Origin of the sequence: Parasphingorhabdus sp. (assembly GCF_036568145.1) — a bacterium.
GTDB lineage: Bacteria > Pseudomonadota > Alphaproteobacteria > Sphingomonadales > Sphingomonadaceae > Parasphingorhabdus.
The window spans coordinates 1-57,671 of the sequence record NZ_DATCTC010000025.1; the positions used below are offsets into that span (position 1 = coordinate 1).

General features: G+C 54.1%; 50 protein-coding genes and 2 tRNA genes. 24 read left to right on the forward strand and 28 right to left on the reverse strand.

Annotation, left to right across the window (positions count from 1 at the left end; all coding sequences use genetic code 11):
* A partial coding sequence (locus VIN76_RS08890) for a DUF2585 family protein (protein ID WP_332041489.1) occupies nucleotides 1-234 on the reverse strand: 234 nt, incomplete at its 3' end.
* A gap of 286 nt (nucleotides 235-520) precedes the next feature.
* On the opposite strand from VIN76_RS08890, the gene VIN76_RS08895 reads away from it, so the two are divergent.
* Together VIN76_RS08895 and VIN76_RS08900 are read left to right on the forward strand one after the other, a co-directional pair.
* Nucleotides 521-1,861, forward strand: coding sequence for an MFS transporter (locus tag VIN76_RS08895; RefSeq protein ID WP_332041490.1), 1,341 nt, complete (start codon nucleotides 521-523; stop codon nucleotides 1,859-1,861).
* Nucleotides 1,862-1,938: 77 nt separating this feature from the next.
* The gene (locus tag VIN76_RS08900; protein ID WP_332041491.1) at nucleotides 1,939-2,775 is read left to right on the forward strand and encodes a hypothetical protein; all 837 of its coding nucleotides are present in this window, start codon (nucleotides 1,939-1,941) and stop codon (nucleotides 2,773-2,775) included.
* 35 nt (nucleotides 2,776-2,810) lie between these two features.
* Here VIN76_RS08900 and VIN76_RS08905 read toward each other — a convergent pair whose 3' ends face one another.
* Nucleotides 2,811-3,698: an IS1595 family transposase gene (locus VIN76_RS08905; RefSeq protein WP_332041492.1), complete on the reverse strand. Its 888-nt coding sequence runs from the start codon at nucleotides 3,696-3,698 to the stop codon at nucleotides 2,811-2,813.
* Between the two features lie 140 nt (nucleotides 3,699-3,838).
* Between VIN76_RS08905 and gmk the strand changes: the two genes are divergently transcribed.
* A complete protein-coding gene (gene gmk / locus VIN76_RS08910) occupies nucleotides 3,839-4,504 on the forward strand; it encodes a guanylate kinase (protein ID WP_332041493.1) in 666 nt (221 codons plus the stop codon).
* A 24-nt stretch (nucleotides 4,505-4,528) separates the two neighbouring features.
* Here gmk and VIN76_RS08915 read toward each other — a convergent pair whose 3' ends face one another.
* From VIN76_RS08915 to VIN76_RS08925, 3 genes are read right to left on the reverse strand one after another with little or no spacing between them, the layout of a single operon-like run.
* Nucleotides 4,529-5,284 carry a response regulator transcription factor gene (locus VIN76_RS08915; protein ID WP_332041494.1) on the reverse strand — a complete coding sequence of 252 codons (756 nt, stop codon included), beginning with the start codon at nucleotides 5,282-5,284 and terminating at the stop codon, nucleotides 4,529-4,531.
* A gap of 25 nt (nucleotides 5,285-5,309) precedes the next feature.
* Complete coding sequence (locus VIN76_RS08920) at nucleotides 5,310-6,470, reverse strand: sensor histidine kinase (protein ID WP_332041495.1); 1,161 nt, start codon at nucleotides 6,468-6,470, stop codon at nucleotides 5,310-5,312.
* A 4-nt stretch (nucleotides 6,471-6,474) separates the two neighbouring features.
* The gene (locus tag VIN76_RS08925; RefSeq protein ID WP_332041496.1) at nucleotides 6,475-7,737 is read right to left on the reverse strand and encodes a DUF2891 domain-containing protein; all 1,263 of its coding nucleotides are present in this window, start codon (nucleotides 7,735-7,737) and stop codon (nucleotides 6,475-6,477) included.
* A 187-nt stretch (nucleotides 7,738-7,924) separates the two neighbouring features.
* Between VIN76_RS08925 and VIN76_RS08930 the strand changes: the two genes are divergently transcribed.
* From VIN76_RS08930 to VIN76_RS08950, 5 genes are all read left to right on the forward strand, one after another.
* Nucleotides 7,925-9,211, forward strand: a complete 1,287-nt coding sequence (locus VIN76_RS08930) for an MATE family efflux transporter (RefSeq protein WP_332041497.1) — start codon at nucleotides 7,925-7,927, stop codon at nucleotides 9,209-9,211.
* A gap of 212 nt (nucleotides 9,212-9,423) precedes the next feature.
* Nucleotides 9,424-10,545 (forward strand): cell wall hydrolase, encoded by a 1,122-nt coding sequence (locus VIN76_RS08935; RefSeq protein ID WP_332041498.1) that lies wholly within the window; start codon nucleotides 9,424-9,426, stop codon nucleotides 10,543-10,545.
* Between the two features lie 129 nt (nucleotides 10,546-10,674).
* Nucleotides 10,675-12,048 (forward strand): class II 3-deoxy-7-phosphoheptulonate synthase, encoded by a 1,374-nt coding sequence (locus VIN76_RS08940; protein WP_332041499.1) that lies wholly within the window; start codon nucleotides 10,675-10,677, stop codon nucleotides 12,046-12,048.
* Between the two features lie 66 nt (nucleotides 12,049-12,114).
* The gene (locus VIN76_RS08945) at nucleotides 12,115-12,285 is read left to right on the forward strand and encodes a hypothetical protein (protein ID WP_332041500.1); all 171 of its coding nucleotides are present in this window, start codon (nucleotides 12,115-12,117) and stop codon (nucleotides 12,283-12,285) included.
* Nucleotides 12,286-12,394: 109 nt separating this feature from the next.
* Nucleotides 12,395-12,940, forward strand: coding sequence for a hypothetical protein (locus VIN76_RS08950; protein ID WP_332041501.1), 546 nt, complete (start codon nucleotides 12,395-12,397; stop codon nucleotides 12,938-12,940).
* Between the two features lie 5 nt (nucleotides 12,941-12,945).
* Here the strand turns inward: VIN76_RS08950 and VIN76_RS08955 are convergent, their stop codons facing one another.
* The 8 genes from VIN76_RS08955 to VIN76_RS08990 form a co-directional block, all read right to left on the reverse strand.
* Nucleotides 12,946-15,261 (reverse strand): CHASE2 domain-containing protein, encoded by a 2,316-nt coding sequence (locus tag VIN76_RS08955; protein WP_332041502.1) that lies wholly within the window; start codon nucleotides 15,259-15,261, stop codon nucleotides 12,946-12,948.
* 72 nt (nucleotides 15,262-15,333) lie between these two features.
* Nucleotides 15,334-16,590, reverse strand: a complete 1,257-nt coding sequence (locus VIN76_RS08960; protein ID WP_332041503.1) for a FecR family protein — start codon at nucleotides 16,588-16,590, stop codon at nucleotides 15,334-15,336.
* A 122-nt stretch (nucleotides 16,591-16,712) separates the two neighbouring features.
* Complete coding sequence (locus VIN76_RS08965) at nucleotides 16,713-17,408, reverse strand: response regulator transcription factor (RefSeq protein WP_332041504.1); 696 nt, start codon at nucleotides 17,406-17,408, stop codon at nucleotides 16,713-16,715.
* A gap of 432 nt (nucleotides 17,409-17,840) precedes the next feature.
* Entirely contained in the window at nucleotides 17,841-18,455 is a 615-nt protein-coding gene (locus VIN76_RS08970) for an outer membrane protein (RefSeq protein WP_332041505.1), read from the reverse strand.
* 369 nt (nucleotides 18,456-18,824) lie between these two features.
* On the reverse strand, nucleotides 18,825-19,502 hold the full coding sequence (locus VIN76_RS08975) for a hypothetical protein (RefSeq protein WP_332041506.1): 678 nt from the start codon (nucleotides 19,500-19,502) through the stop codon (nucleotides 18,825-18,827).
* Between the two features lie 36 nt (nucleotides 19,503-19,538).
* Nucleotides 19,539-20,117, reverse strand: coding sequence for a CC0125/CC1285 family lipoprotein (locus VIN76_RS08980; protein ID WP_332041507.1), 579 nt, complete (start codon nucleotides 20,115-20,117; stop codon nucleotides 19,539-19,541).
* 162 nt (nucleotides 20,118-20,279) lie between these two features.
* Nucleotides 20,280-22,274, reverse strand: coding sequence for a BCCT family transporter (locus tag VIN76_RS08985; RefSeq protein ID WP_332041508.1), 1,995 nt, complete (start codon nucleotides 22,272-22,274; stop codon nucleotides 20,280-20,282).
* 75 nt (nucleotides 22,275-22,349) lie between these two features.
* Nucleotides 22,350-23,576 (reverse strand): MFS transporter, encoded by a 1,227-nt coding sequence (locus VIN76_RS08990; protein ID WP_332041509.1) that lies wholly within the window; start codon nucleotides 23,574-23,576, stop codon nucleotides 22,350-22,352.
* A gap of 200 nt (nucleotides 23,577-23,776) precedes the next feature.
* Between VIN76_RS08990 and thpR the strand changes: the two genes are divergently transcribed.
* Nucleotides 23,777-24,313, forward strand: a complete 537-nt coding sequence (thpR, locus tag VIN76_RS08995; protein ID WP_332041510.1) for an RNA 2',3'-cyclic phosphodiesterase — start codon at nucleotides 23,777-23,779, stop codon at nucleotides 24,311-24,313.
* A 33-nt stretch (nucleotides 24,314-24,346) separates the two neighbouring features.
* Here thpR and VIN76_RS09000 read toward each other — a convergent pair whose 3' ends face one another.
* The 4 genes from VIN76_RS09000 to VIN76_RS09015 form a co-directional block, all read right to left on the reverse strand.
* The gene (locus VIN76_RS09000) at nucleotides 24,347-24,940 is read right to left on the reverse strand and encodes an HPF/RaiA family ribosome-associated protein (RefSeq protein WP_332041511.1); all 594 of its coding nucleotides are present in this window, start codon (nucleotides 24,938-24,940) and stop codon (nucleotides 24,347-24,349) included.
* A gap of 167 nt (nucleotides 24,941-25,107) precedes the next feature.
* Nucleotides 25,108-25,695, reverse strand: coding sequence for an Hsp20/alpha crystallin family protein (locus VIN76_RS09005; RefSeq protein ID WP_332041512.1), 588 nt, complete (start codon nucleotides 25,693-25,695; stop codon nucleotides 25,108-25,110).
* A gap of 406 nt (nucleotides 25,696-26,101) precedes the next feature.
* A tRNA-Gln gene (locus VIN76_RS09010) sits at nucleotides 26,102-26,176 on the reverse strand.
* Nucleotides 26,177-26,304: 128 nt separating this feature from the next.
* On the reverse strand, nucleotides 26,305-27,402 hold the full coding sequence (locus tag VIN76_RS09015; RefSeq protein ID WP_332041513.1) for a branched-chain amino acid aminotransferase: 1,098 nt from the start codon (nucleotides 27,400-27,402) through the stop codon (nucleotides 26,305-26,307).
* A 101-nt stretch (nucleotides 27,403-27,503) separates the two neighbouring features.
* On the opposite strand from VIN76_RS09015, the gene VIN76_RS09020 reads away from it, so the two are divergent.
* Nucleotides 27,504-28,016, forward strand: a complete 513-nt coding sequence (locus VIN76_RS09020; protein WP_332041514.1) for a MarR family winged helix-turn-helix transcriptional regulator — start codon at nucleotides 27,504-27,506, stop codon at nucleotides 28,014-28,016.
* Nucleotides 28,017-28,250: 234 nt separating this feature from the next.
* Here the strand turns inward: VIN76_RS09020 and proC are convergent, their stop codons facing one another.
* The 4 genes from proC to VIN76_RS09040 form a co-directional block, all read right to left on the reverse strand.
* Nucleotides 28,251-29,063, reverse strand: coding sequence for a pyrroline-5-carboxylate reductase (gene proC, locus VIN76_RS09025; protein WP_332041515.1), 813 nt, complete (start codon nucleotides 29,061-29,063; stop codon nucleotides 28,251-28,253).
* A 163-nt stretch (nucleotides 29,064-29,226) separates the two neighbouring features.
* A complete protein-coding gene (locus VIN76_RS09030; protein ID WP_332041516.1) occupies nucleotides 29,227-29,733 on the reverse strand; it encodes a YbjN domain-containing protein in 507 nt (168 codons plus the stop codon).
* Nucleotides 29,734-29,994: 261 nt separating this feature from the next.
* Complete coding sequence (locus VIN76_RS09035; protein ID WP_332041517.1) at nucleotides 29,995-30,357, reverse strand: accessory factor UbiK family protein; 363 nt, start codon at nucleotides 30,355-30,357, stop codon at nucleotides 29,995-29,997.
* 56 nt (nucleotides 30,358-30,413) lie between these two features.
* Nucleotides 30,414-30,962, reverse strand: coding sequence for a TspO/MBR family protein (locus tag VIN76_RS09040; RefSeq protein ID WP_332041518.1), 549 nt, complete (start codon nucleotides 30,960-30,962; stop codon nucleotides 30,414-30,416).
* Nucleotides 30,963-31,272: 310 nt separating this feature from the next.
* On the opposite strand from VIN76_RS09040, the gene VIN76_RS09045 reads away from it, so the two are divergent.
* On the forward strand, nucleotides 31,273-33,111 hold the full coding sequence (locus VIN76_RS09045; RefSeq protein WP_332041519.1) for an ABC transporter transmembrane domain-containing protein: 1,839 nt from the start codon (nucleotides 31,273-31,275) through the stop codon (nucleotides 33,109-33,111).
* A gap of 416 nt (nucleotides 33,112-33,527) precedes the next feature.
* Here the strand turns inward: VIN76_RS09045 and VIN76_RS09050 are convergent, their stop codons facing one another.
* The 4 genes from VIN76_RS09050 to VIN76_RS09065 all read right to left on the reverse strand — a co-directional run bounded on the left by VIN76_RS09050 (nucleotide 33,528) and on the right by VIN76_RS09065 (nucleotide 36,196).
* Nucleotides 33,528-33,980 (reverse strand): ExbD/TolR family protein, encoded by a 453-nt coding sequence (locus VIN76_RS09050; protein ID WP_332041520.1) that lies wholly within the window; start codon nucleotides 33,978-33,980, stop codon nucleotides 33,528-33,530.
* A 45-nt stretch (nucleotides 33,981-34,025) separates the two neighbouring features.
* On the reverse strand, nucleotides 34,026-34,547 hold the full coding sequence (locus VIN76_RS09055; RefSeq protein ID WP_332041521.1) for a biopolymer transporter ExbD: 522 nt from the start codon (nucleotides 34,545-34,547) through the stop codon (nucleotides 34,026-34,028).
* Between the two features lie 130 nt (nucleotides 34,548-34,677).
* Nucleotides 34,678-35,451 carry a MotA/TolQ/ExbB proton channel family protein gene (locus VIN76_RS09060; RefSeq protein WP_332041522.1) on the reverse strand — a complete coding sequence of 258 codons (774 nt, stop codon included), beginning with the start codon at nucleotides 35,449-35,451 and terminating at the stop codon, nucleotides 34,678-34,680.
* Between the two features lie 82 nt (nucleotides 35,452-35,533).
* A complete protein-coding gene (locus VIN76_RS09065) occupies nucleotides 35,534-36,196 on the reverse strand; it encodes an energy transducer TonB (RefSeq protein WP_332041523.1) in 663 nt (220 codons plus the stop codon).
* 263 nt (nucleotides 36,197-36,459) lie between these two features.
* Between VIN76_RS09065 and VIN76_RS09070 the strand changes: the two genes are divergently transcribed.
* From VIN76_RS09070 to VIN76_RS09090, 5 genes are all read left to right on the forward strand, one after another.
* Complete coding sequence (locus VIN76_RS09070) at nucleotides 36,460-37,323, forward strand: hypothetical protein (protein ID WP_332041524.1); 864 nt, start codon at nucleotides 36,460-36,462, stop codon at nucleotides 37,321-37,323.
* Between the two features lie 247 nt (nucleotides 37,324-37,570).
* Entirely contained in the window at nucleotides 37,571-38,869 is a 1,299-nt protein-coding gene (locus tag VIN76_RS09075) for a homoserine dehydrogenase (protein ID WP_332041525.1), read from the forward strand.
* 142 nt (nucleotides 38,870-39,011) lie between these two features.
* The gene (gene glpX / locus VIN76_RS09080) at nucleotides 39,012-39,983 is read left to right on the forward strand and encodes a class II fructose-bisphosphatase (RefSeq protein ID WP_332041526.1); all 972 of its coding nucleotides are present in this window, start codon (nucleotides 39,012-39,014) and stop codon (nucleotides 39,981-39,983) included.
* Nucleotides 39,984-40,010: 27 nt separating this feature from the next.
* The gene (locus VIN76_RS09085) at nucleotides 40,011-41,252 is read left to right on the forward strand and encodes an alpha/beta hydrolase (protein ID WP_332041527.1); all 1,242 of its coding nucleotides are present in this window, start codon (nucleotides 40,011-40,013) and stop codon (nucleotides 41,250-41,252) included.
* A gap of 19 nt (nucleotides 41,253-41,271) precedes the next feature.
* The gene (locus tag VIN76_RS09090; protein WP_332041528.1) at nucleotides 41,272-41,859 is read left to right on the forward strand and encodes a uracil-DNA glycosylase family protein; all 588 of its coding nucleotides are present in this window, start codon (nucleotides 41,272-41,274) and stop codon (nucleotides 41,857-41,859) included.
* Nucleotides 41,860-41,997: 138 nt separating this feature from the next.
* Here the strand turns inward: VIN76_RS09090 and VIN76_RS09095 are convergent, their stop codons facing one another.
* The gene (locus VIN76_RS09095; protein ID WP_332041529.1) at nucleotides 41,998-42,489 is read right to left on the reverse strand and encodes an NAD(P)H-dependent oxidoreductase; all 492 of its coding nucleotides are present in this window, start codon (nucleotides 42,487-42,489) and stop codon (nucleotides 41,998-42,000) included.
* A gap of 64 nt (nucleotides 42,490-42,553) precedes the next feature.
* On the opposite strand from VIN76_RS09095, the gene recJ reads away from it, so the two are divergent.
* From recJ to VIN76_RS09135, 8 genes are all read left to right on the forward strand, one after another.
* Nucleotides 42,554-44,320 carry a single-stranded-DNA-specific exonuclease RecJ gene (gene recJ / locus VIN76_RS09100; RefSeq protein ID WP_332041530.1) on the forward strand — a complete coding sequence of 589 codons (1,767 nt, stop codon included), beginning with the start codon at nucleotides 42,554-42,556 and terminating at the stop codon, nucleotides 44,318-44,320.
* A 121-nt stretch (nucleotides 44,321-44,441) separates the two neighbouring features.
* A tRNA-Glu gene (locus VIN76_RS09105) sits at nucleotides 44,442-44,516 on the forward strand.
* A 437-nt stretch (nucleotides 44,517-44,953) separates the two neighbouring features.
* Nucleotides 44,954-46,546 (forward strand): serine hydrolase, encoded by a 1,593-nt coding sequence (locus VIN76_RS09110; RefSeq protein WP_332041531.1) that lies wholly within the window; start codon nucleotides 44,954-44,956, stop codon nucleotides 46,544-46,546.
* A gap of 39 nt (nucleotides 46,547-46,585) precedes the next feature.
* A complete protein-coding gene (locus tag VIN76_RS09115; protein WP_332041532.1) occupies nucleotides 46,586-47,593 on the forward strand; it encodes a dipeptide epimerase in 1,008 nt (335 codons plus the stop codon).
* 133 nt (nucleotides 47,594-47,726) lie between these two features.
* Complete coding sequence (locus VIN76_RS09120) at nucleotides 47,727-48,881, forward strand: dipeptidase (protein WP_332041533.1); 1,155 nt, start codon at nucleotides 47,727-47,729, stop codon at nucleotides 48,879-48,881.
* A gap of 35 nt (nucleotides 48,882-48,916) precedes the next feature.
* Nucleotides 48,917-49,966, forward strand: coding sequence for a DUF1611 domain-containing protein (locus tag VIN76_RS09125; RefSeq protein WP_332041534.1), 1,050 nt, complete (start codon nucleotides 48,917-48,919; stop codon nucleotides 49,964-49,966).
* Nucleotides 49,966-51,108, forward strand: a complete 1,143-nt coding sequence (locus VIN76_RS09130; protein ID WP_332041535.1) for a hypothetical protein — start codon at nucleotides 49,966-49,968, stop codon at nucleotides 51,106-51,108. Before VIN76_RS09125 ends, VIN76_RS09130 begins: the two co-directional genes overlap by 1 nt.
* A 31-nt stretch (nucleotides 51,109-51,139) precedes the next feature.
* The gene (locus VIN76_RS09135; RefSeq protein ID WP_332041536.1) at nucleotides 51,140-52,321 is read left to right on the forward strand and encodes a dipeptidase; all 1,182 of its coding nucleotides are present in this window, start codon (nucleotides 51,140-51,142) and stop codon (nucleotides 52,319-52,321) included.
* Nucleotides 52,322-52,414: 93 nt separating this feature from the next.
* Here the strand turns inward: VIN76_RS09135 and VIN76_RS09140 are convergent, their stop codons facing one another.
* Together VIN76_RS09140 and VIN76_RS09145 are read right to left on the reverse strand one after the other, a co-directional pair.
* Nucleotides 52,415-54,487 (reverse strand): serine hydrolase domain-containing protein, encoded by a 2,073-nt coding sequence (locus VIN76_RS09140; RefSeq protein WP_332041537.1) that lies wholly within the window; start codon nucleotides 54,485-54,487, stop codon nucleotides 52,415-52,417.
* A gap of 246 nt (nucleotides 54,488-54,733) precedes the next feature.
* Nucleotides 54,734-57,466, reverse strand: a complete 2,733-nt coding sequence (locus VIN76_RS09145) for a TonB-dependent receptor plug domain-containing protein (protein ID WP_332041538.1) — start codon at nucleotides 57,464-57,466, stop codon at nucleotides 54,734-54,736.
* Nucleotides 57,467-57,671 lie beyond the last annotated feature (205 nt).

Genomic DNA, 57,671 nt, shown 5'->3' on the forward strand with positions numbered 1-57,671 from the left:
ACGCCCTTTTCTGAACAAGATATGGCCCAGACCGTAAAACAGAAAACCGTGAATGATATGGCTGAACGTATACCAGTCCGAAAGATGCTGACTATTCCCCGCCGATTGCACCTCCCCGTGCCACAGCTCCACCGTCCCGCAATCACATATCGGCGGTCGCCCCATCAGGAATAATATAGCGAGGGTCAATAAAACCAGACCGACAGCGGCCAACGCATGGTTGCGCGATATCATTATTTTAGCCCCCAACCGAGAATCAAACGTAGGATCAATCATAAATAATCCTCGCCCCTTCGACCTTTCAATTGTCATGTGGCAAGTGATATTCTGTATCAAGTTAATTACGTTGTTTGACAGGTTCAGGGCGAAGTGAATGTCTGGCCCTCCCCGCCGACCGGTAATCATTGTGACAGTGTCCAAATGATTTAAATCACAGCACTCTCCCTTTTCACATCCGCATGGAGGAGGCGCTCTGCAATTTTTGCTCGCGTCATCCTATAGAAGACGGGGAGAGGTAGCTTTGGAAACCAGACAGGCCGTACAGGCCGAAGGCAGTGCTTTTGCACCTTTTTCTCGCCGGAAATTTTACGGCTGGAACAATGCCGCGCTTTTATTCTTCATACAGTTTGCCTCGTCCGGCTTTGTAACATACGCTTATGCAGCGGTTTTTCCGGCGATGGTTGTGGCGATGGACTGGCACCGCGGCGATGCCTCTATCGCGCATAGCCTGAACTTCCTGATGATCGGCATAGCCTATCCGGTAACCGGCTGGATGATAGGGAAATGGGGTGTGCGCTCTACCCTTACAACCGGGCTGACGCTCATGCTGACCGGGCTTTTGCTCACCGTCTTTTTCGTGACGCAGGTCTGGCACTGGATATTGATTTGGGGGTTTTTGATCGGGGCAGCCGGGGCGTTGGCCGGTCCATTATGCTGGCATACCGTGGTGATTCACTGGTTCGACGCCAAGCGGGCGACTGTGTTGGGAATAATGCTGACCGGCAGTGCGCTGGGCGGGTTTATCGCGCAGCCGGTGCTTATCGGAATTATGGACAGTTTTGGCTCCTGGCAATCCGGCTGGCTGGTTAGCGCCGCCACAGTTGGTGGGGCGTTGCTCTTGTCCAGGTTCATTATCAACCGTCCGCAGGATATTGACCAATTTCCGGACAATATCGATCCACATGATACGCACGGCAATACACGGGAATCTGCACCCATAGCGCGCACCTATCGCAGCGCATATAACTGGACAATTAGAGAAGTTTTCCGGACTCGCACGGTCTATTTCGCCATGATAATCAGCATCACCTATTTAGGGCTCGGTACGTTCCTGCTGACTCACGGCGCGCTTTACTTTTCCGATATTGGCATATCGAAATTACAGACCGCCTCAATCATCAGTATGTTCATTCTGGGCAACGGAGTGGGCCGCATACCCGCCGGCTGGCTAGGCGACAGGCTGGAGCTGCGTTGGTTGATGGCAGGCATAATGGGGGTCATGTTGATCGGATTCTTCATGCTATGGACATTACCGCATCCACTCATGTTGGGCATTTCGGCCTTCACCTTAGGGTTATGCTATGGCGGAACTTTCGCCCTGTTCCCTGCCCTCGTAAGTAATTTTTTCGGGCAGGAAAGCTTTGCCAAAATCAACTCGGTTATTGCGCCGTTGCTTTTGCCTTTTGTTGCCATGGCCCCCGCTGGCGCAGGCTATATTTTCGATATTTATGGCAGCTATGACCGGGCGTTCATTATTGGCCTGATCCTTTCGGCTATGTCCGTGGTTGCCGCGATTTGTTTGACGCCGCCCAAGCATAAGGCCCTTTCCCCTAAAACAGAGCCCCTAAAGCAGACGCCCTGAAACCTTTAGGTATATATCCCCTTGCGACATGTATCAAGAGGGGCTACCCTCATGAGATACTGTGGTAGGGAGTCGGGATGGAAAATCCAGATAAATCAATTGTCAGTCAAATATGGCGAAACACAAGTTCGCGTTTTGCGGTTTTGCTTACGGCCACTTTTACCATTGGCGCGTTTGTTTCGGGAGCGGTTGGTCAATTCTCCAATTGGAGAGATACATTGACTTGGCTGGTTTGGATTTACGAACGCCTGAACACGCCGTGGATGGGGCTCTTTGTGCTCATTCTCATTGGTGTGCTATTTTGGCGTGGAGTTGTTCAAATCACCGAAGCCGCCAAGGATGGGGACTTGGCGGACGCAAAAAGAATTGAAGATGAGCGGGCTATTAGGAGTGAAGCGATCAATGAATATCGGAGTGAGATTGGCTCGCTAAGGCAAGCGCAGGAAAAGGCGTCTGATATATTGGAAAAAACATCGCAAATTCTTATCCAGGAACAAACTTTGCGGACAATGACTGCGGGAGCGCAGAACCTACACCATCACGTCGAGAAATTGAGGCAAAGCTTAGAAGCCATTCAAAAAGATGGTATGCTAAATACAATAATTCCGGGCCAAGCTATCAGTCGGGCAAAAGATGCAGGGGCGTGGATGGTATACTGCTCCGATTTAAACCACCCAGCGCCATCCTACCTCGAAAACATAACAGTTGATGAAGCAGTAATAACCCCACCAGTCGGAGACGGCGAACCGCGTTACGAAGCCTCAAAGAACACCGCTTTTATCGGCCAGATAAAGCAGGCGCTGAACCTTTGGGAGCGAGCGTTGGGCGAAATAGAGGCGCGGTGCGATGGCGAGGCAAAGAAGCTGGAAAAAATGAAAGAGGACTTTCTAAATGACATACAGCAAGGCGGATAAACGCTTCGACGCCCTTCTAAAGGCAATGACAGGCTCTAACGCTGAAAAGCCGAAATCATCTCGTCCAGCATCAAATGCGGCGCGTGACGGCGATTGTGACGATACTCGAACTCGCCAAGATATTTCCAAAGGTGCTTCCCGCTGACATGAATATGCGTTCCGTTAATCCCGCGCTTCAAAGCCGACCAGAAACCTTCGATGGCATTGACGCCAGCGCCGGTAACGGGGTTGCTGTATTCTTTGGCTTTGTGCCGAACGGTCATGTGCTGATAGCCGTTGTGATGCAGGTCTTTGTAGCCACCAAATTCATCGGTGCTGATCTTAGCGCCGGGCAGGACGTGATTGTTGATCATAAGGTGCATAGCGGCCTTGTCGCGCCGCGTCACAACACGAGTGACCAGCTTGTCATCACGTTCCAGAAAACCGACAACGCAAGTCTTGTTGGCCTTGTAACCAGAACCTTTGCCGGAAATCGACCCGCCGATCAGGGTTTCGTCAATCTCGACAATTCCGCCACCGCCGCCAAGCATATCGTCGCCGTCCGTTTGCGCCATATACTTGCGGATTTCATGGCACATGCGCCACGCCGTTTTGTAAGTCACGCCGATCTGGCGCTCAACTTCCTTGGCAGCAACGCCGTTGCGCGTGGTGCAGAACATGAACATGACATAGAACCAGTCGCGAAGGCTAGTGCGGGTCCGATGGAAGGGCGTATCAGCGGTCGGATAGACTTGGTGGCCGCAATATTCGCAAGCGTAGCTACGGCGCGTTGTAATGCGGTAAAAATGGGCGTTCTTTCCACACTTTCCGCAATCATGACGATCACCAAATCGGGTGCGCATAAGATGTTCCAAGCAGCTATCTTCCGTAGGGAAGCGGTCTTGAAACTGGCGGAGTGTCGGGGCTTTAGGTTTGTTTTTCATACCCCATTATGTAGCACATTTACCTACATGTCGCAAGGGGATAATTACCAAACCTTTATGGATACAGCTAATATCCAGCTAACGAGAAAAGGCCCGATAACGGTCTTGACGGCACGCGCTCTTGTCGGCCAAGAGCCGCTATGGCCGACATAATTTCTTCCCATCCGCATGATGAACTGAGCCGCCGCGGGCTGCTGTTTGTGCTGTCTTCTCCATCTGGCGCTGGAAAATCCACGCTTGCTAAAATGCTGCTCAAGGCGGATGACCAGATCGCCATGTCAGTTTCCGTCACCACGCGGCAGCAACGCCCCGGAGAGATAGATGGCAAGGATTATCACTTCGTCACCGGTGCGGAGTTTGAGGAAATGGTCGCGGATCAGGCCTTGCTGGAATATGCCACCGTGTTCGGCAACCGCTATGGAACACCTGCCGCACCCGTGCAGAAAAGCCTGGAAGCGGGTCAGGACGTGCTGTTTGACATTGACTGGCAGGGAACACAGCAACTTTACCAGCGCGCAGGCGAAGATGTCGTGCGTATATTCATCCTCCCCCCCTCACTCGCCGACCTGCGCGACCGGCTGGAGAGCCGTGCCACCGACAGCAACGAGATTATCGACAGCCGCATGCAGCGCGCGGCCAGCGAAATCAGCCACTGGGACGGCTATGACTATGTTCTAATCAACGATGATCTCGACACATGTTTTGCCAAGGTGCAGAATATCCTTGCCACCGAACGCATGCGCCGTTCGCGGCAAACCGGCCTGATCGGTTTTGTAAGAGACCTGGTGGCGCAGGACTTAGGGTAAGCTCTCAGTAGTAAAGCTATCGACTCAACGGTTACTCTCGCGCAAGACGGAATCCAGATAACTTGGTCCAATGGTGAGTTGCGTGCCGTCATCCATCACAATGAAATTGCGTCGCCCCTTGCGGCGGATATCGCGCAGCAAATCCCGGCGCACTGCGGCGGAACGGTGTATGCGGATAAACATCCCCCCTGGAAGGCGCTCCAACAGAGATTGCATCGCGTCATGGACCAGATAGCTTCGCTCTGGCAGGCACAGGCGCATATAGTCCCCTTCTGCCGTAATCCAGCCGATATCCAAAATGCGAATCTGCACCGAACTTTGCCCGTCCTGCGCCCATAGCCACTGGTTATCGGTTATTTTACGGGCACCTTCACCCCGATCTCTTCTTTGCAAAACCCGTTCGAATGCCTCTCTCAGCAAATCCTCTTTCACAGGTTTGAGCAAATAGTTTGCCGCATCAACCCGGAACGCCTCAACGGCATATTGGCTATAGGCTGTGGTAAATATGATCTCCGGAGGCGCTGCTTCAGAAGCGCCTGAATTAAGGTGCAGATTCTTGCATTGCCGTGCGACCACCATGCCCGACATATCGGGCATATTGATATCGAGCAGGACTACATCGGGGTAGTTTTTGACTATGGAATCCAGCGCTTCCTGACCATCACTAGCGATGTTAATCCGTTCAACAATCTCCATCCGATCGCAGAGCGCCTCAATGCGGCGGCGGGCCAAAGGCTCATCATCAACGATCAGAATATTGAGTTTCCTGCCTCTTGTCATAGCTGGTCCAGAGATAACCGGTAGATCACAAAGAATAATCCTTGAAAATCTGCCCTTCATCAGGAATGAGGATGGTTGCAATCACGACATCCTCCAGTCCGTTGCCGGTAAGCAAGGCCGCAGACGGACCATAGAGCGTTTCCAGCCGTTCGCGAATATTGGCCAATCCTGTCCCTGTCCCCTTTGCCATGGAAATAATCGGCGAAACACGCCCGCTATTGGTTACCGTCAATTTAAGCCGGTTATGATCTTTTATCGCGCTGATTGTAATGCAAACCGGTACAGATGTTCGGGCCACCCCATGCTTGACCGCATTTTCAATCAGCGGCTGAAGGATTAAGGACGGAATTTTCCAATCGCGAACATCGTCGTCGATATGCACTTCAAATTTCAAGCGACTTGGAAAGCGGACCTGTTCAATTTCAAGATAGCGGATTTGCTGGGCCATTTCCTGTTCAACGGTGATTATATCGTCGCCGTTAAAGTACAAGACCGATCGCATATAATCGGCAATCAAGTCGATAAGGCGTTCCGCCGAGCCATTTTGTTTGTCGATGATCAGGCAACTGACAGAGTTTAGCGCGTTAAACAGAAAATGCGGACTGATCTGATAGCGTAGCGCACGCATTTCGCTTCCGCGTGTCAGGCGCTCCAGATTCCGGCTATGGACAAGTGCAATCTGGCTGTTTCGATTATTGGCCATAGCCAGATAAAGTCCGCCCCAGCCGAGTAATATGAGATAATTGGCAAAGGCCGCATCGAAAAAGAACGAAAGCGCTTCGTCGTGCGCGATATTATGTGATGCGCTGATATAGTCCAGTATCGAAGCAGGATAGGCCAATATGGAATTGGTCACATATACCGTGGTAAGGGCCAGGAAAATGGTCGGGACTGTCAGTATGAGAACAGCAAGTGTGAGGTGTTTACCACCCCAGACCAATAGCCTGTACAAAAACCATGTGACTGTAATGGAAATAACCGCCGTAATAATATAATATTCCAGCGAATGATTATGGCTTTGCGGACTCCACAGAGTAGCCCGAAGCATATTGGCGACTATATAGGCTGCCCAGACGCCAAGGATCGTCTTTAGCGCAATATCTATATTAGCCGGGAATATCCGATGCCAGAAGGGCGATATTTTCGGCGACAGATTATCAGGAGCCGGAATGAGTTGCGAAGCCATATATTTATTCCGTTACAGGCTCTGATTGCCCGGAATCGCCTGCCTCAGAGGGCCCAACTTTTCCGGCTTGAGTAGTTTCCGTTTGCCGGTTAAGACCGCGCTCGGTCCGCCAGTAAGTGGCAAAGCTGGCCAGCCAGTGGCTGCCGGCATAATGGGGTGTTCGGACCGATTTTTCCCCTGCTTCGCCCAGCAATTTTGCCGCCGACAGCAACGCTGCTATGCGTTTGTCTCCGTCAGGCAAAGCGGTCGCAATCCCCTCCAACGCCCATGCACGGGACAAGTTAACCCCGTCCAGATGGACCAGCTTGCCATCGGTAGGGTCATTGACAATACCCACGGGCAACCAATCACCGCTGCCATCTTTCGGAATTTCTGGCAGAAACGTGGTCAGCCATTCGGCAAACTCTGTTTCAGGCAAGACCCGCCGCACCAAATCCGCTTCCATCAGGCATGGCGAGAGAAAATCTTCACCCGAAGGTTCATACCCAATGGGGCAATTACGGTCATCGCGGTGGAAGCCCAAAGTCTTTTCAGTAATCAGTTGTTCCATCTGTCCGTCACCGCTAATTCGCGCCCAATCGAGAAACAAACCAAAGGCAAAGGCGGACTGGTTGTGTGTTCCCAGCCGGATCGGATAGGCAAGTTTCGGCACCCATTGCTTGATCCGGTCGAGAATGACCGATTCCAGCGGCATCAGGTTGGCGAGCCATATTCTGGCCTGCTCCGCCTTATCCCCCTCACCCGCTGCAATTTCCCTTAGCTCTGCGGTCAATTGCAAATACCATGCAAGACCGTAGGGCCGCTCAAAAGAAGCGCGGCCTTCGCCATTAAAATAGGCCACTTCACCGGCGATTTTTTCTTCCGTGAAATTGGTCGATAAAGCCGCTGCGATCTCCGCATCCATTTCGGGGACAGAATCGTTGCCCCACAATCGTGTCAGCAGCCAGTGACCATGCACCGCGCTATGCCAGTCAAAACAGCCGTAAAATGCCGGGGTCAATTGGGCCGGTGGCCGCACGTCATCGGCGCTATTCATGACATGGCTGATCTTGCCGGGATATTGCTTGTTGATGCAGTTCAGCGCGGCTCTTGCGTAGGCATGCTCAGCTTTTAACGGCGCTTGGCCCTGCTCGGCCGGGTCAGGAGCGACATTCTTGCGCTCAAAATAGCCTTGTTCTGAGATATCGCGCTGCTCATCACCGCCGCCAACCGAACAGGCCGAAACCATAACTGCCACCACCAGCAGGACATTGAAACGCATAAACATAATTTGCTCCCCGTATCTTTATTTAGCATAGAAGGGATTTTCACTGATGGCAAAACGCTATAGTTAATCCTCTTTCCAATTCCGGCCTTCCTGTCGAGGCTCAGGGTCACTTGCTTTTCAGGATCATATTATCACCAGCCAGAGCGCTATATTCCTAACCGGCAGTCCGATGCGGCATATTACGGTGATGACACTTACGGCAAGCATCGGCTTGCTGGCAATGTTCATCGTCGATTTTGTCGATCTGCTCTACATTGCGCAGCTGGGCGACAATGCTTTGACTGCAGCCATGGGCTTTGCCTCCACCATCCTGTTTTTCGGAACTGCTTTCAATATCGGCCTGATGGTTGCAGCAAGTGCCTTGGCAGCGCGTAAAATAGGCCAGGGCGATGCCGCTTATGCCAACCGCTATCTTACCAGCATATTGGCGCTCAGCATGATGTTGATTGTTCCTATGGCGATCATATTATTCATCTTTGCGCCGCAGATACTCGACCTTGCCGGAGCCAGCGGAACAGTAAAAACTGCGGCCACCGGCTATATTCGTATTGTCGCCTTTTTCATGCCGTTCAGCGTTACAGCGATGGTCTGTTCCGGATTTTTGCGCGCGCACGGCGCTGCGCGTCACGCCATGACCGTTACGCTCAGTATGGGCATCACCAATGCCATACTTGATCCGATTTTCATCTTCGGCTTTGGGCTGGGCATTAACGGAGCGGCCATTGCCACGGCCTGTGCAGCGGTCGTATCGTCGATACTGGCCGTTGTTCCGGTTATCAAGCATTATGGCGGAATAGAGAGATTCTCCGCAAAATCGCTTCGGCAGGATCTGAAACCTATAATGGCGATCCTGCTGCCTGCGATACTGACCAATGTTGCCACCCCGCTCGGCGGTTTCATTACCTATCGCTATATCGCGCAATATCCCGAAGAGGTCATTGCAGGATTTGCAGTTATGGGCCGGGTCATCCCGGTTGCATTTTGCCTGATTTTCTCGCTTTCCGGGGCGGTTGGTCCGATCATTGGACAGAATTTCGGAGCGCTGAAATTTGATCGTATCCGGCTTACCATCAAACAGGCCATCGCTTTTGCTCTTGCCTATACCTTGCTGGTCTGGCCTCTATTGGCACTGTTCAGCGATACGATCAACGACCTGTTTAATCTTGAGGGCGAGGGACGGGATGTCTTCTGGCTTTTCACTGTCTTCCTCACTCCATTATTCTTTTTCAACGGCGTTTTGTTCATCTCCAATGCCGCTTGCAACAATCTGGAGCGCCCCGCTTGGTCAACCGTCATGAACTGGCTGCGTAACACGCTGGGTATATTGCCCTTTTTGTGGATTGGTGACGCGCTATACGGACTACAGGGCATTGTCCTTGGACCGGCTATTGGCGGCATAGTGTTTGGTATAATTGGCTTTATCATTACCCGGCATCTGATCAATATGCAGGAAGCGAATCACCTTCAGCACTAATTTTTCCGCATTTACCGGGCCAGATTTTTTACGGTTATCCTGATCCCGTTGCCCGCATATCTGCAGAATTGCTGCGTTTACCATTTAAGCTATGCGCGCATAGCGTCCCATCTTGAAACAACCCGATTTTGATTAAAGATAATTGCCTGAAACCACTGTATTTCTACCGCTTATCGCCCAGTGGGCATTTCAGGGATTCTCGGAAAATTACAGTGCGCGTTCCCCCTCCTTATGTGCCCCAACTCAGCACCAGCGGTTCGCCTGTCGCAGGACCAGCAGGATATAGACTTGCGCCCTCTGTCGAGTCAGCACCGCCCCCTGCTCCAAAGGCTGGTTCCACGGCACCTTTGCCATCTTGGCTAAGACTCAATCTGCGCGAACGGATATTGTTCGGCCTAGTGATCCTGAGCCTTGGCATCGCCGCAGCAATCATGCCGCAAACGGAGCTTGATGCGCGTCAAAACCATGATATTTCTATAATAGCACCGCTTGCCAAATCAGATGTTAAGGAATTCAGCAACCTACCGACAAGCAGCCTGAGAGACTCTGCCAGCCTGATCGAGCCTGCCGTGTTCAAAGCATCTCTGACCGACAATGCCCGTGCCCTGCATTGCCTGACCTCGGCGATATATTATGAGGCAGGGCTGGAACCGGATGCCGGGCAAAGGGCGGTGGCACAGGTCGTGCTAAACCGGGTGCGCCATCCAAGCTACCCCAGCACCATATGCGGCGTAGTTTTTCAAGGCAGCGAACGTGTGACCGGATGCCAGTTTTCCTATACTTGCGACGGCTCGCTTAACCGCACCCCATCGAAAAGCCACTGGGCGCGAGCGCAAAAGGTTGCTGCACTCGCACTGGCTGGCAAGGTCGAACCTACAGTTGTGACCGCAACCCATTATCATACCACCAAAGTCCATCCCTATTGGGCTAGCAGCTTGCATTCCATGGGAACCATTGGCGCGCACCGCTTTTACAGCTGGAAAGGAAATGCCGGAAAACCCGGCGCATTCCAGCAAATCTATCGTGGCGGTGAACCTCTGCCCATACCGAATCTGAGCAAATCCAGTCTCGCACTAGCTCCGCCGCTCGATCCTATTGACTTGGAAAAAGCCTATGAGGCTGGACTACGCAAGGCCGTGGAGGAAAATCGGCAATCGGAAAGGGCGCAGGCCATTAAAGCAAACGCCATTGAAGCAGATAGCGCCCGGCGGCATGGTTTGCCGGTTCCCCCAAGCAGCGAAAAAGCCTTGGCTGACCAGAGCTTACCAGATGATAGCCAGATAAAGCCGGAATATCGCAACTCCGGAACATGGATAGTCAAACCCGCAGCCTAAAAGGTGCAGCCCGTGAACATGATGGTTTCGGGTGCAACCAAGCCGTGCTTTTGCTTGCCTTTATCCTTGAAACGGGCCTAAGAGCACCCGATTTAGAACGAAAGATATTAAAGAAATTGGAGTGCGCTCATGGCGACGAACTGGACGCCGAACGGTTGGAGAAATTTTGAAGGGCTGCAAATGCCTGATTATCCCGATGCAACGAAGCTCGCGGATACGGAAAAGCTGCTGGGGACATACCCGCCACTGGTTTTCGCCGGTGAAGCGCGCAGCCTGAAAGAAGACCTTGCCGAAGTCGCACAAGGCCGCGCATTTTTGCTGCAAGGCGGCGATTGTGCAGAAAGTTTCGCCGAATTTCATCCCAATAATATTCGGGACACATTCCGGGTTCTCCTGCAAATGGCCGTCGTACTCACCTTTGCATCGAAAATGCCGGTGGTAAAGCTGGGCCGCATGGCCGGACAGTTTGCCAAGCCACGCTCTGCGCCAACAGAGGCGCAAGATGGCATTGAATTGCCCAGCTATCGCGGAGATATTATCAACGGCATCGAATTTGACGAAGCTCGACGCCAGCCCGATCCTGAGCGTATGATTCGCGCCTATAATCAAGCGGCTGCCACGCTCAACCTGCTGCGTGCTTTTTCGACCGGCGGTTATGCCAACCTGAAAGAAGTGCATGGCTGGACCCATGATTTTATGACACGTAGCCCGTGGGCCAAAAAATTCGAAGAAATGGCTGACCGGATCAGCGAAGCACTTGCCTTCATGGAAGCGTGCGGCATCAATCCCGATACCGCGCAGCAATTGAAGGCTACGTCTTTCTACACCAGCCATGAAGCGTTATTGCTCCCATACGAGGAAGCATTGACGCGGCAGGACAGCCTGACCGGCCAATGGTATGATACCAGCGCCCATTTCCTGTGGATTGGCGACCGGACGCGGTTTGAAGGTTCGGCCCATGTCGAATTCTTACGCGGTATTGGCAACCCGATCGGCATGAAATGCGGGCCTTCGCTGAAAGCTGACGACTTGCTGAAAATGCTCGACATATTGAATCCGGAACGTGAAGCAGGGCGGATCACTTTGATCTCCCGCTTTGGTCATGACAAAGTGGAAAGCGGTCTTGCCCCGTTGGTCCGTGCGGTTAAACAGGAAGGCCACCCCGTCATCTGGTCATGCGACCCGATGCACGGCAATGTCATCAAGGCGGACAGCGGTTTTAAAACCCGCCCGTTTGAGCGGATATTGGCTGAAGTACGCGGCTTCTTTGCTGTCCACCGCGCAGAAGGTACTTTTGCCGGCGGTATCCATTGCGAAATGACCGGTCAAAATGTCACCGAATGTACTGGCGGTGCAATCGCAATCACGGATGAATCTTTGGGGGATCGTTACCATACCCATTGCGATCCAAGGCTGAACGCTGCGCAATCGCTGGAACTCGCATTCCTTTTGGCGGAAATGCTCAATCAAGAGCTTTCAGAACGCACCCGCGAAGCTGCCTGATTAATGCCGGGCGGGATTAAACCGGAACGGATGAGGCCAGAAGACTATTCGGCAGGGGCCTCCCCGATGAGTCGGGGCGTTACTTATGTGCGTAAGGAAATTGTCAGCAAAGGCGTCGGCTTTGGTAGCGCTCTTGCTATAGCGATCAGCTTTACGACGCATAAGTCGATAATCTGGGCTATTATCCATGGCTTTTTTTCATGGCTCTATGTCATCTATTATGCGCTGACCCGCTGAATAGGGCGTGACTCGTTTTGATATTCTAGGGTTTCGGCTTATTATCGTGACATTTTCTATCTACGTGCTTGTGGACTTTATGGAGGCACTAACGAGCCGGAGGGATTCTATGCGCCGTCTTGCCATCTTGATGATACCGGTGATGACCGCTGTCTCGGGCTGCGGCGGTCCGGTGGAGACGCGTATTCATACCCAGGCCGGACCGGTGTTGCCCGCGCTTCAGCAATATAGTTTCCCCGAAATACCGGAACAAAACAGCCAGGTCTATCAAGCCGCGCGCCAGATGGTCGGCAGCGTGTTGGAGGACAGAGGCTTTGCGCAAAATAAAGATGCGCCTTTATTGGTCCATATAGCCTTGGCAAACCGCCCCGCATCAATGGCTATAACGACAGGTGAAGAGAGCAGCCTCAACGTGATTGCCGATAAAAAAGAACGCAAGCCGCTGCAATCCTGTGAAGATGTGGAGCATCGCCTGACCATCAATATGTTTACCGTGCCGGCTGGAGAAGCGCTCTATTCGGGGACAGCAGCGGAATATCATTGCAAAGGCACGGTAGAGCAGTCTCTGCCTTATCTGGTCGATGCGGCCTTATCGGATCTGGGAAATCCGGACACAATCACCGATAGGACGATCACCCGAAAAGGGATTGAATAGACCTGCTATTCCCCGGAATTTTCCGATCCATGCTCCAGGTCCGGAGCCAGCGCCAATAATACCGTGAACCGGGCGCCGCCTGCCCTGTTCTTATTGGCTCGAATATTTTCAGCCCGTATTGTGCCGCCATGACGATCTATCACCGCCGCGACAAAGCTCAGGCCCAGTCCCGTGCCTTTTACGGTGCCTTTTGATCCCGCATCCAGGCTGGAAAAGCGCTCGAACAAATGGTCCAGCATATCATCGGCAATCCCGCCGCCTTGATCCGTAATCTCTACAGCGACAAACGGTTTCTGATCGATGCTGATATTGCGTAACATGATGTCTATCACGCCCTCATCGGGACTATATTTGATCGCGTTGTCGATCAGGTTGGTGAAGGACCGATAGAGGCTGGATGGCTCGCCAAGTACAAAAGCATCCTCCGACTGGTCATCCACCCTGATTTTAACGCCGCGCAGTCTGGCAAGCGGCCATAAACTTTCGCTTGCCTCAATCACAAGGTCGGAAAGCAATATTTCCTCGCCTTCAAAATCCTTTGATTTTATGCGTGCCATGCCCACAAAGTTATCGGCCAGCGCCAGGGTCCGGCGCGCATGGCTTTCAATGCGTTCACTCGCTTCTGTCTTTTCCTGCCCCGACAATACAGCCAGGATCGCAGCTTGCGGCGATCGCATGTCATGGGACAAAAGTTGCAACACTTCTTCGCGTTCCTGGGCTGCATTGGCGACCTCGGTTATGTCGGCAAGATAGTGGATATGCCCGCGAAGCTCCCCTTCATCGGACATGATACGGGCGCGGCGCATGGCGAAGACTTCACCGCTGCGGGACGTGAAATCCACATAATCATGTTCGCGCATATGCTGGTCCAGAGCCAGATAGTCTTTAACGTCGCCCAGATCCTGCGGCGCAACAAACCGGTCCAGCATGTCATCAAGGGCGAGATCCTGCGTCCCGTCGTCGATACCCGATTGCGCCAGTTTGTTGACAAATTTCACTTTTCCATCAAGATCTGTAATGAACATCGGATCGGGCAAATTGGTGAGCGCATCCGCGATAAACCGCCGCAAATCGCGCACATATTTAATCGCGTGACCCAGTTTTTCGACCTGCTCAGTAACCAGATCTACCGGCCCAAGCTCGGGCTGCAAAACCGGAATATTGACGGTATCGGAACGATAGTTTCTCAGTTCCTCGTCCATGAAATCGCTGGTCGCCTGCAACCGTCGCCAACCCCAGACCGGATAGACCAGCCCCAAACCGACCAAAGCTGCACCGGGCGGGAACCATATCCGCAATGACAGCAACAGCGCGCTTGCCGCGATTATCAGAACCACCAGCCCAAGCGAGATGAAAATTGTCGTTCGTGGTCGCCAGCGCCAGAAACCGATCAGCAAAATCCAGGCCGGGATCAGCGACAATATGATTTGGGTAACGGGTGAAACTGGCGTTATGAAATTATCCGCCATCATGTCGTTCAGCATATTGGCCATGATTTCTACACCGGACATGGGCCCGCTGTCGGCAAATGGCACGGGATACTGATCTCCCAACCCATGTGCGGCCGCGCCAACCAATATGATCCTGTCTTCCAGAAAAGCGGCAGGAATCTGGCCTTCAACAACGGCAGAATAAGGTACTTGGGCAAACGCACCGCGGTTCGCATAAGGCATAAGCAGCGGCTGGTCACAATTATCCAATCGCGTATAAGCCGGGGAAGCCCGGCCTTTCACGGCGCGATAGATCTGCTCCATCAGATGCGGCCAGGGCGTTGTTGCGTTTCTCCCATCCTCATTGCTTTCACCAAAACAGAGCAGAGTCTGTCGCACCACTCCGTCACGGTCAAACAACAGGTTCACATGACCGACACCGCTGGCCGCTCGCCTGAAAGGGTCAAGTGGCTGCTTGATGTCATATTCTGCCCCGTCGCTGCCCGGAAAGACAAAGTGGAGCGGCAGGAACAGGTTTTCGTTTTTGGACGCTGCCTCGGCCAAAGCGGTATCCGATTGTGCATCGCCAGATTCGCTCAGTAATATGTCAAACGCGATAGCCTTTGGTCCGGCTTGAGCCAGGATATTCAACAAATAGGCATGACGTTCACGCGGCCAGGGCCATTTTCCAAAGGCCGCAAGACTATCCTCATCCACCGCGACAATCAGGATTTCCTCCGAAGCTTCGGGCCGACCATATTCGGACAACCCGTCATAAAGAAGGTTATCAAAACCGGAGAGAGTGTTCCAATAGACCAGCGCCGCCACAGTCAACGAGGCCGCCAGCGCCACGCCAGCCCATTCAATCCCCAGGCGGCGGCGTAATTTCATCGACAATCAATTCCCCTAGAACAAAAGACAGCCCAATCCGCCGCCCCTCACGATTCAGCGTTTAGGTGGTCCTTAACCAGCGACCGTCAGCTTTTCAAAATCGGTCCACTTTTGAAAAACCTCTCCATCATCGGAATTTTCCGGATATTGCGTCACGCCAACGCGCCAGTAATATTCACCGTCAGGAAGGTCGGATAAAGTGATGACATTATCTGTCAGTCCCGCTTCATCAACCATCGGAACAGCATTTATATCATCAAGCAAAAGCTGGAATCGATAAACACGCTTTCCTTTGCCAGCGCCATGCCATTTGAACCGATAGCCAAAATCACCGCTTTCGGCACTGCCGCTCAAAGTGCTTAACAAGCGTTTAAACGCATAAGTCGCCGGCATGCCTTCAAAGCCATTCTGGTCAATGGCGGTAATCTTGGCGAAAAAGCGGCCATCTTCAATAGCGGGAAACTCTATGGTTGCACTGTCGCTTAGCTGTTCACCCACAACGTCCACGAAACCGGCATCCAGCGATATAAGCAAACGGTGCGCGGTAGCTTCGCCGCGCGGTGTGATGGTAAATTCCAGTGTCTCTTCCGATTGAACCTTGGCCGGGTCCACCAGCTCCGGCGGCGACAGCAGGTCTGCCTTTGCCAGATCGCCAGTGACCGTAGCCGCAGCGCCGGTACCAGCCGGAACCGAAACGGCCTCGCTGCCTGTAAAGCTATCATCCGCCGTAACATCAATCACGCCCTCAACCGTTTCGGAATAAACGGTCCCCGTTGCTTCATTCACCCGCGTCCGGTAATCCGTGCCGCGAACGGCCGAAACGGCGGAAGGCGTCCGGACCCGATAGCGATCATATTTTTTATCGAGCGGCACGACCTTTGATCTTATCCGTCCTCGATCAACCGCCAATTCATAATCCACACTATCGGTCAAAAGAATATGCCGCAGCCGGGTAATCCGCATTTTGCTGTTGGACGGCATGGAAACCCGCGATCCATCTTCAAGCTGAAGCGTCAGGAAGCTGCTTGCCGCTGTTGCAAGGTCGCTGCCCTCGGCAATCGCCGTACCCTTTACCGGTGTGATCGACCGGCCTGACCTGCTGATGGAAATGTCCCCGCGAAATGCGCTCAGGCTGGCTTCGCTCGGCCGGTATTTTAACAGGCGAAACGGGATCGACACTGTGCGTCCGACCGGAATGAAACGCGGATTATTTATGCGATTGATCCGCTGGACCGTGACATAATCGGAACGCTTACGGAGATATTTTTCAGCAAGATCGATAAGGGTGTCGCCGCGCTTGAATATGTAATCCACGCGTGCATCATTCACATCCGTTTGCGCATGAGCGCTACCGGGCGCAAGAACTGGCAGGACAAACGGGGCGATCAGAAGAGAGCATGAAATCCGCAAAAAATTGAAAGATTTACACGCACTTTTTCCAAATCTCATCTTCATGCCCCGTTAGTGAGTGTCTCCAATCTATAGCCATAACCGAAGACCGTGAAAATCCGAAACCCGTTCTCTGGCGTTAATGACAGTTTCGAACGCACCCGCGAGACATGCATATCGAGTGTGCGGGTGGTCAGGTGGGCGTTGGTCCGCCACACGGTTTCCATGATATAGCGGCGCGACAGAGTCCTGTCGCGGTTTCGGAACATCAGATCGATCAATTCAAACTCTTTTGCGGTCAGCGCAATTTCGTTTTGTTTATGGCGGACCTTTTGTTCGATCCGGTCGAGGACATAATCACCATGTTGCACCGTCGTTTCCATGGTGGAAATGCCGGTTCCGCGCCGTAATATGGCGTTGATACGCGCTGCAATCACGTTCGGGTCTTCCGGCTTGGTGACATAATCATCCGCCCCGGCGTTTAGCGCGTCGCTAATATCTTTCTTCGCGGTGCGGCCTGTCATCATCATCACCGGCGGCCTTTCATCGACGGATTCATTCATCCATTCCAGAATCTGCAAGCCGGTTTTGCCTGGCATGTTCCAGTCCAGTATCACCAGATCAAAAGTATCGCGCAGCAGCGCATTGGCCAAAGAGTCACCATCGGCAAAGGGCACAAAGACGTGACCTTGCCCTTCGGCAATGTTGCCCAGATAATCGACGACATCTTTATCATCGTCGGCAATAGCTATTCGCATTCATGTTCCCCGTAGGCGCGACCAAGAGAGCGTTGTCACGCCATGTAATGTTAACCAAAGGCCATGTATCTATATGTTTACGGGTTTGACTAGCGACACAGTGGCGAATTTACACAGCTTTACATGATTTCATCGCATTATACATAATCGGCCACCGGTTTTCTATCAGCGGGGCCGCAACGTCCTCACTTCTGCCGGGTTTTCCTGTCACTTAAAGTCGTTAATCCTCCTGACTATAGGAGTGATTCGTTTCTATCGAATCGACTTTCTTGCTTCCAAGAAGCGCTCTGCTCGGCACTCCGATAGCGCGGGTCCTATGACTTTAGGTTTATCCTATACGCTAATCAAAAGTGGACATTAAAAAGCCGGAGACAGCAACTGCCCCCGGCTAATATATATTGCAGAATTAACCCTGCGTTGGTTCAAAACTTCCTAGAAACGCAAACCTGCCATTACAACGCCCTGATGACGCGAAGTATTGATACCGGGAAGCAGTCCATCCGTGGAATATGAACCATAATCAGAATAGCGATATTCCAAACGCACGAAGAGCTTGTCTGCTGTAGCTTCTAGCCCGCCGCCGATACGATAGCCGTCCAATTCGTCAGAAAATGAAGATACCGAACCGGCATTATCATCATAACGCAATTTTGCTTTGGCGTTTGTATATCCGCCTTTGGCATAAATCATTGCGTTGGGGGCGAACTCATATCCTAAGCGAACCCCTGCATAAAGGTCGCGTCCGGCACTCAAGCGGGCCTGGTCACCAGCGACCAGAACGCTTGGCATGGTTTCTTTGACAGCGGATTCTGTATATTCAGCTTCTGCGCCGACGATAAAGCCGCCCAGATTCATATCATAACCGATAACGCCGCCATAGATAGTGCCACTATCGTCGGCTTTTATTCCGTCAGCTTCCAGTTCAACATTATCGAAACCAAGAACGCCGCCGACATATGGGCCGTTGAATGAGCTTGCGTCCTGAGCAAGTGCAGGGGTTGATACGCAAGCCGCAGTTGCTGCTAATACTAAAACGCATTTTTTCATGAGATATCCTCGATGTATGGATTGGGGGAAGTAGCCTTACTTGGCTAACGAGCGCCTAGGCCCTGTTAACCATGTTGTCACGGACAGTGGCGCTTCATTCATCGCATTGTCCCAACCTGTTGTATATTTACAGCAAGCTAGATGTGGCAGGTCTTTGGGATATTAGTGAATAAGTCATCTCTGATTCCGGCTATTGAGGAAATCTTTGATGGAATAGGCCGACCAGGATCCTGCCTGCCTTGGCCTTTACGGGTGATCTTGCAAACACGTCCCTCGGCATCAACTGAAATAAGCGCGCCCGCTATCGCCCCTCGTGCGCCCAACCCCGGTCCATGACCCGCAGGCAACTGTTGGTGCCTGCAGCCGAGGTCAGCGCGATCCCCTGCCATACCAGTCGGGAACATCGACACCCATTTCACGCGCGCGCTCTCTGGCCATCGTCTGCATTTCCAGGCGGATGCGTTCGCGTTCCTGCTCATTGGCCGCATTGCGCATCCGCTGATGGAACTGGAGCCGTTCCTGCTCGGTGAGCACTTGCGAGAGATAATAACCGTCGCGCCGGCCGTCGCCCATCCGCTCAGGACCGAATGGCGAATCAACGCCGAAGTTACCGGCGCGGTCGCGAATCATCTCCTGGTGCTCGGTGCGGATACGTGCACGTTCCTGTTCATTGGCCGCACTGCGTATCCTCTGGTGGAACTGGATGCGTTCCTGCTCGGTGAGCATCTGCCAGCCCGAAAGCTGGCCTTCGACATTGCGGCTGATTTGCAGACGATCACGGTCCTGCAACTGGTCGCGGTCGCGCAACTGATCCTGATCGCGGATCCGGTCACGGTCCTGAGTCGCGTCACGGTCGCGCAACTGATCCTGGTCACGAACCTGGTCAACGTCGCCGCTGCGGGTCTGGCTGGGCATGCTCGGTGGCATCTGCTGAATGCCGCCACCGCTGGGGCCGGCGCCGCCTCCATGTTGGGCAAGTGCCGGGTAACCTGCCAGTGCCAGTGCGGCCGCCGAGACGAGCAAACTTGTCATGATCTTGCGTGTCATTAAAATTCTCCTTGCTTCAAAGTCGCGAGGCGCGTGTTAGCGACCGTCGCGGATTTCAGGGCCTATCCGAGCTATTACATCGCGTGCGTTGAAAGCCTTGAGATTGGTTGCCGGCATGTAGCCGTGGCCCATGCGAATCTCGGCTGACACCTCGAACCTCTCGATTGTGCGGGTATCGACACGGTCACGCCAGAAGGGGTCGCCGTAATAAGGATCCCAAGTACGCCAGCCGGTGCGCGGGCTATAGTAATTCCAATAGGGGCGCCAGTAGGCGTAATCATCATAAAACCAAGGCCGGTAGAGCGGGTCGGGCCGTATTTCGCGCTCGACCTGCCTTTCAACTTCGCGGTCTTCGATGATGAACCAGTCGTAACGATGCTGGAGCGTAAGTTCGGCGGCGCGATACAGCAACGACGCCTCCACCCGCTCTCGCGAGGTGAAGCTGTTGCCAGCAAAAGTCACCCTGAAGATGTTCGACGCGAGCTGAACTTGGGAATATCCGCCCTCCACCCGGTTCGCCGATGAGATCGGCTGGTAAGGTGTGGACGTGGCGACGCATCCTGTGGCGAACAAGGATAGCGCCATGGCTCCGGCGAGCTTTGACAGTCCAGTCATCCTTAGCTCCTCGCTGCGACTCGTAACTGCAATTTAAAATCGCGGATATTTTCTTTTTATAATAATGGAATTTCCATTTACCGACAATCTTTTATACTGATAATTTTGCTGGCTCTGTTTGGCCACTACAATACGTGCTCCAAATGGACTGTAGTGATTTCGTCATCGTTGCGCCAACCGGCGAGCGTGGCGGAAACGTGCATAGCGATTCAGCAGGTCGTTGATTAGCTGATCTTGCGTAAACCCTGACACGTCGTGCGGCTGATCGCCCTCGGAACTATGCGCCATTGCTCGATAGTGGCGCTGTTCCCCGTCAGGTAGCTTGGGTCTTTCGAGCCACATGAAGCTGGGAGAGAGGAAACTTCTCGAGCGGATCGTATAATAAAATTCGCCTCTCTCGCCGTGGGGAATCTTCAGGTCAAGGTGATCGGCCCCCTCCGTTATCTCGGGCGAGAAGCCGCTCTCGCGCATCTGATCAGCGACCGCTTCCAGCGCAGGCCTGGCTGTCGTGTCAATGAAACTCGCGATCTGGTCGGCGCTGAAGTGCTGAACTAGCGAAGCCAGTCGCTGTTGCCAGCTGAGTACGGGATCGGTGGCAGCAGTCTCGGCACTCGAAAGATCGATCGTCGAGCCCTCCTGTTCCATCTGCAGCGCGCGCAAGAGGCCAAAGCAGATGAAGATCATGATAACCGCAAAGGGCAAAGCGCTGGCGATAGCAGCAGTCTGAAGCGCCTGAAGACCGCCAGCAAGAAGCAGCACACCCGCAATCGTGCCGGCACATACCGCCCAGAAAATGCGCTGCCATACCGGCGGATTTTCAGCGGCGCCCGATGTGATCGTGTCCATGACTAGTGCGCCCGAATCCGCGGAGGTTATGAAAAAGGTGATCACCAGAAGCGTCGCAACGAAAGAGGTGACAACGCTGAATGGTAACGCCGCCAGCGTCTCGAACAGAGCAACGGGAAGGTTGGTGAGAGCGGTTTCGGCAATGGGCGCAACTCCGTTCATGTCGAGAGCGATTGCGGTGTTGCCGAACACGGTCATCCAAAGGAAGCTGAACAGCACCGGCACCAACAGCACACCGCTGATGAACTCGCGGATCGTCCGGCCCCGGGAAATCCGGGCAATGAACATGCCTACGAAAGGAGACCAGGCGATCCACCATCCCCAGTAGAACAAGGTCCAGTCGCCAAGCCATGGGTTTGGCTCATACGCGTAGAGGCGGAAAGTGCGCTGGACGAGCGAATCCAGATAAGCACCTATGTTCTGCAGATAGGCATCGAGCAGGAATATCGTCGGCCCAATGAGCATGACGAAGCAGAGCAGAAAGACGGCAAGGATGATGTTGAGCTCCGACAAGCGCTTCACCCCCTTGTCGAGCCCCAGAAAGACCGACAGCGTCGCGATAGCGGTTATAACTGCGATCAAAAGCAATTGCGTGTTCACCGAAACGGGAACACCGAACAGGTAGTCGAAACCCGCATTCACTTGGAGAACGCCTAGGCCAAGCGAGGTCGCTACCCCGAACATTGTTCCAATGACTGCGAATATGTCGACGGCATGACCGATAGGTCCAAAGATGCGCCGCCCAATAAGGGGAAAGAGCGGTGAACGAAGTGCCAATGGCAACCCGCGGCGAAACGAGAAATATGCAAGCGCCAGGCCCACGACGATGTAGATCGCCCAAGCGTGGAGTCCCCAATGGAGGAACGTCAGAACCATAGCCTGCCGCGCAGCCTCGAACGTGCCGCCTTCACCGACCGGAGGAGCGGCATAATGCTGGATAGGTTCCGCGACGCCGAAAAATACGAGGCCGATACCCATTCCCGCGCTGAACAACATCGCAAACCATGAAATATAGCTATAATCAGGCTCGCTCTCATCAGGCCCGAGCTTCACGTCCCCGTGCCTGCTAAACATCAGATAGATGACAAAAACCAGAAATCCCGTGACTACAGCAACGTAGAACCAGCCAAAATCCGCGACGATGAAAGCTTGCACGCGCGAGAACAGCACTGCTGCGGGTGCCGCGAAGACAGCGCCCAAGATTGCAAAGAGCAGAATAAGTCCAGCCGAAATGTAGAAGACAGGTGGATTGACCTGAATTCGCGCGCTGTTCCCCAGTGAGGCGGCTTCCTTCAGAACGGGATCGGACAATATTTTTTCCTGCTAGCGTTTGCGCTAGTGTTTTTAACACTTCGCAAAGCGTTCGGTTGCAAGAATGCGCAAAGATTAGTTTTTCGAGCGAGGAAGCCGGTCGAGTTCGGCTGCCGCAGGTGTGGTGCGCGGCAGGATCTGATAGGGCTGCTGCAACTCGCTCGGGACCGGCTCACGGCGAATCTGCCGCCAAAGCGCGAAGATTAACGTAAGCAAGGCACAAGCACCGATAAACAGGAACAGACCCCCTGCGCCAGCAGCCATCATTACCCCGGCGCCTGCGGTGGGACCGGCCGCAGCCCCGATCGAGTAGGTAAGCACCAGACCGCCGCTCGCACTGACCCGCTGCTCCGCGCTCAGATGATCGTTGGTATGTGCCACGCAGAGCGGATAAAGGGCAAAGCTCAATCCGCCAAACAAAAGGCCGAGAATCAGAAGCACGGGGCCAGAGCCTGTAACCCATGCCAGTCCGCCGCAAACAGCTGTCGTTCCAAGCAGGACAGCGACAATGACCGCTCGCCGGTCAAAGCGGTCGGACAGCCAACCGACTGGCCACTGCAACGCCACACCCCCTGCGATCACCACGCTCATGAAGAGGGCTATTTCCGACATCTCCAAGCCTAGGCGGCGGGCATATACGGCTCCCATGCCATAGAAGGCGCCGAGCATCAGCCCGATCATGCCGCACCCCACTACTCCCAGAGGCGATGCCGTATAGAGGCGGTGGACCGAAAAGGGAGCCTGTTGCGCCACTACCGGTTCTTTCATGCGAGTGAGCGCGATTGGCAGAATAGATAGCGAGATCAACAGGGAAGATGCTATGAAAGGCGCTGCGGCAGGTCCGCCGAGGTTGAGGAGGAACTGCCCCAGCGACTGTCCCGCATAAAGACAGATCATGTAGGCAGCGAGGACAGAGCCACGGGTTCCGGACTCGGCTTGCTCGTTGAGCCAGCTCTCAAGACAGATGAAGACGGCGGCAACGCTAAGCCCGTCGATGAAGCGCAGCAGAGCCCAAAATCCAGTGCCCTGAAAAACCGTGTATGCGAGCGTAGTTGCCGAAAGAAGAGAAACCGCGGCAGCGAAGGTGCGGATATGCCCCACGCGGCGGATAATCGGCGAAACACGCAAAGCTCCGACGGTGAGGCCGATGAAATAGGAAGTTGCCACGAGTCCGATGAGCCCGGCCCGTGTTCCTGCGCTCTCCAGCCGGAAACTGACAAGCGTGGATATGACACCGTTGCCCGCCATCAACATGAATATGGCCAGGAGCAGGCCGCGAGTAGTAATGAATGAACTTAGCACTGTTACTGAATACTCCTCAGGCGCTCCGTTCCCTGTGCGACATCGGCAGCTCCTGGACATCGGTTGGACTTGTAACGGTTTGCTTCCGGTTGCTTGTCTCTTATTATGCCCGCATAGCTTCAAAAGCCAAGGGGCTTATGCCGTCTTTTTGTTTAACAAGAGACACTGGCAGGTCGGCCCGAGCATGGTAGATAGCCACGATGTCCCACCGTCTATTCATCGGCATTCGCCCGCCTGCCTCTGTGCGAGATGCGCTGATCGATACGATGGAAGCGCTGGAGGGAGCACGCTGGCAGGACGACGAGCAACTGCACCTGACCTTGCGCTTTATCGGGCAAGTCGAGCGCCCGACCACCAACGATCTTGCCTCTGCCCTGGCAAGGATCGTCTGGCCGTCATTTGAATTAACGCTGGAGGGCGTGTCGTATTTTGAACGCAAAGCTATGCCGAGCGCCATCTGGGCACGGATTCCGCTCACGCCCGAGCTTGGGGGACTGCGGGCGAAGATCGAGCGTGTGTGCGATCTGGAGGGGCTCGGGCGCGAGACCCGGCGCTTCACGCCACATATTACGATCGCCCGCCTCACCCGTGACACCGGCCCTATTGCACCCTGGGTGGCCCGGCACTCCGGTTTGCGCACGACTTGGCAAGCAGAGGGATTTACACTGTTCGAGAGTCACTTACTGGGCTCTGGCGCGCATTACGAAGTTGTCGCGCACTACCCGCTGAGGGGCTGAGCACCGACAATTGCGACGTCGATGTTTCAGCCGTCATCTCCGGCTGGGCTTCGAGGTTGAATCATATGCAAGTCCGCCAATGGGACGGACTGTGCTCGCCTGCGGCCCGATTCCGCTTTCGCCGGTCTGCACCACGAGTTCGACTGCCGCCCCCTGCTGCAAGGCCTCGAAGCTACCGTCGACCACACTGTTTTTGTGAAAATAGATCAACCGGTGATCGGTCGCGATGATCTGACCATAGCCTTCGTCGTGATTGATTTCGGCGACCTTGCCCTGCAAAGGCCCGTCGTGGGCCTTGACGTTGCCGCTGACCTGATCCTTCCAGCGCTTCAATTTCCTGACCATCGTTGCGAAGGCATCGCGCACCACTACCCGAAGATGCTCGTTTACGGCCTTATCGTCCTGGTGCTTTCGCACCACAAGTTCGTCGCCCGGCACCCGCACTTCGATAGTAACCTCATACAGGTTGCCCTTGCGCTGACTTTGATGCGGCGCACGAATATAGACGTGGCAACTGGTGATACCATCGTAAAAGGTTTCGAGGTGCGCAACCTTCTCGGCGACAAGCGACTTGATTTCATCCGACGGCTCGATATCCGCGAAGGAGAGTTCCAAGGGCGTTTCCATCAGTATTTGTCCTTTAAATATGGAGCGATCCATGTTTTCCGTTGTTTAATTTGCTTCGCAGTCCTCCGCGAAAGAAGTGTCGGAATTGGCGCAGCGTCCCCTAGCCGAACGACGAGGTCGCTCGGTAAACCAGTTGAGCACAGGCAACCCGCAGCGATCGGCGAGGTTTAATCCTTCTTCTTCGCCTTCGCCCTTGGCTTGCCGCTCTTTGCTGCTGGCGCCTTATCAGGCTCACGGTCGGTCTGCGCTCCCTCGGCCTTGGAGCTTGCAGATTTACTTCCAAGCTTGATCTTCCGTCCGCGGGATTTCTGTTCGCTGACCGGCAGAGTTAACTTCAGCACGCCGTTCTCGAAATCCGCCGAACACGCATCCTCGTCGACCGTCGGGGGCAGGGAAATGCGTCGCACGAACGTGCCGTAGCTGCGCTCGGTGTAGCCGCGTTCTTTATCGGACCGCTGGCTCCTTTTCTCGCCGCGCAGCGTCAGCACTCCGTCTTCGACAGTAATATCAATGTCGTCCTCCTTGACGCCCGCGAGCTCCACCGTGATTTCGATCTTGTCATCATCCTGATGGACGTCCAGCGCCGGAGCCAGCATTCCCGGGCTGAGAGTAACGCTGTCTCTGCCCTGTTCGAAAAGCGCATCGAACATCCGATTGATCTCTCGATTGATGTCGAGGAGCGAGCCTCCGTTCGATCCACGTCCCGCAGGTGCGACCGAACCACTGCGGTAGGGTGATAAATATCCAAGTGCCATGTCTAGTCTCCTTTATTTGAAGGCGTTCGTTTGGGTCATCGCTACCGCCGACCTGCAGCCTTGAGAGACACCGCCAACTTCGCTTGCCAAGGGGAGCAGCGGATGTGCGAACATAGCTGCCATCGGCATGCCCTTGTCTGTTCCAGTCTAAAAACTGGACCAACGGAATTTTTCGCGCATTCCGTAATGTTACGTAACCTCGCGAGTCCGTCGGGGGCGGTTCACTCCTGACCCGCTTTCCTGATCGCCCAGTCGTAAATCTGATGGAACGCCCGAGGAGCCAGTCGATGTGCTGAAACGGCGCGCGAGTCATGGTGCTAAAATCGAGACCACCACAGGGTGCCACGGGGTTTTGACTCGCAGAGAAGCCAAAGGTTTTTCAAGTGCTGAACTGTCAAACAAAAGGTGGCTGGGGTGGCAGGATTCGAACCTGCGCATGGCGGCATCAAAAGCCGCTGCCTTACCACTTGGCGACACCCCAATATTCGGGCCGATATATGGCCCGGCCCATGCTCATCTTTGCGGCCCTGTAGAGGGCAACGCAATCATCAGCGAAGGGGCCTAATATCCAACTTCCCCCAAGGGGGCAAGAGCGAGTTGCAGCTTATTTTAGAACAATCGCTTAACCCAGCCGTGCGTGTCTTCGGCAAGGCCGCGTTGAATGTCGACAAGACGCGCGCGCAGCTTTTCGGTAAGTTGGCCCGGCCCGCCGCTGCCTATCGTAAAATCGCCATCTGAGGAACGGACAGTTCCCACCGCCGTCACCACCGCTGCGGTCCCGCAGGCGAAGGTTTCCCTTAATTTTCCGCTGGCTGCATCATCGCGCCACTGGTCGATCGAATAAGGTTCCTCACAGACTTCAAGCCCCTCTTCACGGGCCAGCGCGATGATCGATTCCCGTGTGATGCCGGGCAAGATCGTGCCAGTCAGTGGCGGGGTGATCAACCGGCCGTCATCCATGACGAAAAACAGGTTCATGCCGCCCAGTTCCTCAACCCAGCGGTGCTCCGCGGCATCAAGGAACACGACCTGGTCGCAATCCTGTTCGATTGCCTCTGCCTGCGCGATCAGGCTTGCTGCATAATTGCCGCCGCATTTGGCCGCGCCTGTGCCGCCCGGTGCTGCGCGGCTATAATGTTCTGACACCCAGATCGTAATGGCCGAAGCACCGGCCTTGAAATAGGCTCCCACCGGCGATGCGATGACCATATAGAGATATTCCTTGGCCGGACGCACGCCCAGAAACACTTCGCTGGCGAACATGAAGGGCCGCAAATAGAGCGAGCCGCCTTCGACCGAAGGAAGCCAGTCACGGTCAATTTCAACCAGGCTTTCAACCGATTTCAAAAAAACTTCTTCTGGCAGTTCGGGCATGGCCATCCGCCGGGCAGAGGCGTTAAAGCGCCGGGCATTTTGTTCGGGCCGGAACAGCGCCGTTGTGCCGTCGGCAAGCCGGTAAGCCTTCATGCCTTCGAAAATTTCCTGTGCATAATGCAGGACCGAAGATGCCGGGTCCATAGGAATAGGCGCGCGCGCCTGCACCTTGGCATCGTGCCATCCCCATTCTTCACTGTAACGAATCGTCACCATATGGTCGGTGAACAATTTGCCAAACCCCGGATCCATTAAAGCCTGGGTCCGCTCTTCCGTCGGGACCGGAGCGCTGTGCTTTTCGACTAGGAATTCAAGACTGTCGTCATTGGCCATATCCGGTTACTTTCGCTCCACAGGTTGGAAAAATTGATAGGAAGATTCGGGGGTCGGGATTATCTTGCAATCCCTGAAACTCCATGTCAAGATATGTCAACATGTCTGACTTATCTCGTTCCTCTGCCTCCACTGGCGCATCTCCTCTCTTCCTGCGTGAAGACGAGGTCCGCCGCGGGATTGAGCTGCTCTATTTCGGCTATACCCGCCTGACCAATGCTATTGATAAAGAGCTTGTGAAGCAAGGGCTGGGCCGTGCGCATCATCGGGCGCTCTATTTTATTGCGCGCCAACCCGATTTGACCGTGGGCGAATTGCTGCGCTTGCTGGCGATCACAAAACAGTCGTTGGGACGCGTGCTGAAAGAGCTGCATGAGCGCGATCTGGTTGTGACAAAAACCGGGTCCGTTGACCGCCGCCAGAAATTATTGCGGCTGACGGACAAGGGCAAAGCGCTGGAAGCGGAATTATTCACGCAGCTACGCTCGCGCCTTTCCGCCGCTTATGTCAGCGCTGGGCAGGAATCCGTATCGGGATTCTGGCGCGTTCTGGAAGGATTGATCCCCGAAGCCGACCGGCAAATGGTTTTCGACCTGCGAAATGACAAAGGCTAGATTTTTTCAAACTTCACTAACTTCACACCAAGGAACGTTTAATTTCCCCCAAAAACTGTAAATGGGCTTTTTTAGCTTTTGCACAAAAATCCTCCGCTAGCGTGTAGGAGATTACGGGCCGTGGAAGGCAAGATTATTCAGGATTGAGAAAGAGCCGGGTGGGCCTGTATCATAGCCTATCGCGTGTAGGACAGCGTTATCTGGTGGTTATGAGCTTTAGTAGAGATTACCCCCCTAACCCTTCGCTTCCTCGGCCATTTCGCGGTTGCGCTCCATCGCGGCTTTCAACACATCGCGCAGCAGCGCATTGACGCGCCCGTCGGCGTCCAGCACGTCCAGCCCCTTGCGGGTCACACCATTGGGGCTTGCCACCTGATCCGCCAGCTCGCCCGGACTGACATCGGATGCCACGGCCAGCGTCGCCGCGCCGTCCACCATGGCCAGCGCCATGCGCGCCGCTTGCGCCTTGTCCATGCCCAGATCCGTAGCAGAAGCGGCCAGCGCATCAATGAACCGGAACACAAAGGCGGGGCCGGAACCGGACAAAGCCGTCGCAATATGCATCTGCCCTTCATTTTCCAGCCATTCGGGCGGGCCGAGCGGGGAAAAAAGCTGGCTCATCTTTTGCTTCAAACTGGCATCATCGCCCTCGGCAATCAGGATCATCGGCGATTTGGCGACGGTCACCGCCATATTGGGCATCAGGCGGATAATCTTTCCGGCCTTTGGAAACGCGTGGCGCAACATTTCAATTTCGGTTCCTGCCAGCACGGACACGATATGCGTATTGCCCGCCACCAGCGGCGCGAGCTCCGCCGCTACATCCTGCAACTGATAGGGCTTCATGGCCAGCATGACCAGATCAGGCGCCGGGCCATCGGGATAATCCGGCTGTGATTGCAAGCCGCCGGGCAGCGCAGATTGATTGGGTTTAATCACCGTGACCCTGCCCGCATCAAGCCCCTGGTCCAGCCAGGCTTGCAGAATCGCGCCGCCCATATTGCCGCAACCGATAAACCAGATATTGTTAAAGCCCTCTGCGATCATATTATTTCCTTTCGTGCCTGGCGATTATCCTATGGAATAACCGTTAGCCCTGAGCCTGTTGAAGGGCGTCTCCAGATTAAGCGCGGCGTCAATGCCTTAAATACCCTTCGACAGGCTCAGGGTTAACGTAAAAAAGATGTTTATCCAAACTACCTGACAGCCCTCATGCCTCGCCCTGAATGTCGATCATGGCATGGGCAATGGCATCCTGCGGGCTTTTGTCGCTCCACAGGACAAACTGGAACACGGGATAAAAACGCTCCCATTCGTCAATCGCCATATCGACAATTGTCTGCGCCTGATCCAGACCAAGCATCCCGCTGCCGCCCAGCATGATGCCATGGCGGAACAGCAATATATTATCGGTGGACCAGAAATCAAAATGGCCTAGCCAGAGCTGTTCGTTGATTAAAGCCAGCGTTTCATAAATGGCGGATTTCTTGTCATCGGGGACGTGAAGCTGCGGCAGCAAGAGAAGTTGCAGCACATGGTCTTCATCACGCCACACCGCCCGCAATTGATAGCTGGTCCAGTTGCCCTTTATCGATACCGAGATTTCTTCGTCGTTGACATGGTTGACTGCCCAGCCGCGTGCTTCAAAAAAAGCGACCAGCATATCCACCGGCGGCGCTTCTTCCATATCAAGCTCAGACCAAATATCGTCCAGCATAGCGGCTCCAAATCATTTGCACGGGCCCAAAATCAGACGCCCGGCGCTTCTGCATCTCTCGTGCCGCCTTAGTGGCCCAGCGCATTACGCAGGGCAAGCGAAGCGGCACCTATGCCCAGATTGTTTGTGGGAAGATTGTGGATAATCGGCGTATGTGGCGAAGATTTATGAACCCGCAGCTTGTCTGATCGACCCCGCCGCACCATCAAACGTCATTCCCGCGCAGGCGGGAATGACGGAACTTACCCAAAAGAGGAGAAACTACTCCCCGGTCGCGGGCGGTGTCTTGTCTGCTGGCTTGGCGGCGGTTTTCTTCACCGCAGGTTTGCGCGCAGCCGGTTTCGCGGCACTTGCTTTCGGGGTCGTTTTTTGCGCTGTTTTTCCTGCTGCTTTTTCCAGGGCATCCACACGCTTTTTCAGGGCGTCGGCCTCCCCACGGGCTTTGGCGGCCATTTCCTTGACCGCTTCAAACTCCTCACGCGAAACAAAATCCATGCCGCCGAACCATTCCTTTGCACGCTCGCGCGCACCGGCTTCGGCTTCGCGGCCCACCCCGGCAACTGTGCCCGCAAGGCCGTTCAGCACCTTGGATAGGTCGTCAAAAAATCTGTTCTGGCTCTGCATGTCTTATACTCCGTCTGGGGATCAGGCTTTGATTGGTCCTGCCTTTATCTCATGGCTTATATCTGGGAAGTCGCTGCCGGCACAACAAGAGTTTCCGCGTGCGGATTCAATTCGCCTATCTGTCTGTTCAATATTCCCGCGAAACAAAGCCATGCCAGATAGGGGATCATCAGCCACGCGGCGGCTTTACGGACGCGCCCGAAAGCCATTGTTGTGGCAAATGCAGATATGAAAATCGCGATGATAAGCCAAAATCCGGCTGTCACCTGATGCATGCCGAAAAATAGCGGCGACCACAGCAGGTTTAATATGAACTGGATCACGAATAATGTGACCGCAACGCCGCGCAAAGGGGCACCGCGCGCGTGCAATATCATCGCCAATGCCGTGCCCATCATGATGTAAAGGACAGTCCAGGCGGCACCGAATGCCCATCCGGGCGGCATTATATCAGGCTTTACCAGCGCCTGAAACCAGCGGTTATCCTCGGTCGATCCGGCAATCTGGCCCGACAGGAAACCCAATAGCACAACCACCGGAACGACGAATAAAATCCAGCGAAACAGTGACATTCGCAATTGCCCGTTTGAAGCGATCTGGTTCACCGATAATCCTCCTAGCCCCTCATACTCCGGTTAGTCTTTTGACTTTCAGAGCGAATCAATCAACGGTAATACGCCGAATATATCGGTTCCTAGGGAATTTTACATCAGCTTGCCAGTGGCTTGCAGTTCATCCAGAATCGAAATTCAGGTGGCAAGCCTGCTATAGGCCCGCGAAGCATAACTGGTCTTGGCATCGCGCAATAAAAGCCTATGTAGGCAAAACCGGTTTCATTACGCGCAATATTGGCAAACCGCTTGTGGTTGCCAACAGGATTGTGACCCAAAGATCGCGCTGCTAGGGGCTTATTTTATGAGTGAAAATGCCATCGAGAATACCAGCGCCAGCGCCACCGAACAGGAAATTACGGCGGAAGAAAAGCCTGCGCTAAAGAAAATTGGCAATTTGCGAATGGTGTGGGACCGGGCCATTTGTTATCCGAAACAGATATTTTTCGCCGCGCTTGCCCTTTTATTTGCGGCGCTGGCAACATTGGCGATTCCCTGGGGCTTCAAATCGATTGTCGATGAAGGCTTCGCATCGGGCGGCGGCGATGTCGCGCCCTATTTCCAGACACTTTTGGTCATTGTTGCGGTATTGGCTGTCGCTACCGCTTTCCGGTTCTATTTTGTAAGCTGGCTGGGTGAACGGGTGGTGGCGGATATCCGGCTTGCGGTTCAGCGCAACCTGCTGCGCCTTGCCCCCGGCTTTTTTGAAGAAAACCGGCCATCGGAAATTGCCTCGCGGATGACATCGGATACCGCGATTATCGAACAGATTGTCGGCACCACGGTATCGGTTGCGCTGCGTAATATTGTCATCGGCATTGGCGGGATTATCTTCCTGTTCACGCTGGCGCCGACATTGACCGCCGGGTTGCTGCTGGGCATTCCCGTCGTCATTGTGCCCATCGTATTCATTGGCCGCAAGCTCACCAATGTTTCTAGGTCCAGTCAGGACCGCGTTGCCGATGTCGGGGCTATGATCGCCGAAACGCTGGGCGCGATGAAAGTTGTGCAGGCATTCGGTCAGGAAGAGCGCGAGCATGAAAGATTTGGCCTGGCGGTCGAAAATACATTCGACACGGCCAAGCGGCGGATATTATTGCGCGCGGCTTTGACCGCCGTCGTCATTGCACTGGTGTTCACAGGGATAACCCTGTTGATGTGGCGCGGGGCGCTGGGCGTTGCGGATGGCAGCATTTCGGGCGGCACGATTGCCGCGTTCGTGCTGACCGGCGGCCTTGTTGCCGGTTCCTTTGGCGCTTTGACCGAAGTTTATGGCGACCTTTTGCGCGGAGCAGGCGCGGCTGGCCGTCTTGCGGAATTGCTTTCCGAAGAACCCGGCATCGCGGCTCCCGCCAACCCCATCGCTTTGCCGGAACCGCCGCGGGGCCAGATTTCGTTTGATAATGTCAGCTTCGCCTATCCGACGCGGCAGGATACCGCCGCGCTCAAAAATTTCTCGCTGACTGTATCACCCGGCGAAACGGTGGCGGTTGTCGGTCCGTCGGGTGCGGGGAAATCCACCCTGTTCCAGCTTGCCCAGCGTTTTTACGACCCGCAAAGCGGTAGCGTCAGGATTGACGGGGTTGCCCTGCCCTCTGCCGATCCGGCGGCTGTTCGGGAACGGATGGCGCTTGTTCCGCAGGACACCGTGCTGTTTGCGGCCTCCGCACGCGACAATCTGCGCTATGGCAAGTGGGATGCGACCGATGAAGAAATCTGGGCCGCTGCACACGCCGCCAATGCAGAAAAATTCCTGAGGGAGCTGCCCGAAGGACTGGACAGTTACATGGGTGAAGCGGGCACAAGACTGTCCGGCGGGCAGCGCCAACGGATTGCCATAGCCCGCGCTCTGCTGCGCAAGACACCGATCCTACTGCTTGATGAAGCGACATCCGCGCTGGATGCCGAAAGCGAAAGGCTGGTTCAGGATGCGCTCGACCGCCTGATGAAGGACCGCACCACCATCGTCATCGCCCACCGCCTTGCGACTATCCGTTCGGCAGACCGGATCATCGTGATGGATAACGGGCAGATTGTCGAACAAGGGGACCATGACAGCCTCATCACCCAGAACGGCCTCTACGCCAAACTGGCCGAGTTGCAGTTTAGCGGAGAACAGGCCCCGTCAGCTATCGCGGTCTAGCGCTGGCAGAAGGTTTCTAGCGGGCGTGGTTTTGTACACGCTCACGTCATATGCCTAACATGAGTAACGGCCTGTGATGTTTGGCGCGGGGCTTATTGAGACCTATAGTGCGTTTCATCACTGACCGCTGCCAAGAATCTTAAAGGTTATAGGACGTGAGAGCCTCTACCGTCATTCCTGCGCAGGCGGGAATCCAGCTATCTGGACGTTGCAGAAGGTAAGCTGGATTCCCGCCTGCGCGGGAATGACGAATTTGTGCGCACTTGCTCGCGGGTCTCGTTTAAGCCCTTTTTGCAACGACACCCAATAACCGCGCCTGTTCGTGCAAACAGAGGCCCCTAAAAGCCCGCACTCAGCCCAATAAAAAAGGGCGATGGATTGCTCCACCGCCCTTTCGTGAATAGTATCGCAAAGCTTTAGTTGGGCAAACGTGATGCCTTGCCAAAGCTGCTATATTGTTCGTTGCCGACAAATCCGAATTTGCTGACACCGCTATCTTTGATCACGGCCAGAACACGGTCGACGGTCAGATAGGCACTGACAGGGTCCGGCTGGAACTGGAGTTCGGGTTCCGGAACAATGGACTTGGTTTGCGCCAGATACGTTTCCACCTGGGTCAGTGACACCGGCGTATCATTCCACAAGATCTGGTTTGTAGGGGTGATACCCAAACGGTTTTTCACCGGATCAATTGGTGGTGGATCAGACTGATTGGGGTCATCCACAGGCAGGTCCAGTTTGACCGCGTGGGTCTGGACCGGGATTGTAATGATGAACATGATGAGCAAAACGAGCAAGACGTCGATCAACGGCGTCGTGTTCATTTCCATCATCGGCGAACCATCATCTCTACCGCCACTCATGGCCATTGGTGCGTCTCCTTAAAAACTCTGAAATTTAATACCGTCATCTGGCTACTCGATTGCAACAGGCGTAGACAGGAACCCGACCTTGGCAAAGCCAGCACGTTGCATGGCATAGATTGCCCCGCCAATGCACCGGTAAGGGGTGTTGATGTCACCGCGGATATGCACTTCGGGCATATCTTCGGGGGTCATATTTTCTACACCACCAAAAGCTTCAATCTGGTCTTCCAACTGTTTCACGGCTCTTTGAACCAGCTCGGTTGAATCTACCGGAGTCGTATTCCAATAGATTCGGCAATTGCCGCCTGGATTGGCACCGGAATAGTCCGGATCACCGGGATCACGGCCGGCAACATCTGTCGTGGTGACAGCGAGCAGCACGTTTTCCGGTTTAGTCGTCGTTACCTCGAACGGTAGAACCGGCAATTCTAGTTCCACTGTCTGGATCACCACAGGAACGGCGATCAAGAAAATGATCAGCAAAACCAGCATGACATCCACTAGCGGGGTCGTGTTAATGTCCGATAGAGGAGTTTCTGCTCCACCAGCGTCCCCAACATTCATCGCCATAAGATTCTATCCTCTCAAAAATATACTAGATCGAAAAAGCAGAGCATATTCTGCACTTTCGGAAATCAGGGGCCGCCAGGGCCATTGACCGGAACAAACTGTCATCGGAAAATGGCCCTTGGCAAACGCCTTATTTCTTAACAGCTGGCTTCGCGGCAGGAGCAGCGGCTGGTTTAGCAGGCGCGGTACCTTTGACCGGAGCAGATGGACGTACTGCACCGTCAGAAGAAATGTAGCCAAGAACATCGTTGGAAAAACCGCTCAGGTCTTCTGCGATGCGCTTGTTACGACCTTGCAGCCAGTTATAAGCAAGAACGGCAGGAACAGCCACAGCAAGACCAAGTGCGGTCATGATAAGAGCTTCACCAACCGGACCGGCAACAGCGTCAATAGATGCCTGACCAGCGATACCGATTTTGATCAGTGCGCGGTAAATACCGATAACCGTACCGAACAAACCAATAAACGGAGAGGTCGCACCAACCGTTGCAAGCCATGGCAGACCGGTAGCCAGCTTGGAATTGATCAAGGCTTCCGAACGGTTCAGCGAGCCGTGCAGCCAGTCATGGGCTTCGACAGGATCGGTCAAACGAGCGTGATCTTCTTCGGCTTTGATGCCGTCGTCGATGATTTGACGATATGCACTGTTCTTCTCAAGCTTCGCAGCGCTTTCTTTCAGGCTGCTTGCTTTCACAAAAGCGGCACGTGCAGCCACGCCCTGTTTCATCACCTTGTTCTGTTCGAACAATTTGGAGAACAGGATGTAGAAAGACGATACAGACATGATTGCGAGAACAGCCAGGGTGAACCAGGCAATGACGCCGCCCTGTTGCATGGCTTCCCAGAAACCGAAAGAGTTTTGCGGTGCCCCAGTTCCAGCGGCAGCTAAGATTTCAGTAAACATTATAATTTCCCCTCAAGGATAGATTGATTTAAAATTTATTCCTTGCAACGGGCCCACGAAGCTGAACCCGCTGCGTTTAACATTAATCAGGTATCTGCCAACGAACCCGGCTTGACCAGGTTGCGACCATAGGCTCCCCGTTACTGTCAAGAGCAGGACGGAACCGTGCTCTGCGCTGGATGTTCTTGCAAGTTGCTTCGTCAAGATCAGCATGTCCGCTGGACCCGGTGATCTGGCACGAACTGACCCGTCCATCTGTACCTACAGTCACACGGAAACTGGTAGTACCTTCACGCTCCTCACGCAAAGCGCGCGAAGGATAGTCATTGGCGTTCGCCCAGTTACCCGGATTTCCCCGAGGTTCCGGGTTCGCCCGTTGCGGAGCCGGAGGAGGAGGCGGAGGTGGTGGCGGCGCGACAACCGGCGGGCGGATGACAGGCGGAGCAATGGGTTGCTGCGATATCACTGGCCGCGGAGCTGCGGGCGGAGCCACGATTGGCGGAGGTGTAACCACGGGAGGTGGTTCGATCGGTTGGTCTGGTGGAGGTGGTGGTGGCTCCTCAATTTCTTCTGGAGGTTCTTCTTCTTGGATATCGATCATATCGAGCTCCGAGGCCACCTTCTTGACAGCACTATAAGCCAGGCCAGTCACCAAAGCATACCCAAACAGCGCGTGAATGATCACAACAAGTATGATAGATACCAACTTGCTTGTGCTCATTTGTTGTTGGTCAGCATAAGCCATTCAGAAACTAAACTCCTTTTTCTTCCCTCAGGAACAAACCTGTAAAAAGGTTAAAACTGCACATCACCGCAAAGCGACATACAGCGATTCCCAATATTCCCCATAACAGCTTTTCTTTAAGGTGAAAGCTATCTTAAAAAATGTTTTAACGCCGTAGTTGGAGGCAGGCAATCGCTTTATTTGCTAACTACTAATTAAGCTACCATTAACAAGCAATGGTGCTTATTATCCGGTTCCACCTATGCGAAATTTACAGGATAATCATGCCAAAAACATCTCTGATAATCGTCGCCTTGCTATACGCTTTAATCGCTGATTTTCCGGCATTTTCGCAATCTTCCCCTGCCCCAGATCCATTGCAATATGCCGACCTTGCCGACTTGAGTATCCACTCTCCGGTCATTGCGCATGTTACAATCAAAGAAGCGATAAAAATTGATCCAAAAAGGGCTCCAAACGCGCCTCCGGGCACTCAAAGATACTATATCGAAGCGACAACAAACGCCTTGATTCGTGGTCTGGGCGGGATGCCCGAGATGATTCGCTACGTTATAGACATGCCGCTTGACGATCGCGGACGCGCGCCGAAAATTAAGAAAAAGCCGTTCCTTGTTTTTGCGCGCAACCTTTCCACTGATAATGGCGATATACAGCTTTCCGCGCCGGACGCACAAATTGCATGGACGGCGCAAAGGGACCAGCGGGTCCGCTCCATAGTGCGGGAAATTGTTGCACGCGATGCACCCCCCGCGATTACCGGCATTGGTCATGCTTTCCACGTTCCGGGAACCATTATCGGGGATGGCGAGACACAGGTTTTTCTTGAAACCAAAACCGGCGATCCTGTTTCCATCACGATATTAAGCCGCCAGGGTCAGGACAAGGTCTGGGCCGTATCCTTGAGTGAAATCGTGGACGAAGCCGCAAAAGCGCCCAAAGAGAATACATTATTATGGTATCGTCTGGCCTGTTTCCTGCCAAAATCCTTGCCCGAAGATGCGATAAGCGACGCTGTGGAAGCCAATGTCCATCAGGCACGGGTGGATTATAATCTGGTAATACAGGATCTGGGAAATTGCATCCGCTCGCGCCCGCCCGAATATAGTGCGCATCTGTTAGAGCAATAGCAGCCTTATCCATATTCGATCATAATTCTGGGGCGAAGAGGCTTCTTTATAATGGTTCTATAATAGCCCGACATAATGGGCCGATTTTCCTGCTCTATATATGCTCTATATATAATGCCGGTTCGGCACAGGCGGTTATTATAGATGCCTTATTAACAAGACGGGCTGGCATTATGATGCGGCGGCGTTATTAGACGGGCTGGATTTTCATTCATCCGGTCCATCTTAACGTATCCAAGGTTATATTATGACAGCTCCTCTTCGTATCGCTCTTGCTGGTTTAGGCACCGTCGGTTCCGGCGTAATCCGCCTGATCAACGAAAATGGTGCGATGATTGCACAGCGTGCCGGGCGGCCGATTTCCATTGTCGCTGTCTCGGCCCGCGACCGTAACCGTGATCGCGGCGTTGACCTTTCCCCCTATAAGTGGGTCGATGATATGGACGCTCTGGCTGCCGAGCCGGACGTGGACTGCGTAGTGGAAATGGTCGGCGGCTCTGATGGCCCGGCGCTTACGCTTGCGCGAAACAGCCTTAGCCACGGCAAATCCTTTGTCACGGCCAATAAGGCCATGATCGCGCATCACGGTATGGAGCTTGCCCTGCTGGCGGAAAGCAAGGGCATTTCACTGAAATATGAAGCGGCGGTTGCGGGCGGTATTCCGGTTATCAAGGGGATACGCGACGGGGCTTCGGCCAACAGGATCGAGCGGGTGTACGGCATCCTGAACGGAACCAGCAATTATATCCTGACGACAATGGAAAAGCATGGCAGCGATTTTGACTCCGTTTTGAAGGATGCACAGAATCTGGGCTATGCCGAGGCCGACCCCGGCTTTGATATTGATGGCGTTGATGCCGCGCATAAACTTGCGATTCTGGCCGCGCTTTCCTTTGGCACAGAGGTCGATTTTGATGGCGTGGAAGTGGCCGGGATCCGCGGTATCATGTCCGCCGACATCGGACAGGCAAAAGCTTTGGGCTATCGCATCCGCCTGCTCGGCATGGCGCGGATGGATGGTGGCAAACTGTTCCAGCGCGTTAACGCCTATCTGGTGCCCGAAAGCCATCCGCTCGCCCACATCGAAGGGTCAACCAATGCTGTGGTTGCCGAAGGCAATTATTCCGGCCGGCTGATGTTCCAGGGTGCCGGTGCCGGTGACGGACCAACGGCATCTGCGGTGGTCGCCGACATTATTGATATTGCCCGCAACGATGGCGGCACGGTATTTTCTATGCCAGCCGATAAAATGGTCAAAGGCGGCCGCGCCGAAAGCGGCAACCGCACGGGCAGAAGCTATATCCGTTTCGTCGTAGCCGACAAACCGGGCGTTCTGGCGGAGATCACGGCGGCGATGCGCGACGCGCAGGTATCGATAGAAAGCATGATCCAGACAGAAAAAACCAACGAAGGATCGGTGCTGATCTCCATGGTTACTCATGAAAGCCTGGAACGCGATGTCACGCAAGGCCTTGAAAAACTTGCCAATTCGAGCAGCCTGCAAGGCGACCCTGTTGTCATGCACCTGTTAAGTGACGAGGATTAAACCTTTTTGAAAGAAATGAGGGCGCTTTCATTAGCCCTGCGTATAATCAAGTATCAGGCCTATAAGGCTTCTCGACATTGTTATAAGGCTCCCCTATCGAGAGTCGCAAAATCGGCCCCTTAAAGAAGGACTATATATTCAAATGCCTAAATCAAGTGACATACTCGACCGTATTCTGGTTTTGGAGATGGTTCGCGTAACCGAAGCGGCTGCGGTTTCGGCAGCAAAGATGGTGGGTCGCGGCGATGAAAAGGCGGCTGATGCAGCGGCGGTTGAAGCGATGCGCGCTGCGCTGAACGAGCTTAATATCTGCGGCACGGTTGTCATAGGCGAAGGCGAACGCGACGAAGCACCGATGCTGTTCATTGGCGAAAAAGTGGGCCGCGGCTGCGAAGGCGAATCGCCGGAAATCGACATCGCGCTGGACCCGCTGGAAGGCACGACCATCACCGCCAAAGCCGGTGCCAACGCGCTTGCTGTTCTGGCCATTGCCGAAAAGGGCAATTTGCTCAACGCACCCGATGTTTACATGGATAAACTGGCCGTAGGTCCGGGTTATTCCGACGATATTATCGACCTTAACAAATCCGTGCGGGAAAATGTCACTGCGGTGGCAAAGGAAAAGGGCGTCGAACCGGCAGAGATTATTGTCTGCGTCCTCGACCGTCCGCGCCATGAAAAAATCATTTCCGAGCTGCGTGAAATCGGCTGCGGCATCATGCTGATCCCCGACGGGGATGTCGCGGGCGTGATTGCCACCACCGACGAAGAAACCACCGTCGATATGTATATGGGCTGTGGCGGCGCACCAGAGGGCGTTCTGGCAGCAGCGGCATTGCGCTGTGTTGGTGGCCAGTTCAAAGGCCGCTTGGTCTTCCGCAATGACGATGAACGCAAGCGCGCCCATAAATGGGGCATTGAAGATCTCGATAAAGTCTATGACCTTAACGAGCTGGCCAAGGGTGATGTTATTTTTGCTGCAACCGGCGTTACCGACGGCTCCCTTCTGGAAGGGGTCAAGAAACTGCGCAATGGCATGATGACGACCGAAAGCGTGGTGATGCGTGCATCATCCGGCACCGTGCGCTGGGTCAAAAGCGAACATCGCATTTAAATCGTGACCCCGGCGGTGATCTTGAAAATGGCCCAGTTTAAATGGACCAGAGCCTTGAAACCCGCAATGCTTGCCTTGCCGCTGTGGCTGGCGGGCTGTATCTCCCCGGTCGATTATGGCGACATCCGCCATGCGGACTATGTTGCGAGCGGACTCTGTGATCCTGCGGAAAACACCGCGATAGAGGTCGCCGACAAGCCGTTTTTCTTTGTCACCAGCCGCTTGCCCGACTGCCGTACACGCGATGTATCGATGCTCAATTACCGCACTGACAAAGTGCGCTATGGCCGCTTTGCCACTCCGCAAGATGACATTGATGAAAAGGGCAAGCCGGACGGGCAGTCTGTCCCCTTCACCCTGGCCCATGAAAACCGGTGGTGGACGGACCTGTCCAAAGCCCAGGACAAAGGCGCCACCGACGCAAATAGTGGCCGGGTGCTGCTTTATGTCCACGGCTTTCGAGAGTCATTTTTAACCAGTTCCCGTGACACGGCGCAAATCGCGCGGCTTACCGGTTTTACAGGGCCGGTCATTCAATATAGCTGGCCCTCGCATGGCGACTTCATGAAATATGCGGCCGATGAAACCAATATGTATTGGGACGATCGCAATTTTCGCCAATTCCTGACCAAACTGGCCCAGCAACCCTGGACCAGGGAAATCATTCTTGTCTCCCACTCGCTTGGCGCACGGCTCGTGCTGCCTGCTGTCGAGTTTGTGGACCGTACGGCACAGAATAGCGATAGCAGCGTGGTGTCCAACATCATTCTCGCCTCCCCCGATATTGACCGCGAGCATTTTGAGCGCGGCATCGCCGAGGAAGTCCTGTCCGCTCGCCGGGTTAATAACGACCGCCGGATCACCGTCTATGTTTCGGTAAAGGACCGGGCCCTGTCCTTGTCCGACAGGCTGCACGGCTATCCGCGCCTTGGCCGACCGGACTGTTTTGACCCTTTCGAAGCTGCCGATCTCAAAGCCAAAGGCCTGCCGGAACGTTGTTACGCGGCAAAATCCGAATATGACGTGCCGCCAGAAAAAAGCGGGCTGACCATTGTCGATACCACGCCGGTCAGCAGCGGAAATATCGGCCATAGCGATTATCTGCGTAGCGCCGTCGTTTGCACCGATTTTGCCGCGGTCGTGAACGGTGAGCGAGAAGGGATAAAAGACCGTGTCCCGACGCATTTATCCTATGTCTATACTTTCATCCCGCCTGCCGGGAATGAAAAACCGGACCATGACGAGATATGCCGCCTCGTTACCAAGTGAAGAAATATAAGCCCGGATCATGACTGAAAGCGCGGATAATCTGGACGGATTGCTCAAAGATGTTCGCGCCTGCACGATATGCCGCGACCTGCCGCTTGGCCCCCGCCCATTGGTGCAAGCCGGTTCCACCGCGAAAATCCTGATCGTCGGACAGGCACCGGGCCGCAAGACCCATGAAATTGGCCGTCCCTTTGGTGACCTTAGCGGCAAACGCCTGCGCGCATGGCTGGGTGTCAGTGAGGAACAGTTTTACGATCCCGCCCTTTTCGCGATCCTGCCGATGGGTTTTTGTTACCCCGGAACCGGCAAAGGCGGCGACCTTCCTCCCCGCGCTGAATGTGCGCCGCAATGGCGCAGGCCGCTGCTCGACCTGTTGCCGAATATCGAGCTTACCCTGATTCTGGGCCAATATGCGCTCGACTGGCATCTTGGCGACGCGAAATCCAAAACGCTTACCGAGACTGTCAAACGGTGGAAAACATTCTGGCCCACCGCCCTGCCCCTGCCCCATCCCAGCCCCAGAAATATCCGCTGGTTCAAAGCCAATCCATGGTTTGAGGCGGAAGTTATCCCCGCTTTGCAGGAACGGGTAGCTGAATTGATTTAATCCCTTAATCCCCCCTCCCCTTCAGGGGTGGGGATGACGCAAACCGGCTCGATGCCGGTTTGTGGCTGGAGGGTGCAAAGTTCGCTATCGCTCGCCCCCACCCCTAACCCCTCCCCTGAAGGGGAGGGGATATTGTCGTTAAAAAATCCCCATTGCCAGACCGGCGGCCATTGTCGCTCCGATTTCAGCGCATTGCGCCTTGTCGGTTTCCCCGATCGCCTTGGGCGCCAATATCTCTTCCGTAGTTTGTGCATGGGTGCAGATAATCGGCGTATCCATGACCCTTTTCAATCGCCAGCCGGTTGCAATCCGTTCCAGTTGCGTCCGTGCATTTTCTCCGTCTGATCCAGCGCAGATCATCGCGGCATAGGGCCGTCCCTCTATCTGCCCCAGCAAGGGATAATAGCAGCGGTCGAGAAACGCCTTCATCACGCCTGCAATCGCCGCAAGATTTTCCGGCGTCGCAAAAATATAGCCATCCGCGTCCAGCATGTCGGACGGCTGGCAATCCTCTGCGCGCATTATCGTGGTTCGGGTTTCCTTCTCCCCCCGCGCGGCCTCTGCTGCGGCCTCCGCCATCTGCTGCGTGCCGCCGGTAAAGCTGTAATATGTAATGAGCAGGTTTTTCATATCGCCTTCCTAACAGCGATCAAAGCGATTGTCAGCGCGCCGCGTATCGCCCATAGCTGCGCCCATGAATGCAGTTTTGAATGTCACCAAATCCTTGTCCGGCCAGACATGGCAATGGCGCAGCACCAGCGCCGATGCCCGCGACCCCGGTTTTCAACCGGATGATCTGGTCACTCAGCTATTACTGGCGCGCGGAGCCACCCGCGAAACGCTGGATATCAACCGCGATCCCACGATCAGGGGCTTCATGCCCGACCCTTCGGTATTTCAGGACATGGAAGTCGCCGCCGAACGGCTGGCCCGTGCTGTTCTGGCTCGCGAGAAAGTAACAGTTTTCGGTGACTATGACGTTGACGGCGCGACCAGTGCCGCGCTGCTCATCCGCTTGCTCCGCGATCTGGGGCTGGACGCGGGCTATTATATCCCCGACCGGCTGATGGAGGGCTATGGCCCATCCGGCGAAGCGCTGGTCAAACTTGGCCGTCAGGGCTCTGATCTGGTTGTCACCGTGGATTGCGGAGCGATGGCTTTTGACGCGCTGGATATGGCGCACGCAGCGGGGGTCGAGGTGATTGTCGTCGATCATCATAAATGCGCCGCCACTCTGCCCAAGGCAAGCGCGCTTGTGAATCCCAACCGCCTTGATGAAAGCGACGCCGGGGCGCAGCATGGCCATCTGGCCGCGGTGGGCATGGCGTTTTTGCTGGGCGCGGCGCTGGTTCGCAATCTGCGCGGTAAGGGTTATTTCAAGGACCGGGCCGAACCGAAACTGCTCGAACTTCTGGACATCGTGGCTTTGGGCACGGTCGCCGATGTCGCGCAGCTTCGCGGGCTGAACCGCGCGTTCGTGGCGCAGGGCCTGAAAGTGCTGGCCGGTCGCCGGAATATCGGGCTGGCCGCTCTCATCGACGCCAGCCGGTTGAAACGCGCGCCAATATGCTCTGATCTCGGCTTTGCCCTGGGTCCAAGGATCAATGCCGGAGGGCGGGTCGGGAAATCCGATCTCGGCGTCCGTTTGCTGATAACGCAGGACCCCGAAGAAGCCCGGCAAATCGCCGCCGAACTGGATCATCTCAACCAGGAACGCCAGGCTATAGAAGCCTATGTGCTGGAACAGGCAGACGCGATGTGCTCCGCGCAGCAGAATCAGGCCGTTGCGGTTTTGTCGGCAAAAGGATGGCACCCCGGTGTGATCGGTATTGTCGCGGGCCGCATCAAGGAAAAGCTGGGCCGTCCCGCCATCATCATTGCCGAAGATGACGACGGCATTGGCAAGGGATCGGGACGCTCGATCTCTGGCGTCGATCTGGGCGCGGCCATTATCGCGGCCAAGGACAAAGGGCTGTTAATCGCGGGCGGCGGTCATGCCATGGCGGCCGGACTCACCGTTGATTCGGCAAAGATCGATGCATTCAGCGAATTTCTGAACGACCGGCTGGCGGACGTGGTGGGCAGCGCACAGGCTGGGAAAGCACTGCTGCTCGACGCTGTATTGTCCCCAAAGGGCGTCAATCCGGTCTTTGTAGAGGCGATGGAAGGCGCAGGGCCCTATGGCATGGGCTGGCCCGCGCCGCGCATTGCCGCCGGGCCTGTGCGGATCGTCAAATGCGATATTGTCGGCAAGGACCATGTCCGGATGATCGTGGCCGGAGATGACGGCGGGTCCATCAAAACCATCGCCTTTCGCGCCGCCGAAAGCGATTTGGGCCAAGCCCTGCTCCATGCGCCGAAAAGCCGGAAGCTATGGATCGCCGGCCGCGCCAAGATAGACGATTGGGGCAGCCGCCCCGCCGCCGAAATCCATCTGGAAGACGCCGCCTGGGCCGATTAAACCACCCCATTTGGCAGGAAGAAAAAAATATCCAAGAATAAGCCCGCAAACAGCCATTAAGGGGTTGACCAAATCGCCCGATACCCCTAATCGCCCAATCTCGCTGGCCAAGCATTGGTACGGCCCCTTCGTCTAGCGGTTAGGACGCGGCCCTTTCACGGCTGAAACACGGGTTCGATTCCCGTAGGGGTCACCATATTTATTTCCTTTATATCAATATGGTAGTCGACTTTCCGGGTCGATATGGTGGCGGCTTTTCCGGGACTTACGTGCCTTGGAACTGGATTCCGGATATTGTAACTGATTCAAGCAAAACTGCAGGTTTCATGATAGTGCCGTGCCTGACTATGGTCAGGACTCTGAGCGTAATAACTCGCTAAAGAGATATGAATCTGATCCTCTGATCACCGTACCGCTCTCTCACATTGTTGAATGAAGGCTGTTGTATCTGGCGGCGGCCACAAAAATGCTCCCCTTTTCTCTGGACTACACAGTCTTTTCAGAAAGGCATGTCGAGAGACAAGTTTTCTGATTTGGAATAATTCTCATTCTAGGCTATAAATTATTCAATCAAGTGTCGGCGGGTTTGTTTGTCAGGCAGAGACTGAAATAAAGTGGAATGGGGATTGGATCATGGGCCATAATTATCGGTTATTGAAATATGTGTCGGCATTTGTTCTGTTTGTGCCGTTATCTTTCTCTGCCACGGCGCAACCACCGGAAAATTTTGATGCGCGGGTGGAGGCTGTTCGGCAGGCAGCCGGGGTGCCCGGTATGGCGATCGCTATTGTCGAGCAGGGTGAAACCACGCTGGCCTCAGGATATGGCACGCGCAAGCTTGGCGGCGACAAGCCTGTTGATGAGGCTACAATTTTCCCGACCGGATCAACCGGTAAAGCGGTCACAGTGGCGGGGCTGGCGCTGTTAGTGGATCAGGGGAAAATCGGCTGGGACGACAAGGTGATCGACCATCTGCCGTGGTTCCGGATGTATGATCCCTATGTCACGCGAGAGATGACGATTCGCGATCTGCTGGTCCATCGCAGCGGTCTGGGCCTTGGCGCGGGCGACCTGTTATTTGTTCCGCGCACGAATCTGACCCGCAAGGAATCGGTGCGCCGTCTTGCCCATATCAAACCCGCGACGAGTTTTCGTTACAGCTACGCCTATGACAATATTCTCTACATGGTGGCGGGGCAGTTGATTGAGGAAGTTACCGGCCAGACGTGGGAGGAATATACCGCTCAGAATATTTTTGCAAAAGCGGGAATGAACGACAGCACCGCGGCGAGTGAGCCGCGATTTGCGACCGAAAACCGCGCATTTCCCCACGCGCGGTTTGACGGTGGCCTACGCGGTGCCGGGTCGCAAGAAATGCTTGATGAGCGTGATGAACTGGGCCGGACGGCTGCCCCTGCGGGCGGCCTGGCGGTTAGCGCCCGTGACATGGCGACCTGGCTGAAGATTCAGCTCGCCCATGGCATGATGCCAAATGGCGAACGCCTGTTCAGTGAGGCCTCATCAAAAGAAATGTGGGAGCCAGTGGTGCTCAAGCCGATTCAACAGCTTCCACCAGCGCTCGCCGCGTCCACGCCCAATTTCTCTACCTATGCTCTGGGCTGGGATGTCAGCGATTATCGCGGCGTGAAGATCGTTTCACATGGCGGCGCGGTTTTCGGGGCCCAGACAATTGTCGCCATGATCCCGGACAAGGATGTCGGGTTTGCGATAATGATCAATTCCGAAGACGGACAGGTTTTGCGCGGCATGATGCTGGAACTGTTAGACCATTATCTTGACTTTCCGAAATCTGATTGGCCGGAAAAATGGGCCGCAGTTCGCGAGGAACGGATCGAAAAGGGTCTGGCTTTATTGCAGACCAAGCAAGCCGATCCGGCGAATGTCGGACCGTCACTGTCTCTGGATGCCTATGCCGGGGAATATGTTGATCCGTGGTATGGTAAAATTAATGTCGGCCGCGACAAGCAAGGGCTGACCATTGATTTTACATCAACCCCGCGCATGAACGGGCGGCTGGAACATTATCAATATGACAGCTTCATCACCCGTCTGACCGATGAAGCGATTGAGCCGGCCATAGCGACATTTTCGCTGGATTCCGAAGGCGCAGTTGATCGAGTGACGATGAAGGCACTCTCACCAATCGCAGATTTCAGTTACGATTATCACGACCTGCTGTTCAAACCGGTCGCGGCCAAAAAGTAACACCCCCGCCTGCCCTTCTCTACGACAGAAAGATATTTAATGAGCGGACCAATTACCCTTGATGTTTCCACCGAGACATTTCCTTATCACGAGCCGTTTCGTATTTCCGGTCACTTGTTCACCGAAACCGAAGTCGTTTTGGTCAGCTTGTCAGATGGTGAAAATACCGGCCGCGGAGAAGCGGCTGGAGCCTATTATCTGGGCGATGACACAGATAAAATGCTCGCCGAGATCGAGAGTGTGAGGGCAGAGATTGAGGCAGGAGCGACGCGGGAGGAGTTACAACAGCTTCTTCCCCATGGCGGTGCACGCAATGCGCTTGATTGTGCCTGGTGGGAATTGGAGGCCAAGGCAAGCGGAACGCCGGTATGGGAACTTGCCGGACTTCCGGCCGCGCCAGAGCCGCTGCTGACTACAATTACATTGGGTGCGCAGGATCCGGAGATAATGGCACAGAAAGCGGCAGCGCTGACCGAATTCAAGGCGCTGAAGCTCAAACTGACGGGAGATGCCGATGTTGATTTTGCCCGTGTTGCCGCGGTCCGGACTGCTCGACCGGAATGCTGGATCGGTGTTGATGCCAATCAGGGTTATGAGATTGACGGCCTGACGGCTCTGGTGGATGTCTTACTTGAAAACGATGTGAAGCTGCTTGAGCAACCATTGGCGCGCGGGCGTGAAAGCGACCTTGACGGGTTTGAACGGCGGATGCCCTTTGCGGCGGATGAAAGCGCCCTGTCGCTTGAAGATGTGGATAATATGGTTGGCCGTTTTGATGTTTTGAATATCAAGCTCGATAAATGCGGCGGCCTGACCGAAGGACTGGCGATCGCAAGGCGGGCAAAGAAATGGGGGCTGGGTGTAATGGTCGGGAACATGATGGGCAGCAGCCTGTCGATGGCGCCGTCATTCATTGTCGGACAGCTTTGCGATGTGGTTGACCTTGATGGCCCCACCTTTCTTCGGGAAGATCGTTCGCCTGCCGTGGAATATTCGGACGGCAATATCTGGTGCCCATCCGAATTATGGGGACTGAACGCGGTTTAGGCAATCGCGGAATATCAAGCTGCTATCTGACCCTGAGAGCCAAGAAATTCATTGACATTTCTCTTTATAGGATATTACTGTCCTAATTAGGATAATAATATTGAGGGGATTTCCAATGGGCAGGAAGATGAGGTTGAAGCAGCCAGAAATATCGCAGCCAAAACTTTCCCGGCGGGCATTTGTTGCTGGTGCCGGTGGGGCAGCATTGGCGTTTCCGATGGTCAATTTCGGCTATTACAGCCTGAGTGCAGCCAGTCCCCGCAAATATTCCAAACGCGCCATGGATATTGTCGGTGAAGCGCTGGTCATCGACATGCTGGCACCGCTGCACATGGATTTCTCGCCCGACGCCAATACCAAACCGCCAAGCGAGCAAGCGATTGCCGATTTCAAGGCGAGCGGTATAACCGGATTCCACAACGCTTTCGGCCTGGGCGGGCCAGAGGCCTATACACATGCGCTGCGCTATTTTGCCGATTGGCAGGGCTATGCAGGGCGCAGCCCCGATGTGTTTGCGTTAATCGGGACGATGGCCGATCTGGAACATGCAAAAGCGAGCGGACGTATCGGCGTTATCATGGGTGTGCAAAATGCCGACCATTTCCGAAAAGTGGAGGATGTCAAAACTTTTTACAATTTGGGTCAGCGCTGTTCACAGTTAACCTATAACAGCCAGAACCGAATTGGATCAGGCAGCACAGAGCGCGTTGACGGCGGTGTGAGCGACTTTGGCTTTGAAATCATCAAAGCGATGAACGAGGTCGGCATGCTGGTCGATGTTTCGCACAGCGGCGACCAAACGACGCTTGACGCCGTCAAGCTATCACCGGTTCCGATAGCATATACGCACAGCAACTGCCGCGCCATATCTGGCCATGTGCGCAGCAAGACCGATGAAGCGATCAAGGCGCTTGGTGACAAGGGCGGTGTCATGGGGATCGCCGGTGTCCGACAGTTTGTCAGCAAGACCGAGCCGACCAACATCACCCATATCGCCGATCATATCGAGCATGTTATAAAACTGACAGCGATTGAACATGTCGGCATTGGCTCGGATTCTGATCTGTATGGTTATGACGATATGAAGCCGGAGCAGAACAAGATGCTGCGATCGGCTTATAAAGGCAGCTATGCTTTCCGCGAGAAAATTGATGTCGATGGTTTTGACCATCCGCTCAAGATGTTCGACCTTACCGAAGAATTATTGCGGCGCAATTATTCCGCCGAGAATATCAAGGCCGTTCTCGGCGGAAATTTCCAGCGTCTTTTACGCAATACATGGAAATAAATCACGCCAATATCGGCTTTTCTAGGAACTTCATTATGAATGCCCCAACACCGTTCGCGGAGAATATTATTCCTTTACTGCCGCAGCCTTATCTTGTGTTCCTTGGTGATACGACGGTGCCGGGCTATGCCAAGACCGCCTTTGGCCTGCGCGACTGGGCGCGTGATCTGTGCGTCGGCGAATATAGCTGCGCGCCAGATGCGGTCAGCGCCGGACTACCCGCAATGACACCGGCTGAAGCAAAGGCGGCGGGTGCGCGGTCACTTGTCATCGGGGTTGCAAATCCCGGCGGGGTCATTCCCGAAAGCTGGATCGTGGCACTGGTCGAAGCACTGGATGCCGGGCTGAATATTGTCAGTGGGCTACACGCACGTTTGGAAGATATACCGGCACTGCGCAAAGCTGCGGCGCGGTCGGGACAAAGACTGATTGATGTGCGGGTGCCGCCTGAAAATATTAGTGTAGCCACAGGCCGCAAGCGCAGCGGGAAGCGGCTGCTTGCGGTTGGGACTGACTGCGCGCTTGGGAAAAAATATGCGACTCTTGCCATTGCGCAGGCGTTCAAGGAGCGGGAGATTAACACCGATTTTCGTGCTACCGGACAAACCGGCATCATGATTTCTGGCGGAGGAATGCCTATGGATGCGGTAATCTCTGATTTCGAGGCGGGAGCGGCAGAAATGCTTAGTCCCGATGCGGCGGACGACCATTGGGATGTTATCGAGGGACAAGGATCACTCTATCACCCTGCCTATGCGGCTGTCTCGCTGGGCCTTTTGCACGGTAGCCAGCCGGATGTTTTTGTTGTTTGTCATCAGCCGGGACGAACGCATATCCTGGGGCTACCCGATTTTCCGCTCCCGTCGATCGAAGAAGTTATTGATCTCAACATCACTCTTGGCAAGCTTACAAACCCGGCTATTCGCTGCGGCGGAATTGCGTTTAACACGTCAGACCTTTCGGCAGAGGAGGCCGAGGCACTAATGGCGCGGGAAAGCAAGCGGCTTGGCTTGCCCGTGGCCGATCCAATACGAAAAGGGCCGGCCTTTGAAGCGCTCATCACTTCCTGTCTGGGCGACACATAATGAAGGCCGGGACAGATGGCGTAAAGGCAAGCTTTTTTCAGCGCTTTCTGCTCCCGGGTTTCGCGTTCAAGGGCTTTGTCATCGGCGGCGGCTATGCGACCGGACGTGAGCTAGCGGAGTTTTTTCTGGTTAGCGGTCCGTGGGGCGGCCTTGCCGGGATCATTCTGGCCATGGGGTTATGGAGCCTGATCTGCGCCGCGACCTTTGCTTTTGCCCAGGCATATTCCGCTTTTGACTATCGCAGTTTCTTTTCAGCACTTCTGGGGCGCGGATGGGTTATTTTTGAAATCGCCTATCTTTTGTTTGTCATCCTGGTTGTCGCTGTTTTTGGCGCGGCGGCGGGTGAAATTGGTGCGGCGATGTTTGGCTTGCCTGTTGTGGTGGGGACAATCGCTCTCGCACTAGCGGTTGTTATAGGGACCGCGCTTGGCAACGCATCGGTGGAGCGACTGTTCAAATTCGCCACGCCCTTTATCTACGGCGTTTATATCATTTTCATGATCCTTGCCTTTACCAGCTTTGGCGAGCGAATTACCGATCGCTTTGCCCTCGCCCCATCTGCTGACGACTGGGCCTTTGGAGGTTTGACCTATGCCAGCTATAATGTGGTTGGTGCTATAGTCATTCTGCCGCTTTTACGCCACCTTACCAGCCGCCGCGATGCCATAGTAGCGGGCCTTGTCGCGGGGCCGCTGGCCATGTGGCCCGCGATTATGTTCTTTATCTGCATGGTGGCCTTCTATCCCGGCATTGAGTCAGAGACGCTGCCGTCCACCTTCATGCTGGAAAAGCTGAACAGCCCTTTGTTCCAGATTGCTTTTCAATTCATGATTTTCACGGCGCTTCTGGAAAGCAGCGTTGGTGCCATCCATTCGATTAACGAACGCATCGATCATGTCCTTATGACGCGGCGCGATATTGGTCTTGCTACCGGTGCCCGTATCGCAATTGCGGTGGTGATCCTGATTGGTTGCATTTTTGTGGCGGATCGCTTTGGGCTGATCGCGCTCATCGCCAGCGGCTATACCGCGCTCGCTTATATATTTATTGTTGTCTACATTCTGCCGCTAATGACGCTTGGCATCATGAAGCTCTATACAAAGGCAGCCACGCCAACTTCCGAAGCGAAGGTTAGCGCATGAATTGGAACATCAAATTTAAAGGGATGCTAAAATGAGAAAATCACTTCTGCCCTGTCTGCTCCTTGCCGGTTGCGCTTATCCGCAAGGATCGCCGCCTGCACCCGACAATCTGCACAGCGGGTTTCTGGTCCTCGATAGCCATCTTGATGTTCCGATGCATTTCGCAAGGGAGGGCTGGAGCTTTGCAGATGCACACACGCTCGAAAATGATGTTGTTCAGGTTGATATTCCGCGCATGGCAGCCGGAAATCTGGATGGCGGATTTTTCGCCATATATACCGCGCAAGGCCCTTTGACTGCGCAAGGTTATGCCGACGCACGTGACTTTGCATTTAGCCGTTCTGACGAGATTGACGCGATGCTGGCGCAAAACACGAACACAATCTTGCCCGCCCGAACAGCCGCCGATGCACGGCGCATTGATGCTCAGGGAAAACTGATCGCTTTCAAGAGCATGGAGAATAGCTATCCTCTGGGCGACGATCTGGAGCTTTTGGAAGAATTTTATAAGCGCGGTGTGCGGATGGTAGGGCCGGTGCATTCGGCCAATAACCAGTTCGCTGATTCCTCTGGCGACAGCCCGAAGTGGAATGGTCTCAGCCCGCTGGGCCGTGAATGGGTGGAGGAGATGAACCGGCTTGGCATGGTAATTGATGGCAGTCACGCCTCTGATGCAGCGTTTGACCAGATGGTCGAGCTGTCCAAAACGCCGCTCATCCTGTCTCATACCAGCCCCAAGGCGCTTTCCGACCTGCCACGCAATCTGGATGATGCGCGTATTCGCAAACTGGCCTCATCAGGCGGTGCTATCTGTGTATCGACAATTTTTCTGTCACCGATGAACCTGCCGCCAGCCAAAGCAGAAGTTTTCGGCAAGCTGGACAGTATCGGTAGCATGTCACCGGCCGAGCAGGCCCAGTTTGTCAAAGAGTGGAACGCTCTTGAGGAATCAGAGCCGTTATGGGCAGTTGATTTTGAAGAATATATGGCGGCCGTACTGCATGTCATTAAAGTTGCGGGCGTCGATCACACCTGTTTTGGCGGAGACTGGGACGGCGGCGGCGGCTTTAAGGGGTTTAGGGATATTGCCGCACTACCAAAAGTTACGGCGCGGCTGAAACAGGCGGGCTATTCCGATGCCGACATAGAAAAAATGTGGAGCGGTAATATGCTAAGGATAGTCGAAGCGGCGGACGCAGCACGAGAGAAATAGCGGCGGATTTTTGCTATCTTAAAACTGACTACCGGAAATAGAAAAACGGGCTTTCATTAATCTGAAAGCCCGTTTTTTTGCCGTTCCTGTGCCTTAGTAATTGACAGTCATTGCCATCAATTTGAACACAAAGGCACAATAGAAGATCATGAGAGCGGCGAGGAACAGCAATATGTTCCATAGCTTTGCCGTCCAGTGCCGACCTTCGCGCCATGTTAAAAACATGTTCCAGCCAGTGACAATGACTGCGCCGACAAAGGCTATTAAGCCGGCAATTTGCAGAAACCACAACCAGCCATCGAATGCCTCTGTCATAGTGTCAAGGTCGCTGAACATCATGGATATCGCGACTGCCCATCCGGCCAGCACGGCCAGAACCAGCACTGCAAATATCCGGGTGAGCCGATAAGCCAAACGGGCCTTGCCAGTAACAGCAAGAGGAGCCGCATATTTGCGCCGTACAAAGGCGGCAACCGGCCACAACAGGAACGTCAACGCCAATATGCCAAGGCTGATATACAGCAGCGGCAATATCCAGCCTGGAGACTTGTGCGCGGGAATAGGCTCAAACACCATGAAGGGTGAGAACGGATCCACGCTCCAGCGGACGACTTTTCCGTCCTCCACCACGGCAGCAAGACGGTCTTCGCTGTTCAGGTCTCGCCAGACAAAGGGTGCAATCTCGACCCAGTGGCGCGGTGCTCCGCCTTTACCGAGCAAGCTGGGGATTACCAGTTCACCATCTGGACCAATCGAAACCTCCATTTGTCCCAATAGTCCCGTCACACCAATGAAGCTGGATTCTGACCGCCGACTGACCTGCCAGTTACCGGCCATCATTTCGGCATGTTCTTTGGCGAGTTCCGGAGCGACTTTTCCGTCTGGTTCCTGATCATTTGGCCCGTTTTTTAGCTCGCTCGGGAAATAACGGTCGGCGAAATCTTCAAAGACCGCATTGCGCAACGTCCCCGCGGCCCCCATTCTGCCACCACCATTGAACGAGACATAAAAACCGACATTTTCGTCCATGAACAAATGCAAAGACGAATGGAAACCCTGAGTATCGCCAAGGTGAGCGATAACCTGCCGTCCATTGGTGTTGGTTTCAAAAAAGCCAAGCTCCATGCGATTGAGCGGCGGGATCACCGTCAGCGGACTGTTGTGCATCATTTCGGCGGTTTCAGCGCTCATTATCCGCTTTCCGTCTAGCTCGCCCTTTTGCAGATGCGCGATCATGAAGCGTGCCATGTCGGTGCCGGTTGATGACAAAGATCCTGCCGGATAAGCTCCGACCAGTTCAAATTTTATTGGATCCTCTGACGCACGGCTATATCCGGTCGCCATCTGATCTTCATACTTTTTGGCAAGCGGTTGACGGAATGTGGAATTGTCCATGCCAAGAGGGGCAAAGATATTCTGATCCACATAATCGTTAAATGGCATGCCCGATACGCGCTGGACAATATACCCGGCCAGTGCCGTCCCCCAGTTTGAATAGGCTGGGGTTGTTCCAGCATCAAAGATACGCTCCGGCACCCATCGTTTGAGATAATCCTCAAGCGACATCAGTTTCTCTGTATCTGACATGATCAGATATTTTACAGCTTCCTCAAACCCTGCGGTATGCGTCATTAAATGCCGCATCGTTACGGGTTTGTCGCCGCGCGCAGGTATTTTGAAATCAAGATAGGTGTTTACATCGGCATCAAGGTCGATATTACCTTTCTCAACCTCTTGCATGACCGCCGTCCATGTCACGAGTTTAGATACAGACCCCGGCCGAAACAGGGTTTGGTCGGGAATGACCGGAGTATGTTTTTCAACATCGGCATAACCATATCCACGTGCCGTCAGGATTTCTCCATCCTTTACAACCGTGACTACGGCGCCGGGAATATCTCCGCTATTAAGCGCATAGGGCATATAGCCATCAAGCCAGGCATCAAGGTCATCTTTGGTTAGCTGCTCCGCTTCGCCCCGTTCCTGGGGCATGGCCTGATCCTCAGCTTTGGCCGCAGCTTTAGGGGTTAGCGGCGAAGGTGGGGGTAATGTGGCTTGTCCCAGGCCAATTTGTCCTAGTCCCAATTGATCCACGTTAACAGGGCTCAGCATGATACTTCCGATCAATGCAGCTGCGCCAAAAACCATTATCCTGATGAAATCCATATATCCCCTCCTCCCAGAAAGCAGAATGCGGCTCTCTGATTTTGCACCATTATCCGCTATACTATCCTAATTAGAAAATCCGTCAAGCCAGTTGATTCTATAGGTTTTCTCCCAAATCTTCTTCAACCACTAAGATGTTATGCCCAATAAGAAAATCTTTAGCTAACAAGGATTGCATTCAGACCGACCCACAAAAAAGGCGACCAGTGTTCACTGATCGCCTTTTTCTGATTCATAAGGGATAAATCAGAACTTTGCCTTGGCACCGATGGAAAAATAGGTTCCTATCACATCATAATGCGGGTTGCCCTGCGGTGACAATGGTGGGTTCTTGTCGAACAAATTGTTCACGTTGCCCGACAATGTAAACCGGTCCGTAACCTTGAAGCGAAGCCCCAGGTCAACATATGTCCGAGCATCGGTTTTGTTGTTGACCAGATTGGTCAGCAGATGATCATAAAGACCGCCATCAATATAACGGACACGAACGTCTGCACCCATATCGTCATTATCATATCCAACACTTAAAGTGCCGCGCCATTTGGGCACACCGTTTAACGTTCCGGAACCAACGTCGCCAGCCGTATCGTTACGGTTCAGGCCAGTGTCAAAAATGAATTTGTCCACATAGGATGCAATGGCCCTTATTCTTAGCGATCCGTCCATCACTGGCCGGGTATAAGCTGCCTCAAAATCGATCCCGCTTGTTTCAAACTGGGCAATATTCTGGAAGTTTGCCAATACCTGTGTGACTGTCCCTGTTCCATCACGTGTAATACGGGCACAAGCGTCAACACTTCCCTGCTTACAGGCCAGAGTCAAATTGGAACCGCTCAATGTTGCAATCGCGCCGTCGATGCTAATATCATAATAATCAACAGAGAAGCGGAAACCCGGCAGGAATGACGGAGATATGGATCCACCAAAAGTCAATGTGCTGCTTATTTCCGGATTCAGGTCGGGGTTACCGCCAGTGAAAGTAGTAACAAGCGCCGGGTTTGGATTATAGGCTGGATTGGCGGCTGCGCGGCCTTCTGTATCCTGATCGACAAGTGGCCGAACATTGATTGATCGACTGGAGAAAAGTTCGTTGATCGATGGTGAACGAATATCACGCGAGCGGGTTACTCGGAGCAGAATATCGTTAAACAAACGCGCCGTGCCGCCAGCCTTCCATGACCAAATTCCGCCGCTCGTGCTATAGTCGGAATAGCGTGCTGCGCCGTTGAAATCGAGAGTGAACTTATCTTCAATATCGAGCAGAGGCATTGCAATTTCGGCGAAGCCTTCCTTGACATTAAACCCGCCAGACAGGTCAGTCGTAAAGAGTGGAATACCAAAGTCGCCTGCCACAGTCTCCGGTGTGCGCGTGGTAACAAGCTCTTCCCAGCGCGCTTCCACGCCCACAGCAACAGTGACCGGACCAGCCCAAAGCGAGAATAGATCGCCCTGAACCTCTGCGCCAAGCGAGTCGAGTTTGCTTGTGGAGAAGGACCGCTGAGTCCCTGTGACATAATTGAGCGATTCCGCAGAAGCATTATACCGCCCGAATGGATTTAGCGGCGAACATGCGGGGTCATCATTGGTTGGATCACCATCAGCATTGATCGCGCATACGATATCTCCGCCACTAAGCACGGCATTGACTGCATTATCAAAATTGGATGCCAACCGGGCATTTCCAAAAGACTGGTCGCTGTCCACTTCACCATGGCTGTAATGGGCGCTATATTTGAAACCGTTTCCAAAAAAGCCGTCTATGCCTATGGCGCCTTCTTTATTTTCACGAATACCATTGAATCGCGACATCAACAGATCATCGAAAAGGCGATAATAGCTGAAGCTGGTTTCCCCTGCCGCTGCCAGTTGGCTCTGTATTCCGGCGGACAAATAAGGATTATCTGCCTGGATAGTCAGCGGCGGTGTTAGGAAATCGGGTAGGAAGTCATAGTCGGATTCCGAACGACCATATGTTCCGTCGATCCATAATTTTGCATTGCCGATATCATAGCTGGCACGGGCGTAGATGCTCATACGCTCAACAGGTGTTGATACGATAATATGGTCGTAAAGCCCGACCGCATCACTTCCGCCGACCCCTTGTGCATTCGGGCCGCTAAATGCACGGAGAGATCCGTCGCGGTTAAATGTCTGCCCGGCAAAGATACCCGAAGTAATCAGGCCACCTCCACCGCTAATACCGAAAGGTAATGTGTTGACATCACGGACCAGTTCCAGCCCTCCGGCGACTGGAATAAAGTTCGCGCTGCCCAGATTTTTGCGTGAATTGCGATCGAGGACGCCTTTGTCCTTCACATATTCCGCGCCGATCATGACATGACCTGCACCATCGGCAAATGATGTGCCATAGCTTCCTTCAAAGCCATAGCGCGCGCCATCCCCGCGTGAGGAAATTCCATAGTCAGCGCCTAGCGTCAAACCCTCAAGTTCATCGTTGAGAATGATATTCACAACGCCGGCTACCGCGCCTGAACCCCACGCAGCAGAAGCACCGCCGGTCACAACTTCTACGCGTGAAATCAGGCTGGTCGGTACAAAATTAAGATTGTTGTCACCAACATATCTGCGACCATTTACCAAAGTCAAAGTGCGGTTTGTTCCCAAGCCGCGAAGATCAGCCGGGGCTGTCCCGCTGCTGGTATTACCGACTGATACCGTAGGCGTTACAGTCGGACGGAATTGCGGTTGATCGTTCAGCACCTGCTGGATATTGGGCCGATCACCCTGAAGAAGCTCCTCGGTTCCGATAACGGTTGTCGGAGTGGGCTGGTCAAATCCCGTTTTACTAATACGGGAACCAGTTACGATGATCGTTTCGGCCGTATTGGCGTTGCTATTTTCATCATCAGATTCTGATTGCGCCTGCGCACCAGATGTAGTCAACAGCGCGACTGCCACTGCGCCTAAATAGCCACCTTTCAAGATAGCTTTTTTCTTGTTCGCTAAATTGGTTTTCATATCTACTCCCCGATATTGAAGAATTATTGACCGAATCCAACGTTAATTTTCTTAACAGGACAATATTCTCATTTTATCCTAACTTGCACAGCTTTAATAAATTCGCAACATAAATTACCAGAAGGTCTTTCGGGAAGATGTTCTGGGTAACTGCCACTGAAAGCTTGGGCATCATCGCTTTCTTCACCGGATATCAGTGACTATC

What these genes read in the sequence shown, in the direction of transcription:
- VIN76_RS09070 (WP_332041524.1), top strand. Translation starts at nt 36,460, where the DNA reads ATGCCAAAAACATCTCTGATAATCGTCGCCTTGCTATACGCTTTAATC.
- VIN76_RS09095 (WP_332041529.1), bottom strand. Translation starts at nt 42,489, where the DNA reads ATGAAAAACCTGCTCATTACATATTACAGCTTTACCGGCGGCACGCAG.
- VIN76_RS09035 (WP_332041517.1), bottom strand. Translation starts at nt 30,357, where the DNA reads ATGCAGAGCCAGAACAGATTTTTTGACGACCTATCCAAGGTGCTGAAC.
- VIN76_RS08970 (WP_332041505.1), bottom strand. Translation starts at nt 18,455, where the DNA reads ATGAAAAAATGCGTTTTAGTATTAGCAGCAACTGCGGCTTGCGTATCA.
- VIN76_RS08925 (WP_332041496.1), bottom strand. Translation starts at nt 7,737, where the DNA reads ATGTTTATGCGTTTCAATGTCCTGCTGGTGGTGGCAGTTATGGTTTCG.
- VIN76_RS08945 (WP_332041500.1), top strand. Translation starts at nt 12,115, where the DNA reads ATGAGTCGGGGCGTTACTTATGTGCGTAAGGAAATTGTCAGCAAAGGC.
- VIN76_RS09060 (WP_332041522.1), bottom strand. Translation starts at nt 35,451, where the DNA reads ATGTTTACTGAAATCTTAGCTGCCGCTGGAACTGGGGCACCGCAAAAC.
- VIN76_RS09000 (WP_332041511.1), bottom strand. Translation starts at nt 24,940, where the DNA reads ATGGAAACGCCCTTGGAACTCTCCTTCGCGGATATCGAGCCGTCGGAT.
- VIN76_RS09015 (WP_332041513.1), bottom strand. Translation starts at nt 27,402, where the DNA reads ATGGCCAATGACGACAGTCTTGAATTCCTAGTCGAAAAGCACAGCGCT.
- recJ (WP_332041530.1), top strand. Translation starts at nt 42,554, where the DNA reads ATGAATGCAGTTTTGAATGTCACCAAATCCTTGTCCGGCCAGACATGG.
- proC (WP_332041515.1), bottom strand. Translation starts at nt 29,063, where the DNA reads ATGATCGCAGAGGGCTTTAACAATATCTGGTTTATCGGTTGCGGCAAT.
- VIN76_RS08905 (WP_332041492.1), bottom strand. Translation starts at nt 3,698, where the DNA reads ATGAAAAACAAACCTAAAGCCCCGACACTCCGCCAGTTTCAAGACCGC.
- gmk (WP_332041493.1), top strand. Translation starts at nt 3,839, where the DNA reads ATGGCCGACATAATTTCTTCCCATCCGCATGATGAACTGAGCCGCCGC.
- VIN76_RS09085 (WP_332041527.1), top strand. Translation starts at nt 40,011, where the DNA reads ATGGCCCAGTTTAAATGGACCAGAGCCTTGAAACCCGCAATGCTTGCC.
- VIN76_RS09055 (WP_332041521.1), bottom strand. Translation starts at nt 34,547, where the DNA reads ATGGCGATGAATGTTGGGGACGCTGGTGGAGCAGAAACTCCTCTATCG.
- VIN76_RS08915 (WP_332041494.1), bottom strand. Translation starts at nt 5,284, where the DNA reads ATGACAAGAGGCAGGAAACTCAATATTCTGATCGTTGATGATGAGCCT.
- VIN76_RS09020 (WP_332041514.1), top strand. Translation starts at nt 27,504, where the DNA reads ATGTCTGACTTATCTCGTTCCTCTGCCTCCACTGGCGCATCTCCTCTC.
- VIN76_RS08920 (WP_332041495.1), bottom strand. Translation starts at nt 6,470, where the DNA reads ATGGCTTCGCAACTCATTCCGGCTCCTGATAATCTGTCGCCGAAAATA.
- VIN76_RS08930 (WP_332041497.1), top strand. Translation starts at nt 7,925, where the DNA reads ATGACACTTACGGCAAGCATCGGCTTGCTGGCAATGTTCATCGTCGAT.
- VIN76_RS09065 (WP_332041523.1), bottom strand. Translation starts at nt 36,196, where the DNA reads ATGGCTTATGCTGACCAACAACAAATGAGCACAAGCAAGTTGGTATCT.
- VIN76_RS09115 (WP_332041532.1), top strand. Translation starts at nt 46,586, where the DNA reads ATGAGCGGACCAATTACCCTTGATGTTTCCACCGAGACATTTCCTTAT.
- VIN76_RS09075 (WP_332041525.1), top strand. Translation starts at nt 37,571, where the DNA reads ATGACAGCTCCTCTTCGTATCGCTCTTGCTGGTTTAGGCACCGTCGGT.
- VIN76_RS08940 (WP_332041499.1), top strand. Translation starts at nt 10,675, where the DNA reads ATGGCGACGAACTGGACGCCGAACGGTTGGAGAAATTTTGAAGGGCTG.
- VIN76_RS09045 (WP_332041519.1), top strand. Translation starts at nt 31,273, where the DNA reads ATGAGTGAAAATGCCATCGAGAATACCAGCGCCAGCGCCACCGAACAG.
- VIN76_RS08980 (WP_332041507.1), bottom strand. Translation starts at nt 20,117, where the DNA reads ATGACTGGACTGTCAAAGCTCGCCGGAGCCATGGCGCTATCCTTGTTC.
- VIN76_RS09125 (WP_332041534.1), top strand. Translation starts at nt 48,917, where the DNA reads ATGAATGCCCCAACACCGTTCGCGGAGAATATTATTCCTTTACTGCCG.
- VIN76_RS09135 (WP_332041536.1), top strand. Translation starts at nt 51,140, where the DNA reads ATGAGAAAATCACTTCTGCCCTGTCTGCTCCTTGCCGGTTGCGCTTAT.
- VIN76_RS08950 (WP_332041501.1), top strand. Translation starts at nt 12,395, where the DNA reads ATGCGCCGTCTTGCCATCTTGATGATACCGGTGATGACCGCTGTCTCG.
- VIN76_RS09005 (WP_332041512.1), bottom strand. Translation starts at nt 25,695, where the DNA reads ATGGCACTTGGATATTTATCACCCTACCGCAGTGGTTCGGTCGCACCT.
- VIN76_RS09090 (WP_332041528.1), top strand. Translation starts at nt 41,272, where the DNA reads ATGACTGAAAGCGCGGATAATCTGGACGGATTGCTCAAAGATGTTCGC.
- VIN76_RS08965 (WP_332041504.1), bottom strand. Translation starts at nt 17,408, where the DNA reads ATGCGAATAGCTATTGCCGACGATGATAAAGATGTCGTCGATTATCTG.
- thpR (WP_332041510.1), top strand. Translation starts at nt 23,777, where the DNA reads ATGTCCCACCGTCTATTCATCGGCATTCGCCCGCCTGCCTCTGTGCGA.
- VIN76_RS09140 (WP_332041537.1), bottom strand. Translation starts at nt 54,487, where the DNA reads ATGGATTTCATCAGGATAATGGTTTTTGGCGCAGCTGCATTGATCGGA.
- VIN76_RS08900 (WP_332041491.1), top strand. Translation starts at nt 1,939, where the DNA reads ATGGAAAATCCAGATAAATCAATTGTCAGTCAAATATGGCGAAACACA.
- VIN76_RS08975 (WP_332041506.1), bottom strand. Translation starts at nt 19,502, where the DNA reads ATGACACGCAAGATCATGACAAGTTTGCTCGTCTCGGCGGCCGCACTG.
- VIN76_RS09030 (WP_332041516.1), bottom strand. Translation starts at nt 29,733, where the DNA reads ATGCTGGACGATATTTGGTCTGAGCTTGATATGGAAGAAGCGCCGCCG.
- VIN76_RS09130 (WP_332041535.1), top strand. Translation starts at nt 49,966, where the DNA reads ATGAAGGCCGGGACAGATGGCGTAAAGGCAAGCTTTTTTCAGCGCTTT.
- VIN76_RS09145 (WP_332041538.1), bottom strand. Translation starts at nt 57,466, where the DNA reads ATGAAAACCAATTTAGCGAACAAGAAAAAAGCTATCTTGAAAGGTGGC.
- glpX (WP_332041526.1), top strand. Translation starts at nt 39,012, where the DNA reads ATGCCTAAATCAAGTGACATACTCGACCGTATTCTGGTTTTGGAGATG.
- VIN76_RS09110 (WP_332041531.1), top strand. Translation starts at nt 44,954, where the DNA reads ATGGGCCATAATTATCGGTTATTGAAATATGTGTCGGCATTTGTTCTG.
- VIN76_RS09050 (WP_332041520.1), bottom strand. Translation starts at nt 33,980, where the DNA reads ATGGCCATGAGTGGCGGTAGAGATGATGGTTCGCCGATGATGGAAATG.
- VIN76_RS08955 (WP_332041502.1), bottom strand. Translation starts at nt 15,261, where the DNA reads ATGAAATTACGCCGCCGCCTGGGGATTGAATGGGCTGGCGTGGCGCTG.